The 56185-nt window shown below is 68.7% G+C and carries 53 protein-coding genes and 1 pseudogene (2 of these 54 only partly in view); 25 read left to right on the top strand and 29 right to left on the bottom strand.

Annotated elements, in window-relative coordinates; translation table 11 throughout:
* The 4 genes in view from ACFU5M_RS01580 to ACFU5M_RS01565 are tightly spaced (each overlapping or abutting the next) and all read right to left on the bottom strand, a layout consistent with a single transcriptional unit that may run on beyond the window.
* On the bottom strand, window positions 1-1157 hold the 5' portion of the coding sequence (locus ACFU5M_RS01580; RefSeq protein WP_379042045.1) for an ATP-binding cassette domain-containing protein. The gene continues 442 nt to the left of window position 1, outside the view; the window shows 1157 of its 1599 coding nt (coding positions 1-1157); its start codon is at window positions 1155-1157; the stop codon falls past the left edge of the window.
* A complete protein-coding gene (locus ACFU5M_RS01575; RefSeq protein WP_379042043.1) occupies window positions 1154-2005 on the bottom strand; it encodes an ABC transporter permease in 852 nt (283 codons plus the stop codon). The genes ACFU5M_RS01580 and ACFU5M_RS01575 overlap by 4 nt, the downstream gene beginning before the upstream one ends.
* Window positions 2002-2949 (bottom strand): ABC transporter permease, encoded by a 948-nt coding sequence (locus tag ACFU5M_RS01570; RefSeq protein ID WP_379042041.1) that lies wholly within the window; start codon window positions 2947-2949, stop codon window positions 2002-2004. Before ACFU5M_RS01570 ends, ACFU5M_RS01575 begins: the two co-directional genes overlap by 4 nt.
* Window positions 2946-3806: a sulfurtransferase gene (locus ACFU5M_RS01565; RefSeq protein WP_379042039.1), complete on the bottom strand. Its 861-nt coding sequence runs from the start codon at window positions 3804-3806 to the stop codon at window positions 2946-2948. The genes ACFU5M_RS01570 and ACFU5M_RS01565 overlap by 4 nt, the downstream gene beginning before the upstream one ends.
* Before the next feature lie 172 nt (window positions 3807-3978).
* Between ACFU5M_RS01565 and ACFU5M_RS01560 the strand changes: the two genes are divergently transcribed.
* Genes ACFU5M_RS01560 through ACFU5M_RS01550 form a run of 3 tightly spaced genes read left to right on the top strand, consistent with a single transcriptional unit; the run spans window position 3979 to window position 7146 of the window.
* Window positions 3979-4833 carry a sulfurtransferase gene (locus ACFU5M_RS01560; protein ID WP_379042037.1) on the top strand — a complete coding sequence of 285 codons (855 nt, stop codon included), beginning with the start codon at window positions 3979-3981 and terminating at the stop codon, window positions 4831-4833.
* A gap of 16 nt (window positions 4834-4849) precedes the next feature.
* The gene (locus ACFU5M_RS01555; protein WP_379042035.1) at window positions 4850-6154 is read left to right on the top strand and encodes an NtaA/DmoA family FMN-dependent monooxygenase; all 1305 of its coding nucleotides are present in this window, start codon (window positions 4850-4852) and stop codon (window positions 6152-6154) included.
* Window positions 6151-7146, top strand: coding sequence for an LLM class flavin-dependent oxidoreductase (locus ACFU5M_RS01550; RefSeq protein ID WP_379042033.1), 996 nt, complete (start codon window positions 6151-6153; stop codon window positions 7144-7146). Before ACFU5M_RS01555 ends, ACFU5M_RS01550 begins: the two co-directional genes overlap by 4 nt.
* Window positions 7147-7154: 8 nt before the next feature.
* Here the strand turns inward: ACFU5M_RS01550 and ACFU5M_RS01545 are convergent, their stop codons facing one another.
* On the bottom strand, window positions 7155-8507 hold the full coding sequence (locus ACFU5M_RS01545) for an aminotransferase class I/II-fold pyridoxal phosphate-dependent enzyme (RefSeq protein ID WP_379042031.1): 1353 nt from the start codon (window positions 8505-8507) through the stop codon (window positions 7155-7157).
* A 377-nt stretch (window positions 8508-8884) separates the two neighbouring features.
* On the opposite strand from ACFU5M_RS01545, the gene ACFU5M_RS01540 reads away from it, so the two are divergent.
* The gene (locus ACFU5M_RS01540) at window positions 8885-9469 is read left to right on the top strand and encodes a YitT family protein (RefSeq protein ID WP_379042123.1); all 585 of its coding nucleotides are present in this window, start codon (window positions 8885-8887) and stop codon (window positions 9467-9469) included.
* Window positions 9470-9860: 391 nt separating this feature from the next.
* Window positions 9861-12074, top strand: coding sequence for a molybdopterin oxidoreductase family protein (locus ACFU5M_RS01535; protein ID WP_379042029.1), 2214 nt, complete (start codon window positions 9861-9863; stop codon window positions 12072-12074).
* A 483-nt stretch (window positions 12075-12557) separates the two neighbouring features.
* Here ACFU5M_RS01535 and ACFU5M_RS01530 read toward each other — a convergent pair whose 3' ends face one another.
* Window positions 12558-13529 carry an enoyl-CoA hydratase/isomerase family protein gene (locus ACFU5M_RS01530; protein ID WP_379042027.1) on the bottom strand — a complete coding sequence of 324 codons (972 nt, stop codon included), beginning with the start codon at window positions 13527-13529 and terminating at the stop codon, window positions 12558-12560.
* A gap of 154 nt (window positions 13530-13683) precedes the next feature.
* The gene (locus tag ACFU5M_RS01525) at window positions 13684-14586 is read right to left on the bottom strand and encodes an alpha/beta fold hydrolase (RefSeq protein ID WP_379042025.1); all 903 of its coding nucleotides are present in this window, start codon (window positions 14584-14586) and stop codon (window positions 13684-13686) included.
* 127 nt (window positions 14587-14713) lie between these two features.
* On the opposite strand from ACFU5M_RS01525, the gene ACFU5M_RS01520 reads away from it, so the two are divergent.
* Complete coding sequence (locus ACFU5M_RS01520) at window positions 14714-16570, top strand: Na+/H+ antiporter (RefSeq protein WP_379042023.1); 1857 nt, start codon at window positions 14714-14716, stop codon at window positions 16568-16570.
* 10 nt (window positions 16571-16580) lie between these two features.
* On the opposite strand, the gene ACFU5M_RS01515 is transcribed toward ACFU5M_RS01520, so the two are convergent.
* Window positions 16581-17129, bottom strand: coding sequence for a TetR/AcrR family transcriptional regulator (locus ACFU5M_RS01515; RefSeq protein ID WP_379042021.1), 549 nt, complete (start codon window positions 17127-17129; stop codon window positions 16581-16583).
* A gap of 213 nt (window positions 17130-17342) precedes the next feature.
* Between ACFU5M_RS01515 and ACFU5M_RS01510 the strand changes: the two genes are divergently transcribed.
* Both ACFU5M_RS01510 and ACFU5M_RS01505 read left to right on the top strand, forming a co-directional pair.
* Window positions 17343-17945 (top strand): TetR family transcriptional regulator, encoded by a 603-nt coding sequence (locus ACFU5M_RS01510; RefSeq protein ID WP_379042019.1) that lies wholly within the window; start codon window positions 17343-17345, stop codon window positions 17943-17945.
* Window positions 17946-17983: 38 nt separating this feature from the next.
* Entirely contained in the window at window positions 17984-18634 is a 651-nt protein-coding gene (locus ACFU5M_RS01505) for an enoyl-CoA hydratase-related protein (protein ID WP_379042017.1), read from the top strand.
* A gap of 488 nt (window positions 18635-19122) precedes the next feature.
* Here ACFU5M_RS01505 and ACFU5M_RS01500 read toward each other — a convergent pair whose 3' ends face one another.
* The 7 genes from ACFU5M_RS01500 to ACFU5M_RS01470 form a co-directional block, all read right to left on the bottom strand.
* Entirely contained in the window at window positions 19123-20202 is a 1080-nt protein-coding gene (locus ACFU5M_RS01500) for an MBL fold metallo-hydrolase (protein ID WP_379042015.1), read from the bottom strand.
* A gap of 45 nt (window positions 20203-20247) precedes the next feature.
* Entirely contained in the window at window positions 20248-21486 is a 1239-nt protein-coding gene (gene mshC, locus ACFU5M_RS01495) for a cysteine--1-D-myo-inosityl 2-amino-2-deoxy-alpha-D-glucopyranoside ligase (protein WP_379042013.1), read from the bottom strand.
* Window positions 21487-21623: 137 nt separating this feature from the next.
* Complete coding sequence (locus ACFU5M_RS01490; protein ID WP_379042011.1) at window positions 21624-22046, bottom strand: hypothetical protein; 423 nt, start codon at window positions 22044-22046, stop codon at window positions 21624-21626.
* Window positions 22047-22127: 81 nt separating this feature from the next.
* The gene (locus ACFU5M_RS01485; RefSeq protein WP_379042009.1) at window positions 22128-22937 is read right to left on the bottom strand and encodes an SCO1664 family protein; all 810 of its coding nucleotides are present in this window, start codon (window positions 22935-22937) and stop codon (window positions 22128-22130) included.
* Window positions 22938-22941: 4 nt separating this feature from the next.
* Window positions 22942-23526, bottom strand: coding sequence for a DUF3090 domain-containing protein (locus ACFU5M_RS01480; RefSeq protein ID WP_039798216.1), 585 nt, complete (start codon window positions 23524-23526; stop codon window positions 22942-22944).
* Window positions 23527-23599: 73 nt separating this feature from the next.
* Window positions 23600-24358, bottom strand: a complete 759-nt coding sequence (locus ACFU5M_RS01475) for a histidine phosphatase family protein (RefSeq protein WP_379042006.1) — start codon at window positions 24356-24358, stop codon at window positions 23600-23602.
* A 16-nt stretch (window positions 24359-24374) separates the two neighbouring features.
* Entirely contained in the window at window positions 24375-25304 is a 930-nt protein-coding gene (locus tag ACFU5M_RS01470) for an undecaprenyl-diphosphate phosphatase (protein WP_379042121.1), read from the bottom strand.
* 288 nt (window positions 25305-25592) lie between these two features.
* On the opposite strand from ACFU5M_RS01470, the gene ACFU5M_RS01465 reads away from it, so the two are divergent.
* From ACFU5M_RS01465 to ACFU5M_RS01440, 6 genes are all read left to right on the top strand, one after another.
* Window positions 25593-26552, top strand: a complete 960-nt coding sequence (locus ACFU5M_RS01465) for an aldo/keto reductase (protein ID WP_379042004.1) — start codon at window positions 25593-25595, stop codon at window positions 26550-26552.
* 20 nt (window positions 26553-26572) lie between these two features.
* Window positions 26573-27631 carry a hemin ABC transporter substrate-binding protein gene (locus ACFU5M_RS01460; RefSeq protein WP_379042002.1) on the top strand — a complete coding sequence of 353 codons (1059 nt, stop codon included), beginning with the start codon at window positions 26573-26575 and terminating at the stop codon, window positions 27629-27631.
* Window positions 27628-28722, top strand: a complete 1095-nt coding sequence (locus ACFU5M_RS01455) for a FecCD family ABC transporter permease (RefSeq protein WP_379042000.1) — start codon at window positions 27628-27630, stop codon at window positions 28720-28722. Before ACFU5M_RS01460 ends, ACFU5M_RS01455 begins: the two co-directional genes overlap by 4 nt.
* Before the next feature lie 91 nt (window positions 28723-28813).
* Window positions 28814-29647, top strand: coding sequence for a heme ABC transporter ATP-binding protein (locus ACFU5M_RS01450; protein ID WP_379041998.1), 834 nt, complete (start codon window positions 28814-28816; stop codon window positions 29645-29647).
* Window positions 29648-30150: 503 nt separating this feature from the next.
* Window positions 30151-31434 (top strand): MFS transporter, encoded by a 1284-nt coding sequence (locus ACFU5M_RS01445; RefSeq protein ID WP_379041996.1) that lies wholly within the window; start codon window positions 30151-30153, stop codon window positions 31432-31434.
* 110 nt (window positions 31435-31544) lie between these two features.
* Window positions 31545-32129: an isochorismatase family protein gene (locus ACFU5M_RS01440; RefSeq protein WP_379041994.1), complete on the top strand. Its 585-nt coding sequence runs from the start codon at window positions 31545-31547 to the stop codon at window positions 32127-32129.
* Here ACFU5M_RS01440 and ACFU5M_RS01435 read toward each other — a convergent pair.
* From ACFU5M_RS01435 to ACFU5M_RS01420, 4 genes are read right to left on the bottom strand one after another with little or no spacing between them, the layout of a single operon-like run.
* On the bottom strand, window positions 32122-32253 hold the full coding sequence (locus tag ACFU5M_RS01435; protein WP_379041992.1) for a hypothetical protein: 132 nt from the start codon (window positions 32251-32253) through the stop codon (window positions 32122-32124). The genes ACFU5M_RS01440 and ACFU5M_RS01435 overlap by 8 nt on opposite strands.
* A gap of 56 nt (window positions 32254-32309) precedes the next feature.
* Complete coding sequence (locus ACFU5M_RS01430; RefSeq protein ID WP_379041990.1) at window positions 32310-34403, bottom strand: MMPL family transporter; 2094 nt, start codon at window positions 34401-34403, stop codon at window positions 32310-32312.
* Between the two features lie 16 nt (window positions 34404-34419).
* Complete coding sequence (locus ACFU5M_RS01425; RefSeq protein ID WP_379041988.1) at window positions 34420-34953, bottom strand: hypothetical protein; 534 nt, start codon at window positions 34951-34953, stop codon at window positions 34420-34422.
* A 6-nt stretch (window positions 34954-34959) separates the two neighbouring features.
* Entirely contained in the window at window positions 34960-35316 is a 357-nt protein-coding gene (locus ACFU5M_RS01420) for a hypothetical protein (RefSeq protein ID WP_379041986.1), read from the bottom strand.
* Between the two features lie 152 nt (window positions 35317-35468).
* On the opposite strand from ACFU5M_RS01420, the gene ACFU5M_RS01415 reads away from it, so the two are divergent.
* Genes ACFU5M_RS01415 through ACFU5M_RS01405 form a run of 3 tightly spaced genes read left to right on the top strand, consistent with a single transcriptional unit; the run spans window position 35469 to window position 37862 of the window.
* Window positions 35469-36482: a hypothetical protein gene (locus ACFU5M_RS01415; protein ID WP_379041984.1), complete on the top strand. Its 1014-nt coding sequence runs from the start codon at window positions 35469-35471 to the stop codon at window positions 36480-36482.
* A complete protein-coding gene (locus ACFU5M_RS01410; protein WP_379041982.1) occupies window positions 36482-36781 on the top strand; it encodes a DUF5703 family protein in 300 nt (99 codons plus the stop codon). The genes ACFU5M_RS01415 and ACFU5M_RS01410 overlap by 1 nt, the downstream gene beginning before the upstream one ends.
* A gap of 4 nt (window positions 36782-36785) precedes the next feature.
* On the top strand, window positions 36786-37862 hold the full coding sequence (locus ACFU5M_RS01405) for a quinone-dependent dihydroorotate dehydrogenase (protein WP_379041980.1): 1077 nt from the start codon (window positions 36786-36788) through the stop codon (window positions 37860-37862).
* A gap of 12 nt (window positions 37863-37874) precedes the next feature.
* Here the strand turns inward: ACFU5M_RS01405 and ACFU5M_RS01400 are convergent, their stop codons facing one another.
* Window positions 37875-38252: a hypothetical protein gene (locus ACFU5M_RS01400; protein ID WP_379041978.1), complete on the bottom strand. Its 378-nt coding sequence runs from the start codon at window positions 38250-38252 to the stop codon at window positions 37875-37877.
* Between the two features lie 702 nt (window positions 38253-38954).
* Between ACFU5M_RS01400 and ACFU5M_RS01395 the strand changes: the two genes are divergently transcribed.
* The 4 genes from ACFU5M_RS01395 (at window position 38955) to ACFU5M_RS01380 (ending at window position 44494) form a co-directional block, all read left to right on the top strand.
* The gene (locus ACFU5M_RS01395; protein ID WP_379041976.1) at window positions 38955-40484 is read left to right on the top strand and encodes a PfkB family carbohydrate kinase; all 1530 of its coding nucleotides are present in this window, start codon (window positions 38955-38957) and stop codon (window positions 40482-40484) included.
* Window positions 40481-41224, top strand: coding sequence for a GTP cyclohydrolase II (locus tag ACFU5M_RS01390; RefSeq protein ID WP_379041974.1), 744 nt, complete (start codon window positions 40481-40483; stop codon window positions 41222-41224). The genes ACFU5M_RS01395 and ACFU5M_RS01390 overlap by 4 nt, the downstream gene beginning before the upstream one ends.
* A gap of 190 nt (window positions 41225-41414) precedes the next feature.
* Window positions 41415-43247 (top strand): AMP-dependent synthetase/ligase, encoded by a 1833-nt coding sequence (locus ACFU5M_RS01385; RefSeq protein WP_379041972.1) that lies wholly within the window; start codon window positions 41415-41417, stop codon window positions 43245-43247.
* 128 nt (window positions 43248-43375) lie between these two features.
* Window positions 43376-44494: a nuclease-related domain-containing protein gene (locus ACFU5M_RS01380; RefSeq protein WP_379041970.1), complete on the top strand. Its 1119-nt coding sequence runs from the start codon at window positions 43376-43378 to the stop codon at window positions 44492-44494.
* 69 nt (window positions 44495-44563) lie between these two features.
* Here the strand turns inward: ACFU5M_RS01380 and ACFU5M_RS01375 are convergent, their stop codons facing one another.
* A complete protein-coding gene (locus ACFU5M_RS01375; RefSeq protein WP_379041968.1) occupies window positions 44564-44791 on the bottom strand; it encodes a hypothetical protein in 228 nt (75 codons plus the stop codon).
* A gap of 99 nt (window positions 44792-44890) precedes the next feature.
* A complete protein-coding gene (locus ACFU5M_RS01370) occupies window positions 44891-45265 on the bottom strand; it encodes a DNA-directed RNA polymerase subunit beta (protein ID WP_379041966.1) in 375 nt (124 codons plus the stop codon).
* 353 nt (window positions 45266-45618) lie between these two features.
* On the opposite strand from ACFU5M_RS01370, the gene ACFU5M_RS01365 reads away from it, so the two are divergent.
* On the top strand, window positions 45619-46956 hold the full coding sequence (locus ACFU5M_RS01365) for a hypothetical protein (RefSeq protein ID WP_379041964.1): 1338 nt from the start codon (window positions 45619-45621) through the stop codon (window positions 46954-46956).
* A 119-nt stretch (window positions 46957-47075) separates the two neighbouring features.
* Here the strand turns inward: ACFU5M_RS01365 and ACFU5M_RS01360 are convergent, their stop codons facing one another.
* The 3 genes from ACFU5M_RS01360 to ACFU5M_RS01350 all read right to left on the bottom strand — a co-directional run bounded on the left by ACFU5M_RS01360 (window position 47076) and on the right by ACFU5M_RS01350 (window position 48670).
* On the bottom strand, window positions 47076-47501 hold the full coding sequence (locus tag ACFU5M_RS01360) for a hypothetical protein (RefSeq protein WP_379041962.1): 426 nt from the start codon (window positions 47499-47501) through the stop codon (window positions 47076-47078).
* Window positions 47502-47770: 269 nt separating this feature from the next.
* Window positions 47771-48475: a potassium channel family protein gene (locus tag ACFU5M_RS01355; RefSeq protein WP_379041960.1), complete on the bottom strand. Its 705-nt coding sequence runs from the start codon at window positions 48473-48475 to the stop codon at window positions 47771-47773.
* Between the two features lie 3 nt (window positions 48476-48478).
* Complete coding sequence (locus ACFU5M_RS01350) at window positions 48479-48670, bottom strand: excalibur calcium-binding domain-containing protein (protein WP_379042119.1); 192 nt, start codon at window positions 48668-48670, stop codon at window positions 48479-48481.
* Window positions 48671-49179: 509 nt separating this feature from the next.
* Between ACFU5M_RS01350 and ACFU5M_RS01345 the strand changes: the two are divergent.
* Window positions 49180-49400: pseudogene (locus ACFU5M_RS01345) on the top strand (recombinase family protein); the annotation flags it as partial.
* A 356-nt stretch (window positions 49401-49756) separates the two neighbouring features.
* Here ACFU5M_RS01345 and ACFU5M_RS01340 read toward each other — a convergent pair.
* The 3 genes from ACFU5M_RS01340 to ACFU5M_RS01330 all read right to left on the bottom strand — a co-directional run bounded on the left by ACFU5M_RS01340 (window position 49757) and on the right by ACFU5M_RS01330 (window position 52307).
* A complete protein-coding gene (locus ACFU5M_RS01340; RefSeq protein ID WP_379041958.1) occupies window positions 49757-50290 on the bottom strand; it encodes a YbhB/YbcL family Raf kinase inhibitor-like protein in 534 nt (177 codons plus the stop codon).
* A 22-nt stretch (window positions 50291-50312) separates the two neighbouring features.
* Window positions 50313-51674 carry a M20/M25/M40 family metallo-hydrolase gene (locus ACFU5M_RS01335; protein WP_379041956.1) on the bottom strand — a complete coding sequence of 454 codons (1362 nt, stop codon included), beginning with the start codon at window positions 51672-51674 and terminating at the stop codon, window positions 50313-50315.
* 129 nt (window positions 51675-51803) lie between these two features.
* Window positions 51804-52307: a GtrA family protein gene (locus tag ACFU5M_RS01330; protein ID WP_379041954.1), complete on the bottom strand. Its 504-nt coding sequence runs from the start codon at window positions 52305-52307 to the stop codon at window positions 51804-51806.
* Window positions 52308-52415: 108 nt separating this feature from the next.
* Between ACFU5M_RS01330 and ACFU5M_RS01325 the strand changes: the two genes are divergently transcribed.
* The gene (locus tag ACFU5M_RS01325) at window positions 52416-54842 is read left to right on the top strand and encodes a beta-ketoacyl synthase N-terminal-like domain-containing protein (protein WP_379041952.1); all 2427 of its coding nucleotides are present in this window, start codon (window positions 52416-52418) and stop codon (window positions 54840-54842) included.
* A 20-nt stretch (window positions 54843-54862) separates the two neighbouring features.
* On the opposite strand, the gene ACFU5M_RS01320 is transcribed toward ACFU5M_RS01325, so the two are convergent.
* Window positions 54863-55492: a TetR/AcrR family transcriptional regulator gene (locus ACFU5M_RS01320; protein ID WP_379041950.1), complete on the bottom strand. Its 630-nt coding sequence runs from the start codon at window positions 55490-55492 to the stop codon at window positions 54863-54865.
* A 109-nt stretch (window positions 55493-55601) separates the two neighbouring features.
* Between ACFU5M_RS01320 and ACFU5M_RS01315 the strand changes: the two genes are divergently transcribed.
* Window positions 55602-56185, top strand: partial view of a hypothetical protein gene (locus ACFU5M_RS01315; RefSeq protein WP_379041948.1) — the 5' portion only. Its footprint extends 67 nt past the window's final position; only the first 584 of its 651 coding nucleotides appear in the window; its start codon is at window positions 55602-55604; its stop codon lies beyond the right edge, outside the window.

Raw genomic sequence — 56185 nt, 5'->3', positions numbered from 1 at the left:
CGGCCGACCCGCAGGGCGAGGCTCTCTGCGATGATCTCGCCCACTCGGTAGCGGGGGTCGAAGGATCCGGTCGAATCCTGCGCGACCAGGCCGATCCGGCCGGGACGGCGCGTGCGCGGTGTCAACGTTTCTCCGGCGAAACGCATTTCGCCGGCGTCCGGCTCGAGCAGCCCGGTGATCATCTTCGCCACTGTCGACTTGCCCGAACCGGATTCACCGACCACGCCGAGCACTTCACCGGCCCCGACTTCGAAGCCGACGCCGGCGACAGCGGGTACCGCACGGCCCCGCAGCCGGTAGGACTTGGTCAGCGATCGCGCGATGAGGATCGGTTCGCCGGAGCGCGGTGGCGGGGTGCCCGCCCGGCCGTGTGGCACCGCGGCGATCAGTTCCCTGGTGTATTCGTGCTGTGGATCGCCGATGACCTGCGCCGTGGGCCCCTGCTCGACGATGCGACCCGATTTCATCACCAGGATGCGATCGGCTACCGCGGCCACCACCGCCAGATCGTGGCTGACCAGGATCATCGACCGTCCGCCCGCGACCTGCCGGACCAGCAGCTCGAGCACCTGCGCTTGGACTGTCACATCCAGTGCGGTGGTCGGTTCGTCGGCGATGAGGATGTCGGGGTCGCCCGCGAGGGCGGCGGCGATCAGCGCGCGCTGGCGCTGACCACCCGACAGCTGGAACGGCCGTTGCCGCTTGCGCACCTCGGGATCGGCGATACCCACCGAGATCAGCAACTCGTCGATGCGGGTCGCGCGTTGTGGTCGTGGTGTCGCGTGCAATGCTTCGGCGATCTCGTCGGAGATGGTGCGCAGCGGGTCGAGCGCGACGAGCGCGTCTTGGAACACCAGACCGATGCGGCTGCCACGGATCCGGCGCCATTGGCGTTCGCTGAATTCCAGCGCGGGGGTACCGAACAGCTCGAACCGGTCGGCGCGCACCCGGGCGTCTGCGCCCGCGAGCCCGACGAGGCTGCGTGTGGTCACCGATTTGCCCGAACCCGATTCGCCGACGATGGCCAGGATCTCGCCGCGTCGCAGGTCGAAGCCGACGCCCTCGACGACGTCGTCCTCGGTGCCGGGGAACCCGACGCGCAGGTTCCGTACGCGCAGCACGGTGTCGGTGTAGGGCACGGTGGCGGTGAGCGTCATGGCTGTGCCCTTCGTTCGAAGCGGTGGCCGACGTATCGGCCGAGCACCGTGGTGGCCAGGACCACGACCGTGATGGCGGCACCGGGGAAGGCGACCGACCACCAGGCGATCCGCAGATCGCCGTGTGCCTCGGCGAGCATGGATCCCCACTCCGGGTCCGGGGGTTGGGGTCCGAAGCCGAGGAAACTCAATGCCGCGGCGCCGAGGATGCTGGTCCCGAGGCCGAGGGTCACCACCACCGGCAGCGACCGCAACGCGTTCGGCAGGATGTGGCCGAGCACGATCCGCGCTCGTGACCGGGTCAGCAGGCTCGCTTGCGCGACATAGTCGCTGCCGCGCACGGCTCGGGTTTCCGCTCGCATCACCCTGGCGAATCTGGGTGCCGCGGCGATGCCGAGGGCGAGGACGAGATTGCCGGTGCCGGTGCCGGTGAAGGTGATGAGCACCAGAGCGAGCAGCACCTCGGGGAACGCGCCGAGTAGATCGAAGGTGCGCGAGGCGATCGCGTCCAGGACACGGCCGCCGATTCCGGCCAGCAGGCCGGCACTTACGCCGAGCAGCACCGCGAGTGCTGTCGCGGACACGCCGATGAACAGCGACAACCGAGCGCCGTGCACGACGCGGGTGAATACGTCACGGCCGAGTTGATCGGTACCGAACGGATGCGACAGTGACGGCGGCCGATGCGCGGCGATCAGATCGGTCTGCAAGGGGTCACCGGAGGCCACCAGCGCGGGCGCGAGAGCGGCCAGCACCGCGAGAACCAGCACCGCGGCGGCGATCAGGACGGTGGCGGGATGTTTCGGTACTTGGAAGCTGCGTTGCCGCAGTGGGGCTGTCGTTGTCATGCGGAGGTCTCCTGCAGGCGCGGATCTATCCAGAGGTAGGCGATGTCGACGAGCACCGTGACGATCAGATAGACCGCGGCCGACAACAGCGCGACACCGAGCACCACGGGAACATCGGAGTAGCCGACGGCCTCGACGGTCGCCCGTCCCACTCCGGACCGGCCGAAGACCTCCTCGATGACGACCGTCCCGGTGAGCAACCCGCTCACGGCCCATCCGGCCAGGGTTGCCGCCGGGATCAGCGAATGCCGTAGTCCGTGCCGCAACCGCAGGCGGGTCGCGCCGATGCCGCGCGATCGGGCGGTGAGCGCGAACGGTTGCTCGAGGGCGCGCTCGATCCCGTCCCGCATGACCTGTGCCAGCACCGCGACGATCGGCAGGGCCAGGGTGAGAGCCGGAAGTATCAGGCGCTGGAACGCGTTTCCCGCGGTCACCGGCAGCACCTCGAGGGTGAACGCGAAGATCCAGATCAGTAGCAGCCCTGTCCAGAAGGGCGGCGCGGAAGCCAGCGCGATCTCGGCCGTGGTGATCGACCGGCTGAACACATCGCGCCGGCCCGCGGTGAGCACGGCCAGCAGTGGCGCGAGCACGACCGCGATGAGCAGGGCGAACCCGGCGAGCTGGGCGCTGGCGCCCAGTTGTTCGCCGAACAGGATGTCGGTCACGGGTTCGCCGCGCACATAGGAGTAGCCGAGATCGCCGTGCAGCAGTCGCCGGAGATGCTGTCCGTATTGCACGAGCAGTGGGCGGTCCAGGCCCCAGTCGTGTTCGATCCGGGCGCGCAGGCTCGGGTCGCTGGACTCTCCCATGATCGCGGTGACCGGATCGCCCGGGGCGATGTGCACGGCGAGGAATGCCAGGGTGACCGCGGCCCACATCATCGCCGCCGCGGACAGGACAAGGCCCGCGATGCTGCCGAACAGTCTGCGCCGGTGGGGGTTCATCGTGGCTCGGTCTCGATGGGCGCGCCGACCAGGCTGCCCCATTCGGTCCAGGATCCGTCGTAGACGCGGACCCGGTGATCGTCGAGCAGGTCGGCGAACACCAGCCAGCCCAGCGCGGCGCGATGCGACAGCCGGCAATAGGCGATGATGTGCTGTGCCTGGTCGATTCCGAGCGCTGCCAGTCGTTGCCGGAGTTCGGTCACCGGCCGCAGCAGCCCGTGCTCGTCGAGCAGATCCTGTACCGGCAGACTCCGCGCACCCGGGATATGGCCCGCCCGTTCGGCGCCGTGATCGAACTGCTCGGTGAGCGGTGACACTCGCTGACCCGAATATTCTTGCGGTGAGCGCAGATCCAGGATTGCGATAGGTGATCCGAGGGCAGCGCGTACGTCGTCGCGGCCGACGACGAGTTCGTCGTGGCGTGGCGAGATCAGCGGCAGCGGTGTCGCGGGCACGGGCGAATCGGGCACGGGTTCGATCGGTGCGGGTTCGGTGCCGCGCCACGCGGGTATCCCGCCGTCCAGATAGCGCAGGTCGCCACCGACGCCGACGGCCGCGGCCACCCAGATCGCGTAGGCGGCGAACTGTGTCGGCTCGCCCGCGAAAACCACTGTCGAGTCCGCACCAGCACCCAGTGCGCGCAGGCGGTCGGCCAGTTCGCGGGGCGTGGGGAATTCCCGGCGTGATCGGTGCCAGAGCAGGTCTTTCCAGTACACGGTGCGCGCACCCGCGATGGTGCTGCGATCCGAGCCCGCGGCGGGTGTGTTGGTCACTTCGATGACGACGACGCCCGGGTCCGAAAGGCGGGTCCGCAACCATTCCGCGTCGACGACGCGGCGCGTCACGACGTTTCCCATAGCAGCCCTCCCGCTGATATGTGCCGGGTCGAGCGACCGCGGCGATGAAAACATAAGAGCACTTGCGCGACACGTGGAACACAAAAAGTCACGAAGACTTCAAATATGTTTTCAGCACGGCTGCATACATATTCTCGGGACCGCGCTTCACCCGAACGTCGAGAGGATCGCGATGTCCGGCTTCCGTGCCGCCCATCTCATATCCGCAGCCGGACTGCGTGACGACCCGCCGAAGCGGCTGGTGCTGCTCGACGTCCGGGTCGGCGTGGGCGGACCCGACCCGGACGGTTTCCTGCGCGGGCACCTACCCGGGGCGCGATTCGTCGACGCCGACGCCGATCTGGCGGGCCCCGCCACGGCGCTCTCCGGCGCCCGCCCGCTCCCGCAAGCCGCACCACTCACCGCCGCGCTACGGCGATGGGGCATCCGTTCCGACAGCGCCGTGGTGGTCTACGACGACTCGCGGTCGGTACCCGCCGCCCGCGCCTGGTGGGTACTGCGCTGGGCGGGACTGACCGACGTCCGGATCCTCGACGGTGGATTGCGGGCGTGGCGCGAGGCAGGCGGCGCGGTCGTCTCCGGTACCGGCATCGTCGCGGCGGGAAACGTCTCGGCGCGGCCGGGCGGACTCCCCGTCGTCGACACCGCCGCCGTGGCGACGCTGCCCCGGCGTGGAATCCTGCTCGACGCCCGACCGCGCACCCACTATCGAGGCGCGGGCGAGTTCGCCGGTCATATCCCCGATGCCGTCAGCGCGCCGGTCTTCGACGACTTCGACGAGCACGGACTGCTCCGGGACGAGCGCACCCTGCGGGCGCGTTATCGCGATCTCGGCCTCGACCTCGCCACGCCCTCGGCCACCCACTGCGGCAGCGCGATGGCCGCGGCCCTGCAGGTATTCGTGCTCGCCACCCTCGGCATCGACATCGCGTTGTATCCCGGCTCGCTGTCGCAGTGGACCGCCGACGCGGCACGTCCCCTCGTCCGCGACGACTCCGCCGCGCCCGGCCCCGTCCCGTCACTCTGATCCTCCGGAGATCACCATGGCCGACCAGCCACGACATGTCATCCTCAACGCCAACCTCATACCCGGCGGCGCCATCGGCAGCCCGTGGCGGCGCACGGGGCAACCCGCGGCGCATTTCGTCGGAATCGAGCACTACCTCGACGTGGCACGCATCGCCGAGCGCGGTCTGCTCGACGCCGTATTCCTGGCCGACTCACCCGACATCCAGGCCAAGGATTGGAATGCGCCGAGCCGGCTGCTCGACCCGTTCGTGGCCCAGTCCGTGCTGGCCGCCCACACCAGCCACATCGGCCTGATCATCACCGCGACGACGTCCTACAACGACCCCTACAATCTGGCGCGCTCGTTCGCCGCGCTGTCGGCGGTATCCGGCGGCCGAGTGGGCTGGAACTACGTCGTCACCAGCGGCGACGCGGCGGCCCGCAACTACTCCCTCGAGCAGGCACTGCCGAAATCCGAGCGATATGCCCGCGCCGCCGAGTTCATCGACGTGGTGACCGCGCTGTGGGATTCGGTACCCGCCGGCGCGGTCATCGGCGACAAGGCCACCGGGCGTTATCTCGACCGTGCGGTCGTCCGGCCGATCGACCACGATGGCAAATTCTTCCGGGTGGCCGGGCCGTTGAAGGCCCCGCCGCTGACCCACGGCAGGCCGGTGCTGATCCAGGCGGGCGCCTCCACCCACGGCGTGGAACTGGGGGCGACAACAGCCGACGCCGTCTACTCAGCGCATGTCGATCCCGGTTCGGCGGCACAGCGCCGCACCGAACTGCGTCAGCGGGCCGGTGCCGCCGGGCGCGCCCCCGACAGTGTGAAGCTGCTGCCGGGGCTGATCGTCGTGCTCGCCGATTCCGAAGCCGCGGCCCGGCGACGCGAGCGCGAACTCATCGACCTCATTCCCGACGAGATCCAACTGGTCAACCTCGCCGACCGGCTCGGCCTCGACCCCGCCGATCTCGACCTGGACGCGCCGTTGCCCTGGGACCGGATTCCCGACGAGAACACCGACGCCGGGTCACGCGGACAACGCGCGGTCCTGCTCGAATACGTCCGATCCAGTGGCACGGACACGCGCGGCGCGGCACGACTGCTCGCCTCGGGCAGCGTGCACGCCAAGGTGGTGGGCGGCCCGGAACAGGTGGCCGGGTTCATCGCGAACTGGTTCGAGGCGGGCGTCTGCGACGGATTCAACGTGATGGTCGACGAGTTGCCCGACGGTCTGGCGGATTTCGTCGACCATGTCGTCCCGCTCCTGCGCCGGCGCGGCATCTTCCGCACCGCATACGACACCACCACCCTGAGAGGGCATTACCGGCTGTGACCACTTCTTCGTCACCGGCGGTCACCAGCGCGCCGTCGTTGTTCGTGCAGCTGCGCAGCGGCCGGCCCGCCGCCGAGATCTACCGGCACACCATCGACATCGCTGTGCGTGCCGAACAACTCGGCTTCGGCACCATCTGGTTCGCGACCCGGCATTTCGAGGCCCATCACGCCGCCTTACCCTCGGTGTTCCCCTTCGTCGCAGCAGCCGCCCAGCACACCACCACGATCCGGCTCGGTACCGGTGTGGTGGCGCTGCCGTTCGAGCATCCGGTGCGTCTGGCGGAGGACGCGGTGGTCACCGATACGCTCAGCGGCGGACGGCTCGAACTCGGTGTCGGCAAGGGCCTCGGGTTCGGACACTCCGCCTCCAGCTATGCCGCGTTCGGCGTTCCCGACACCGGCCGGGAGGTGCTGTATGCCGACCGGGTGGCCGCCTTGCAGGACATATTGGCCGATGGCCGCGTCACCGACGACATCGTCCTGTATCCGCCACCGGGCACACTGCGGTCCCGGATCTGGCAGTCCACCGGCAATGTCGACACCGCGCGGCGCGCGGGCGCGGCGGGTGACGGACTCCTGCCGCACGCCAACTCGCAGGCACGCGCCGACGGCGGTGTCACCGAACTCGTCGACGCCTACCTGTCCTGCTGCCGCGGCACACCGCGCATCGGGTCGACCGTCACGGTGCTGCCCGGCGACAGTGAACGCGATTCGCTCGCCCTGCTCGACACCGATATCCGCCTCGGCCCTGCCTTCTACCCGGATCTGCCGAGCACGTCGGACCGGCGTCGATTTCTCACCGACAACCGCATCCGGATCGGGTCCACCGAGCAGATCATCGAACGGCTGCGCGAGGACCGTGGCCACTGCGCGGCCACCGAGGTGCTGTTCCACATTCCGCTCGCGGTCGGCCACCCCCGATATGCGGACTGCCTGCACCGTGTCGGCACCGAGATGGCCCCGCGGCTGGATCCGCGGCCGGCTCGGTGACCGCCCGCTCAGTCCAGGAACTCCCGATGCGTGGCACCGGCGGCTTCGGCGAGCAGGCCGGCGAGTTCGGCGAGCGCGGCGTCCTCGTCGGGTAGCTGCGGGACCGCGACGCGCACCACACCCGGACGCGGCGGTGCCACATAGGATTTCGCACCCGATCCGACGATGATCCCGTGCCGGGCCAGCCCGAGCAGCGCTGCCTGCTCATCGGCGACCTCCACCCACACCACCAGGCTGTTGGGACCGGAACAGGCGGTGACGCCGCGCTCGCGCAGCGCCGCGAGCAGTCCCTCCCGGCGAGCGGTGTAGTGATCGCGTGCGGTATCTATCAGTGCGGCGGTCGCGGAGTCGGCGATCAAGTGCGCCAACGCGTTCTGCAGGATCCGGCTGTTGGCGGCGATACCGTGGACCCGGGCCCGGATGGCCTGGTCGACCAGTTCGGCGCTACCGCCGATCACGCAGGTCCGGATATCCATACCGTAGGCCTTGCAATAGCTGCGCACCCGCACGCTGCGCCGCGGGAACCAGCTGCCGAGCGAGGGAGCCTGGGCCCGGGCCAGCGGACCCACCGCATCGTCCTCGATGATCCACGGCACCGGATCCACCGCCGCCAGCACCGCTGCCAGCTCGGCTGCCCGCTCTGCGGACAGCGCGCCGCGCGTCGCATACCCGCCCTCCGGCTGGAGGACTACCACCAGCGGCTCCCGCCGTAGCGCTGCCGCCAGCGAATCGGGCAGGGCCCCTTGCCCGTCGGATTCGATACCGAGCACCTGGTAGCCGACCTCGGCGAGGGTGTCGAGGAAGCCCGGCATGACCGGTTCCTCCACGGCGACGAGCGAACCCGCGGGCGCGGCGGCGTCCACCGCGAGAAACAATCCCTCCGAACCACCGCCTGCCGCGGTGAAGGCCTCGGCCGCGAACGGCCAGCCGTCGACGACGGCCGTGCGCAATCGATCGGTGATGTAGTCACGTCCTGGCCGATTGAGCTGATCGGTGTGCAATCCGGCCAGCATCGCGGGTGCCAGATCCGGTTGCAGCGCGTAATCCGGGCTGCCCGTCAGCAGGTCACGGGACGTGAGCGCAGGGCCGGCCGGTATCTCCGCGAGCGCGGCCACGACCGTGCCACCGCGTCGATTGGTGGCGATCAGGCCTTCCTCGCGCAGCGCGCTCCAGGCGGCGACTACCGTGCGCGTACTCAGCCCACAGCGGCGGGCGAGCTCGCGAATGGTCGGCAAGCGCGCGCCCGCGGTGAGCGCGCCCTCCCGGATCAGCCGGGCCGTCACCGCGCGCACCGACTCGGAGGTGTGCGAAGTGTCGGCCTGCAATGCTCGCACCAGCAGCGCAGAATCCGGCTCCGTCACTGACACTCCACTCGTCGTATGTCAACCGTACGGAAAGTATATGTATCCAGCGATCCGGTTTGTTCCCGTGCGCTCGGTATGTGTATTCATCCATACCAGCGATCTCGCAGCGACGTCTCGAGGAGCAGCGGTCGCCGGGTGACTCTTTGGATTTTCCTAGACAGTGCTGCGCTGGCCTAGCGTCGGCCGCGTACAGACGCCACCGTGACGAATTGTGATCGCGGCGGCACATTCCTGTGTGCTCCGTGGCTGTGGTGGTGCGGTCCAGTGATCGGTGATTGGCTCTGGTTGCGGTGTCCAGTTGCGGGCACGCTGGGCCGGTGCTGGTTCGTCGGTTGATCGCGTTGTATGCCGGATTGTGGTTGTACGGGTTTTCGATGGCGGTGATGATCCGGGCGGAGCTCGGGCTGGATCCGTGGGATGTGTTCCATCAAGGAGTGGCCCGGCATGTGCCGATCAGCTTCGGTGCTGTCACGGCGGCTACCGGACTCGCGGTGTTGCTGGCCTGGATTCCGCTGCGGCAGATGCCCGGCCTGGGGACGGTGAGCAATGTCGTGGTGATCGCCGTGTCGGTCGATGCCGGGCTCGCGTGGTTGCCGTCGTGGGATTCGCCGGCGGTGCGGATCGGCGCGATGGGAGCCGCTGTGGTGCTCAACGCGGTGGCGAGTGTGTTGTACATCGGCGCGGGTATGGGTCCGGGTCCGCGAGATGGACTGATGACTGGACTGGTTCGGCGCACCGGCCGATCGGTGTGGGTGGTACGCACGGCGATCGAGGTGGCCGTGTTGACGACGGGGTTCGTCCTCGGTGGCAGCGTCGGCGTCGGAACACTGGTGTACGCCTTCGGGATCGGCCCGCTGATTCACCTGATGATCCCGGCGGTGAACCGCTTCCTGCCGGGCTTCGCGGTGGCGAAGCCCGCGCCTGTCGTCGGTGGGGACGCGATCGTCTCACAGGCATAGCTGGTGGCCCGCCTCCCCTATCGTTTGTGTCTATCGCTGATCGTCACAGTGACGATCAAGCTGTCGAAGGGATGTTGAGCCGACGACGCCAAGCGCCGGGCGAGTCGCCGGCGGTGATGCACTGAGCGGCGGCGCGATGCGGCTCGATGATCGCACGCGCGGATCGCTCGGTTCGAAGCCCAGCGGCCCGCTGCCCGATCGGATCTCGTTACCACGGGTCTGCACCACGTCCGAAATCGGCTGTACGGCGGTGCTGGCGGGGTTCGCGCCCGGAAGTATCGAGCCCAGCGCCCGCCACGCGCAGGTTCGGCGTGACCTTCATGTGCATGCCCGCCTCCATCTTACGTACAGCCCTGTACGGAACGTGGTGTCCACGGTTAGCCTGTGAAACATGAGTGCTACCACCATTGCCCGGCAGTGCACGTTGTGTGAGGCGCACTGCGGAATCCTCGTCACGGTCTCCGGCGACCAGGTGACGCGGATCGAGGGCAATCCGCAGGATGTGCTGTCGAAGGGGTACATCTGCCCGAAGGCGACGGCGATGGGCGGGTTGCACCATGACCCGGATCGGTTGCGCACGCCGGTGCGGCGGGTGGGTTCGTCGTTCGAGCCGATCGGCTGGGACGAGGCCTTCCGGGAAATCGGACAGCGGTTGCGGCAGGTGCGTCGTGCGTATGGGAACAGCGCGATCGGCATGTATCTCGGTAATCCGGCCGCGCACAGTTCATCGGTGCTGTACGCGGGGATGCTGCGGACGGCGCTGTTGACCCGGAACTTCTTCTCGGCGTCGTCGATCGATCAGTTCCCGCAAGAGTTCGTCGCATGGCGGATGTTCGGCTCGAATGTGCTGATGCCGGTGACCGACATCGATCGGACCGATCGTCTGGTGATCCTGGGGGCCAATCCGGCCGTGTCCAACGGGTCGGTGACCACCATGCCCAATGCGAAGCAGCGGATTCGTGACGTGCGGCGGCGTGGTGGAAAGGTCGTGGTGATCGATCCGCGGCGCACCGAGACGGCGCGGCTGGCCGATCAGCACGTCGCGGTGGCTCCGGGTGGCGACGTGTATCTGCTGCTGGCGATGTTGCATGTGCTGGTCGCCGAAGATCTGTGTGACGACAGGATGATTCACGCTTCGAGCTCGGGCTGGGAGCAGTTGCGTGCCCTGGTGGCCGAGGCGTCCCCCGAGCAGATGGCGGCGTACGCGGGGGTCGAGGCGGACACGATTCGCGGGCTCGCCCGGGAGCACGCGGCGGCGGCATCGGCGGTGCTCTACGCGCGGATCGGGGTCTGCCAGCAAGTGACCGGCACGCTGACCCATTGGTTGGTGAACACGATCAACGCGGTGACGGGCAATCTGGATCGGGCGGGCGGACAGATGTTCGCGACGCCGCCGATCGATGTGCCACGGTATGGGAAGTATCTGCCGATGGCCTACGGGGCGTGGACGGATCGCTCCGGGACCTACAAGTCGTTCCGTTCGGAACTGCCGGTGGCGGCGCTGGCGGAGGACATACTGGCCGAGGGGCCGGGCCGGATCCGCGCGATGATCACGTATGCGGGCAATCCGGTGTTGTCGACGCCGCAGCGCGGGCGACTGGGCGCGGCGCTGGATTCACTGGATTTCTATGTGGCCGTGGACATGTACGTCACGGAGACGACGCGGCACGCGGACATCATCCTGCCGCCGATCTCGCCGTTGGAGCGGGAGGACGTCAACATCCTGTTCCCGGTGTTCAGTGTGCGCAACAACTTGCGCTTCGATGCGCGCGTGTTCGAGCCGCCCTCCGACGGGTTGGAGGATTGGCAGATCATGGCGCGCCTGATCACCGAGGTGGTGCCGCTGCCCGCACGCCGGTTCACCGCACGAGTGCTGAACGGGGTGTTCGATCGGGTCAGCCCGGTGCGGATCGCTTCGCTCGGGGTGGCGGCGGGGCCGTACGGGGTGTTGCGACGAGGCCGCAAAGGCTTGACCGTCGCGAAGGCGCGTGCGGCGGCCGGGGGCATCGACTTGGGGCCGTTGCAATCGAGGCTGCGGTCGTTGCTGGGTACCAAGGATCGGAAGGTGCACCTGGCACCGGAGGATTTCGTGGCGGCGGCGCGTGCCGTGCTGGCCGACGCGCGGGAGGGTAAGGCGTTGACCACACCGGCCGACGAATATGACCTGAAGTTGATCGGTCGCCGTCACCTGCGCAGCAACAATTCGTGGTTGCACAACGTGCCCTCGATGGTGAAAGGGCGCGATCGGTGCACGGCGCTGATGCATCCCGATGATGCTGCCGCGCGGGAGTTGCGGGACGGTGAGCCGGTGACGGTGCGTTCCCGGACCGGGTCGATCGTGGTGCCGTTGGAGGTCAGTGACGATATCCGGGCCGGTACGGTGGCGATTCCGCACGGGTGGGGGCATCAGGAGCCGGGTGTCGGCTGGACGGTGGCGGCGTCGCTGCCGGGGGCGAATGTGAATCTGCTGCACGATCCGGCGTTGACGGACACGTTCTCGGGGACCTCGGCGGTGAACAACACGTGGGTGACGGTGACGCGGGCGGCGGTCGATTCCGAGGAGCGTGGCGGCGTGAGTGAGCGGGAGCCCGCACCGACCGTATGACGGTGCCGACGATGCTGTACGGCGTCGGTTCCGGTCACCGGTCGTGGTCCTGGTCGCCGGAGCGTTTTCCGCCGAGATGGGCGGGCGCGCCGAGGCGCGGGTAGCCGCGCGTTCCGGCGCGCAGGACTTGCAGTAGCGGTCGCTTCGGCGGCATGGCGGATCCGTACCCGGTTTCAGCCGGGGCTGTTCGATGTCACCGGTGGTGAGGGTGAACGCCGACGAGCTGTGGGCCGGTCTGCGTCGGGGGTGGCACGATGCGTCGGCGGCCGCGGTGCTGGGCGATGCGGCGGGCCGCCGAGGTGGTGTGCCCTGTCCCCTACCGCCTGGTATCGCTGTGTGGTGCACGACTTCGGCGCCGCGGGTGGGGAGGTTCGTGGTGTGGCGGTCAGCGGGAAACGGGTGTGTTGGTGAGCTGCTGCCGTGTGATCCGGCCGCGGCGCCTTTCGACGGTGTGGCGGACGCGGGCGAGCGTTCGTGCGGTGGTCATTTGCTCACCTGGTCGACGCGGGTGCCGTCGAGCCATGGTTGCGGGTCGGCGAGGAAGGGGGTGTCGGCGAGACGGTCGAGGTCTTCGAGGAAGGCTTTGGTGGTGCGGGCGGCCGCGGCGGTGGTGCCGACGGAGATGAATCCGGCTTGTTCGGCGTCGAGGCCGCGGGAAAGGGATTTGTCGGAGCCGAAGTAGACGGCGCGTTTGAGTTCGGCGATGGCGATCGGGTTGCGGGCGGCCAGCCGTGCCGCGGTGGCGTGGGTTTCGGTGAGCAGGTCTTCGGCGGGCAGCAGACGGTGGATCAGGCCGAGGCGCAGTGCTTCCTGAGCGGTGAAGGGTGTGCCTTCGAGGGTGACTTCGATGGCTTTGGCGGCGCCGAGCAGGCGGGTGAGGCGTTGGGTGGCGCCGCCGCCGGGGATGAGGTTGGCCAGTGTTTCGATCTGGCCGAGGCGCACGTGATCGGCATCGGCGGCGTAACGCAGGTCGCAGGCCAGCGCGATCTCGTGGCCGCCGCCGAGTGCGGGTCCGTTGATGGCGGCGAGGTAGGCGACGCGGGAGCGGTTCATCCGCAAGGTGGTGCGCTTCCAGCGGTAGCCCCAGACCAGGCCTGCGCCGAGGCCGCCGCCGTGGCGTTCGATCAGGTCGGTCGCGCCGGGAAGGCGGAGCGCGGCCGCGGCGGCGCGCAGGACCGGTGCCGCGGCGCGGGCGGGGACGAAGGGATGCGGCCGGTCGATCATGCCGCCGAGGGCGGCGGGGTCGGCGTGGGTGAGGAATCGGCCGGGTAGGCCTCCGGTGAGTACGACCGCGCCGACGCTGTCGTCGGTGTCGGCCGTGGCGGTGAGGGTGTCGAGGTCGCGGACGACGGCGGGGGTGACGAAGTTGAGCGGGGGTGCGACGACACGTGCGGTGAGCACCCGCCCGGATCGCTCGAGTTCGATGGTGTCCAGGTGGAGGTCGGCGGCGTACATCGGCGGCTCCTTCGGTGCGCGGGTGGCGGTCGGTACGCGAGAGTGTGTCCGCGCGAACGTGTTTCGGGGGTGGCGTGGCCTGTCGGGACTGTCGTCTTCACGATAGTGTCCCGGACCGGTCGACAGCCGGTCCGGGACACGTTTCGAAGGGTGGTCAGGCGGTGGGCTTGTGCACGCGGTCGGCGTGGAATTCCAGCAGCGCCGCGAGGGTCTGTTCCGGTGCTTCCAGCTGGGGGTAGTGGCCGATGCGTGGCAGCTCCACCACGTCCGGGCTGGTGATGAGTTCGCGGTAGCGCTGCGCCATGTGGCCGCCGGACACGGGGTCGGATACGCCGTCGAGGAGCCGGATCGGGATCTGGGCCTGCTGCAGTGCGCCCACCCAGCGCTGCCGCTGTTTGCGGCGTTCGGCCATGTAGCGGATGAGTTTGTGACCGTTGCGTTTTCCGTGCTTGCTGCACCACAGCAGCCAGAATTGGTGCAGTTCGACGTCGGCGGGTTTGGTGTCGGGCCCGAACACGGTGGCCAGGTTGCGGTGGAAGGTACGCTCGGTGCCCAGTATGCCGACGAGCGGGCCGAGGGGGCCGGCCAGCAGTCGCTGCACCGGACGTGCGCGGTGCGCCTCGGGGAACAGGCCGCCGTTGAGCAAGAACACCGATTCGATCACCAGTGATTCGTCGCCTGTCGCGCGGCGTTCGGCGTCGCGGGCGAGCAGTTCCTGGGCGACGGTGTCGCCGTAGTCGTGGGCGAGGATGTGGAATCGGCTGATGCCTTGTTCGCGCAGCAGGTTCTCGTGGATGTCGGCTTGGTCGGTGATGCGGTAGTCGTAGTGGCGAGGTTTGGCCGACCAGCCGAAACCGATCATGTCGGGGGCGATGACGCGAGCGAAACGCTCGCACAGACCGGGCCAGATCCGGTGCCAGTCCCAGGACGCGGTGGGAAAACCGTGAATGCATACCAGCGTCCCGTCGGCGCCTGAGCCTCCGTCGCGCCAGAAGATCTGGTGGCCGCGATGAGTGTGGCGTCGTCCGTTCGCCCGCCAGGACGCGAACTCCTCCATATCTACCTCCTTGTCGTCGACAAGCATGGCGCGTGGGTGCGCCCGGGCACAGTAGTTCGGTCGACCGCGCACATGTCATCTACCGCGCGGACGGTTTGCCGATCGTGCGCTCTGCGAGAATGCCACCGTGCATGTCGCGATCGGCTTGGTTGTTCTCGTCGCGTCGGCGGCCGCGTTGGCGGCGCTGGCGCGCCGGTTCGGGGTCTCCGAACCGTTGGTACTCACGATGGGCGGGGTGGCGGCGTCGTATCTGCCGTTCGTGCCGGAGATCCACCTCGAGCCGGAGATCATTCTGCTCGGTTTCCTGCCTCCTTTGCTGTATACCGCCGCGATCCGCACGTCGCTGGTGGATTTCCGGGCAAATGTGCGCACGATCGCGTTGTTGTCGGTGGGGTTGGTGTTGTTCACGACGTTCGTCGTGGCGGTGGTGGTGTGGTGGCTGCTGCCGGTGCCGTTCGCGGTCGCGGTCGCGTTGGGTGCGGTGGTGGCTCCGCCGGATGCGGTGGCCGCGACGGCGGTGGCGCGCCGGATCGGGATGCCGCGGCGGATCGTGACGATTCTGGAGGACGAGTCGTTGTTCAACGACGCGACCGCGCTGGTGGCGTTGCGTACCGCGCTGGCCGCGACGATGGGCGCGGTGTCGGTGTGGGAGGCCGGGGCGGACTTCTTGCTTGCCGCCGGTGGTGGCGCCGCGATCGGGATCGGCGTGGCGTACGTGCTGGCGGTGCTGCGCCGCCGCATCACCGATCCGGTCATGGACACCACGTTGTCGTTTCTCGCGCCGTTCGTGGCGTATCTGCCCGCCGAGGGCATTCACGCCTCGGGGGTGATCGCGGTGGTCACCTGCGGCATGATCCTCGGTCACAACGCGCCGGCCTGGCAGAGCGCCGCGTCCCGGATCGCCGAGCGCATCAACTGGCGCACGATCCAGTTCATTCTGGAAAGCGCGGTGTTCGTCTTGATCGGGCTGCAAGTGCGCGGGATCGTGGAGGGTGCGTGGCACAGCGAGCTCGATCACGCCACGCTGCTGCTGACGGCGCTGGCGGTGCTGGCCGCGACGATGCTGGCGCGTCCGATATGGGTTTTCGGCTCGGCCCTGTTGTCGCGCGGTCTCGGCGCCGGTGAGGCGGTGCCGGTCCGGCATCTGGTGGTGGTGTCCTGGGCGGGGATGCGGGGGGTGGTGACACTGGCGGCGGTGCTGCTGCTGCCGCAGGACACAGCGCAGTTGGCCGTGCTGAAACTCCTGGCGCTGGTGGTGGTGGGTGGAACGCTGCTGCTGCAGGGGACATCGCTGCCGTGGCTGGTGCGACGGCTTCGGTTGCGTGCGCCCAGCCGCGCGGAGGATGCGTTACAGAAGGCCAACCTGTTGCAGCAGGCCACCGCGGCCGGTCTGGCGGCACTCGAGCAGCAGATCACGCCGGATACCCCGGACGGGGTGGTGCAGACGTTGCGCGATCGCGTCCTGTGGAAGGCCAACGCTGCCTGGGAGCGGCTCGGGCGGGCGGAGTCGGAACTGGTGACACCCACCGCGGAATACCGGCGGCTGCGGTTGGCGATGTTGCGCGCCGAACGGGAAACGGTGTTGCGGGTGCGGGATTCGGGCGCCGTCGACTACGAGATCCTGCAACACGTGCTGGCGCAGTTGGATCTGGAGGAATCGATCATCGACCGCTTCGACGAGGCCGAGGAGGAGCGCGTCGAACCGATGGCCGTCGCGATGGCCGACGACGTGTGCGCGCATCTGCGGGATGCGCCGCTGGTGCGTACGCACGCCGGGCCCGACGAATGCGCCGAATGCCTCGCCGAAGGGCTGGCGTGGGTGCATCTGCGGATGTGCCTGTCGTGCGGGCACGTGGCCTGCTGCGACTCCTCGCCGGGCAATCACGCGAGCAAGCATTACGCCGGAAGCGGCCATCCGGTGATGCGCAGTGTGGAGCCGGGTGAGGTGTGGCGCTGGTGCTTCGTCGATGAACTGCTCGGGTAGCGGTGCGGAGTCAGCGCTGGGCGTGGGAGTAGATCAGGCGCGCGTATTCGGCGAGCAGTTGGTCCAGCGACAGGTTTTCGCCGCCTGCGGCGATCTGCTGGTAGCCGACGAGCATCGCCATGCCCAGTGAGGTGACCACGGCGGCGGTGTCGTCGTCGCCGACGACGCCTTTGACCGCTTTGTGCACGGTGCGCCTGCGGGATTCGTCGACGCGTTTGAGTGCGAGGTTGACCGATTCGTCGTTGGCCGCCCAGGCGCGGATGGCAGCTTCGGCGGCATGGTGCAGGCCTGCGGCGAGATCGGACATCGCGCGGATGTCGTCGTCGGGGTTGCCCCTGTTGAACGGCATGGTGCCCAGAATGCGCACTTGGCGGTTTTCCCAGTGCTCGAGCAGGGCGTCGACGAATCCCTGCCAGCTGCCGAAGTGGTGGTAGAACGACCCGCTGGTGACGCCGAGTTGCCGGCACAGCACACCGATGTTGAGACCTTTGAAGCCGAGTTCGGCGAGCACTTCCAACCCGGTGTCGAAGTACTGCTCCTTGGTGACCACTCGTGACATACGCGCGCCGTTCTCTTCGTTCGGTCAGGGGGAGGGACCGAACAGTACCGCATCGTAGCGTCGGTCGGACCGAGCCCGGGAAGTACCGATGCGTATCCCGAGAAGACTCTTCGGTACCTGTTACCTGCTGAAATACCTAGCGGCCGAACACGATGCGTCGCGGCGTGACGCGCGCGCTCGATAACAGAGCAGCCGCTCTGTTATTGTGTCGGCATGCCCCGCCCTCGGACGCACGACCCCGACACCGTGCTCGACGCCGCGGAATCACTGGCCGTTCGCTCCGGCCCCGCCGCGGTCACCACGCGCGCGGTCGCCGCCGCCACCGGCATCTCCAACGGCGCGATCTACCACACCTTCGGATCCCGCGCGGAGCTGCTCGGGCGTACCTGGTTACGTGCCGCGCGTCGCTTCCTGGACCTGCAAACCGCCTTGGTCACCGCGGCATCGGACCGGCACGACGACGTCGAAGCCGTGGTCGCGGCCGCCGAGGCGCCCGCCGTCTTCGCCGAGCGCCACCCGGACTCCTCGCGGTTGTTGCTCGCCGTGCGGCGCGAGGAACTGCTGGGCGAGGTGCCCGACAGCATCGCCGCCGATCTGGCGGCCACCGACGCGGTGCTGGTGGAGTTGCTGGTGCGGCTGTCGCGCCAGCTGTGGCAGCGCGGTGATCGCCATGCCGTGGACGTCATGACGTTGTGCCTGGTCGATCTGCCCACCGCCGTGCTGCTGCGCCGCGACCGGCTGGCCGATCCCCACGCACGGGACTACCTGCGCAGCGCCGTGCGCGCCGTGCTCGCCGTCGGCCCGCCGCCGCTTTGACCCCCCCGACACTCGACCCCGAACGGAAGGAACCCCCCATGCCCACACTCGACTACCACGACAAGATCGCCGTTCTCGATCTCGGCGGCGACGAGAACCGTTTCTCGCCGGACTTTCTCGACCAGGTCGGTGCCCACCTCGACACCGCTCTCGCCGACGGCGCCCAAGGCCTGGTCACCACCGCGGGCGGCAAGTTCTACTCCAACGGACTGGACCTGGACTGGCTCGGCGCCCACCCCGACCGTGCCGAATGGTACGTCGAGCAGGTGCAGGCGCTGCTGGCGCGCGTACTCACCCTGCCCATGCCCACCGCCGCCGCATTGCCCGGCCACGCGTTCGGCGCGGGCGCCATGCTCGCCATCGCCCACGACTACCGCCTGATGCGCGCCGACCGCGGCTACTTCTGCTTCCCTGAAGTCGACATCCACATCCGCTTCACCCCCGGCATGGCCGCCCTCATCCAGGCCAAGCTCACCCCGAAAAGCGCCGTCGCCTCGATGACCACCGGCCGCCGCTTCGGCGGCATCGATGCCGCGGCCCTCGGCATCGTCGACGCCACCGCCGCAGAAGGGGCTGTCACCGACGCCGCCGTGGCTCTGCTCGCCCCGCTGGGCGGTAAAGACCCCGGCACCCTCGGCGCGATCAAGAACACCATGTATGCCCCTGCCGTCGCGGCGTTGACTGCCTGAGCGAACACGGCCGCCGCTGCCTACTTCCATCGTGCGGGAATTGGCGGTACCGCAACGTATTCCGGATCCGATATCCCGGGATGACGCGGCCTCGGAGTGTATCGGCTCCTCTATTCATCCGCCGTTCACCCACTCGACAATTACGCCGTACAGGCTGCGAACTTCATATTTTTTCGGCCTTTAGGGAGTAACTGTGGAAATTCTCGCTGTTTTCGCCGACGTCTGGAACGCCGTCCTGCAAGCCGGGAGCGGCAGCGCGGCCTGATCCGCAACCGGCGCGGTCCGGTCCGAGTCGCCGGACTGCGTCGTGCGCTCCCGAGCACCTGCTCACCGTCGGCTGTGCCGCTGGCCCGAGTTCTCGCGCTCGGCGCATCCCGACGCTGCGATACCGACGAAAGGCCGCCGCGGCAGCCGAGTACGCGAGCAGACCGCGCTGCGCCGAGCCCGTGCACCAAACGCTGGAGCAGGCGTCTCGTGCACGGATGCGCTCACAGCGTGAACGTGAGGCGCTGCGGCCGGATGTAGTCGGCGGGATCGTGCAGTGCGCGCAGTTCCGGTCGTCGTGCCGCGGGAATCCTGTCCAGTTCCGTGCGCAGCGGCGCGTCGTAGGTCGCCGCGCTCGCGGTGAGTCCGGGCAGCCAGTTGTCGTGATGGGACGGGACGAACAGTCCCGGGGTGAGCGCCTCGATGTAGGTGCGAGGATCACGCAGGCCGTTGCTGATCTGGTTGTAGCCCTGCACGGCTCCGATCTGCACGTCGGTGGGCGGTAGCGCGGCCAGCACGTCGAACACGTGCGGCGCGCGTTCGGTGAGCGGGCCGGTGGAGTCGTGCCACACCAGGCAAAAGCCCGGCACCCGGAACTGATACAACAGCACTCCGCCCTCGGCGTCACGCAGCCGCGCCACCCCTTGCAGCAGGCCGCCGAGTGTCGGCGGGTGCGTGCGCACGACTCCCGGTTCCGGGCGGGGGAAGAACCGTGGTGAGCCGCCGACGGGATCGGGCGGGGTGCGTGCGGAGTGCAGATGCCGCACGACGGTGACCTCGACCGCGCCGACGGTGTAGTCCTCCCTGGTGCCGATCGCGGTGTCCGCGTCACCGTGCGGGGCGATGGGGAACGCCGGATCGGTGACTTGCGCGGCGATATTCGCGCAATGCTCGGCGGTGCCGTGGACGGTGGCGCCGGTGGCCTGAGCGATGCGGCCGGCGTCGCCTGCGTGGTCGAAGTGTCCGTGACCGATGAAGATCGCCGCCGGGGCGAGATCCGCCAACTGCTGCGGGGTGGTCGGGACGTATCCGGTGCTGGTCAGCCGCGGCACCCAGGCGTCGAGCAGGAACACCGAACCGCCGATGGCCAGGGCGTAGGTGGTACAGCCGGCCCACGACAGCACGACCCGGTCGGTGCGCGGCGCACCGGTTGCCGGGTCGAGGGTATCGGCGCCGAAGAACCGGGTCCGCGCCGCGACCGTGCGTGGATCGGCGGGGCCGGCCGGGTGCCGTAGCCGTCCGGCTGCCGAAGTTGTCAGTTTGCCGCCGGGACCGAACAGACCCGCGCCGGGAAGCTTGCACACGCCGCTACCCCATCACGGGCGAACGGTTGCGGGCAAGCGGATCGGTTACAGGCGGATACCGAGGAGTGCGTCGACGGCGGTGGCGAACAGGGCCGGGGCTTCGGTGTCCCGGCCCCCGTATTCGAGGGCTTGGCGGGCCCAGTTGTCGAGCGCGTCGAGTGCGTTGGGGGTGTTCAAGTCGTCGGCCAGGTGCAGGCGCACGCGGGCGACGGTGTCGGCGGCGGAGGGACCCGCCGGGTGGGCGGCGGCCTCGCGCCACAGCCCCAGCCGCCGCTGCGCCCGCTCGAGCAGGGCGTCGGTCCACATCCGGTCCTGGCGGTAGTGGCCGGCCAGCAGGCCGAGGCGGATGGCGGCCGGGTCGACGCCGTCGCGGCGCAGCGCCGAGACCAGCACGAGGTTGCCGCGGGACTTCGACATCTTCTCCCCGTCCAGCCCGATCAGGCCGGCGTGCACGTAGTGGCGGGCGAAGCGGCGCCCGGCGATGAGCGACTCGGCGTGCGCGGCGGAGTATTCGTGGTGGGGGTAGATCAGGTCGCTGCCGCCGCCCTGGATGTCGAATTCGGGGCCGATGCGGTTCAACGCGATCGCCGAACACTCGATGTGCCAGCCGGGGCGGCCAGGGCCGAACGGGGCGGGCCAGGACGGCTCACCCGGACGCGCCGCGCGCCACAACAGGGCGTCGATGGTGTCGCGTTTGCCCGGACGATCCGGGTCGCCGCCGCGTTCGGCGAACAATCGCTCCATGGTGGCGCGGTCGTAGCCGGATTCGTAGCCGAACTGCTCGGTGGCGTCGGCGCGGAAGTAGATGTCGGGGAATTCGGCGTCCTCGACGATGTAGGCCGCGCCGGAAGCCAGCAGTTTCTGCACGAACTCCACGACTTCGTCGACGGATTCGACGGCGCCGATGTAGTCGCGCGGCGGCACGATCCGCAGCGCGGCCATGTCCTCGCGGAACAGATCGGTCTCCGCGGCGCCCAGTTCGCGCCAGTCCTTGCCGTCGCGGGCGGCGCGTTCGAACAGCGGATCGTCGACGTCGGTGACGTTCTGCACATAGTGCACCTGGTGGCCCGCATCGCGCCACAGGCGGTTGACCAGATCGAAGGTCAGATAGGTCGCGGCGTGCCCGAGGTGGGTGGCGTCGTAGGGGGTGATGCCGCAGACGTACATCGTCGCGGTGGCGCCGGGGGTGACCGGGCGCACCTGACGGTCGGCGGTGTCGTACAACCGCAACGGCGGTCCTGCTCCGGGGACGGTGGGGAGGGCGGTATCGGACCAGGACTGCATGCTTACGAGGGTAGAGGTGTGGTGGAGATCATCGGTCCCCGGCCCGGTGCCCGCGACCCTCCGGCCGGTGCGTTCGCCAGCCGCGACCTGCGTCTTCCCGCAAAATGTGAGATGTCAATGATTTCGGTTTCGCTGAATCAGCCGTCGGTGCGGCGGGTGGGATCGATGATCGTGTTGGGCGTGATCGCGAACGTGCCGTCCAGCTCGGGGATGTCGGGATCGGTGTCGGCGAGGGCGAGCTGGGTGAATGTGCCGCGGGCGACGTCGAACTCGAGTTCGTGGTAAGCGACCGTATCGCCCCAGTCCGCGGAAGGCAAAGAGATGAATCGCATGGTGAATCGCCCGGAGTCCACCGAGCCCTCGGTGAGGACGTAGACGCCGAAGTGGTTCTCCCCCGCAGAGCTCAGCCAGTAGACGCCGTTGTCGTAGAGGTGCAGGTCGGTGTCGGGATACGGCTTCTTGTCGTAGAGGTGCACGTAGTGCAGCGCGATGCGGTAGGTGGGCGCGCCGATGACGATCCGCACCGCCGGTGCCGCCCGGTCCGGAGTGGAGTGGGACATCGCGTCCTCCTGGTCGTCGCGCCGAGTGTTCGAAGCTTCAACTGTGCCAGGAATCCGTTCGCCGTGGCGTCGGCCGGGCAATCAGAAGGCGGGCCACGGAATGGGGCGGGAGGTGCGCGGCACCGGCATGACCGGTTCGTCGAGCAGTTGCTGAGTGCGTTCGATCAGTGCGTCGATCTCGGCGTCGGTGATGTGCGCGCTGAGGGTGTCGGCGAACGCGCCCGGCAGCTGTTTGGCGAACGCGGTGATGTCCGCGATCAGGCCGTCGCCGAGGGGTTGACCGGCCCAGCCCCACAACACGGTGCGCAGTTTGTACTCGGCATGCAGGCAGATGCCGTGGTCGACGCCGTAGACCTGCCCGTCCAGCCCTTCCAGCGCGTGCCCGCCCTTACGGTCGGCGTTGTTGAGCAGCACGTCCAGTACCGCCATGCGCTGCAGGCGCGGATCGTCGGCGTGGATCAGCGACACCTCGTTGCCCACGTCGTCCACCGCGCGCAGCACCTCGCGGAATCCCTCGGGCACCGTGCCCGCGGGGCACAGGTCGATCAGGTCCAGGCGGTCGCCGCGGTCGGTGTGGTTGTCCACGCCGACGACCCAGCGCTGCACCATGCCGGGACCGAAAGGGCCTTCGCGCAGAATGGTTTCGGGAATCACGCCCCAGCCGATCGCCTCGGAGATCAGATACGAGGCCACTTCACGCCCGGCGAGGGTGCCGTCGGGGAAGTCCCACAGTGGTCGTTCGCCGCGGATCGGTTTGTAGACCACGCGCAGCGGTGCGCCGTCGATGGCGGTGCCGGTCACCTCGCAGACCAGGGTCACGTTGCTGGCGGTGCTCACCCGCCCGATCACCGTCAGCTCGCCGCTGTGGAATCCGTCCCCGGTCTCGGCCACCGAATCACTCCTCTAGTTCGGCCGCGCCGAAGATGTCACCGCGCTTGTAGCCGTTGGTGCGCACGCACATGTGCCCGCGCGCCGAGAGCGGTTCCCCGCACAGTGGGCAGGGCGGGCGGCCCGCGGCGATCACCCGGGTGGAGCGCAGCGCGAATTCGCGGGCTTGGATCGGGGTGAGGAACACCCGCACCGCGTCGGGGCCCTCTTCGGTGTCGTCGAGCACCACCGACTCGTCGACCTCGGTCTCGGTGATCGCCAGTAGTTCCACCACCACCGCGCCCGCGTCGGCGTCCCAGCCCAGGCCCATGGTGCCGACGCGGAATTCCGCGTCGATCGGGGTGACCAGGGGGGCGTTGTCGCTGACGTCCTCGGCTTGCGGGGGCACTTCCGCGCCGAAGCGGCGCGCGACCTCGTCCAGCAGCAGACCCATCCGGTCGGCGAGCACCTTCACCTGCTGCTTTTCCAGCAGCACGCTGACCACGCGCGGCTCCTGCACCGCCTGCAGATAGAACGCGCGATCGCCCGGCTCACCGACGGTCCCGGCGACGAAACGATCGGGGGTGCGGAATACATGGATTGCGCGTGACACATGCACCTCCTGATACGTGACCCTGATCGACTACCCGCGGTGCGGGGATTCCATACAACGACCGGTCGGTTGTTTACAAGGAATCTCGGCGCTCCGCATTCCCATTATCCGCACTGCCGGTGGGGCCGAGTTCGCCACCGGGGACCGGCCCGGAGGTCTGCGGTCCCGGTGCTCCCGAGGCCGCTGCCGGGCGTTGCGCGCCGGCGGCGGCGAGGGCGGACAGGTCGGCGCCGGTGTCGTTGAGCCGCCACACGTAGGGCGCGGTCGGGGTGTAGCGCACGACGCTGATCGAGGCGGGCTCGACCATGATGCGCTGGAAGCCGTCGAGATGGATGCCAAGCGCGTCGGCGAGGACCGACTTGATCACGTCCCCGTGCGTGCACGCGACCCACAGTGCGTCGCGGCCGTGCTGCTCGGCCAGGGCGCGGTCGTGGTCGCGGATCGCGGCCACCGCGCGCGCCTGCACCTGCGCCAGGCCCTCACCGCTGGGGAACACCGCACCGGAGGCATGCCGCTGCACGACCTTCCACAGCGGTTCCTCGAGCAGTTCGGCGATGGGGCGGCCGGTCCACTCGCCGTAGTCCACCTCGAGCAGCCGGTCGTCGAATACCGGTTCCAGTCCGAACTTTTCCGCCAGCGGTGCGACCGTGCGCTGACAGCGCAGCAGCGGGGAGTGCACGATGCGTTCGATCGGCAGCCCGGCCAGTCGTTCGGCCACGGCTCTCGCCTGCTCCTCGCCGCGCTCGGTGAGCTCGACGCCGGTGCTGCGACCGGCCAGGGTGCGGGCGGTGTTCGAAGTCGACACACCGTGCCGCAACAGGATCACCGTCATGCGGCCAGCCTAGCGATCATGTCGCCGAGACCACCCCGCCCGCCAGCAGTCCCATGATGATCGCGCCCAGCACGATGCGGTAGCCGACGAACCAGTACAGCGAATGCCGTGCCACGAAACGCAACAGCCACGCCACCGACGCGTAGCCGACCACGAATGCCAGCGCGGTGGCCACCAGTAGTTGCGGCCCGCTGGCGTTGAGTCCCTCACCAGCGGGTTCGAACGCGTCCGGCAGGCTGAACAGGCCCGATGCGGTGACGGCGGGGATGGCCAGCAGGAACGAAAACCGTACGGCCGCTTCGCGCTCCAAGCCCAGGAACAGGCCCGCGGTCGAGGTCGCTCCCGAACGGGAGACGCCGGGGATCAAGGCCAGGGATTGCGCGAAACCCATGGCCAAGCCGTCGCGGGTGGTCAATTGCTCGATGGAGCGTTCCTTGCGGCCGAAGTGCTCACCGGCGGCGATGACCAGGGCGAAGAAGATCAGCATGAACGACACCAGCCACAGATTGCGGGCGCCGGTGCGGATCTCGTCTTTGAACAGGAACCCCAGCACACCGATGGGGATGGTGGCGATGATCACATACCAGCCGATGCGATAATCGAGTTCGCGCTGGGCCTGTTCGTCGAGAACGCGCGTGTGGTCGGCGGTGATGACCGGAAGTCTCGTGGTGGGCTGATCGTGCAGCGGGAGTTCCTGGCGACCGCGTGTGCTGACCCGCTCACGCACGCCCGCGAACCAGGCCAACACGATCCGCCAGATGTCCTTGGCGAAGAACACCAGCACCGCGGCCTCGGTGCCCAGCTGGGTGACCGCGGTGAACGAGGCGCCCGCGTCGTCGCCGAAGAAGACCGACGACACGATGCGCAGATGCGCCGAGGAGGAGACCGGCAGGAACTCCGTGAGCCCCTGCACCAAGCCCAGTACCAAGGCCTGCACCCAGGTCATCGACTCGCCAACCACGAACCATCCTCCACTTCCGCCCGAAATACGGGTTCCTACCTGGGCATTGGTGCGGCGGTCGGTCGCTTCTGCACGACTGCCGCCCCAATCTCGCAGCGACAGTACAGTGTCGAGATCGCGGCGGCGTGCCCGGCTGTTGCGCTACGGCCACCGCGCGAGTTCGCGACAGTGGCGGGTTCCCGCGCACCGACGCGCGACCCACTGTGCTGGTGGGCGCCCGGTCGCGTATCCACACTCTAGGCTTGGCGCCGTGACGAATGCGCGGACACGGTGATGGAACAGCGGACGGTGGGCCGTAGCGGCCTGCGGGTGTCGCGGATGGGCCTGGCGACCCATACCTGGGGTTCGCACACCGACGCCGAAGACGCCGCGGGCCAGTTGGTGGCGTTCGTCGAGGCGGGCGGCACGCTGGTGGACACCTCCCCCGCCTATGCGGGCGGGGCCGCGCAGCGCATCCTGGCCGAGTTGCTCGGTGATCTGGTCTCGCGCGACGAGCTGGTGCTCAGCGGTTGCGCGGGCACCGCGCCGTGGGGGTTTCCCCCGGCGGGGGTGCCGGTGCCCGCGCAGGTCACGGTGGACACGTCGCGGCGGGCGCTGCTGCGGCAACTGGATCGCACGCTGCTGGAATTGGGCACCGATCACCTCGATATCTGGAACGTGGCGGTGTGGGATCCGCGCACGCCGCTGGAGGAGGTCGCCTCGACGCTGGAGCAGGCGGTGCGCTCGGGCCGGGTGCGGTATGCGGGGGTGCGCGGGTTCGGCGCCTGGCAGCTGGCCAGCCTGGCCGCGGTGGCGCCGGTGACCGCGGCGCAGACCCCTTATTCGCTGCTGGCGCGCAGTGCCGAAGCCGACGTCGTGCCGGCGGCGCGGTTTCACGGGGTCGGGGTGATCGCCTCGGCGCCGTTGGCGGGCGGCATCTTGACCGGCAAGTACCGCGACGGGGTTCCCGCCGACTCCCGGGGCGCCGACGAGGCGACCGCGGCGGAGATCCGCAGTGGTCTCGACGAGCGCGCGACCCGGGTGGTGGACGCGCTGGTGACCGCCGCGGACGGGCTGGGCACCTCGCCGCTGGCGGTGGCGTTGGCCTGGATCCGGGACCGGCCCGGCATCGCCAGCATGATCGTCGGCGCCCGCGACATCGGGCAGCTCACCGGCGTGCTGGCCGCCGAGACCTTGGAACTGCCGCGGGCGATCGCCGCGGCCCTCGACGACGTCAGTGCACGCGCCGAGTGACACAGATTAGCCTTGCCTGCATGAGCACTGCAGTGACCGGGGGTGGGCGGGGGAACCGAGTCCGAGCGGGGTGGTTGCGTACGGTCGCGGCCCTGTTCGTGGCGAGCCTGCTGGCCGGGTCGGTCGCGTGTGCCACCGACGCCGGTTCCTCGCACGGCGGGCACGGGCCGACGACGGCGACGCTGACCGATCTGGATCCGGTGCCGATCGGGCCGGAGCCCACGCCCGCGTTGCCGGTGACGGTGCGGTCGTTCGACGGTGCCGAGGTGACCGTCACCGATGCCTCCCGCGTCATCGCCGTGGACCGCTACGGCACCCTCGCCCAGATCGTGTACGCGCTGGGATTGGGGCCCAGGCTGGTCGGGCGCAGCACGTCGGCGGCGTTTCCCGCGGTGCGGGAGGTGCCGAACGTGGCGGGGGGAAACGGGTCGCTGAATGTGGAGTCGGTGCTGGCGATGCGGCCGTCGGTGTTCTTGACCGATACCACCAGCGCCGCGCCCGCGGTGCGTGAGCAGTTGCGCGCGGCCGGTGTCACGGTGGTCTATTTCGATCCCGAGCGCACGATGGCCGGGGTGGGACCGCAGATCGAGGCGGTCGCGGGCGCGTTGGGGGTGCCGGAGCGGGGGCAGGCGCTGGCGCAGCGCACCCGCGACGAGATCGCCGCGGCGAGTGCCGCGGTGCCCGCTCGGGATCCGCGGTTGACCATCGCGTTCCTGTATCTGCGGTCCACTGCGATCACGATGCTCGCCGGGCCCGGGTCGGGGGCGGATGCGTTGATCGCGGCGCTGGGCGCGCGCGACGCCGGTGCGGTCGCGGGGTTGAGGGAGCCGTTCACCGCGATCACCAGTGAGGCGATGATCGGTGCGGCGCCGGATGTGCTGCTGGTGATGTCGGACGGGTTGAAGTCCGTCGGTGGTGTGGAGGGGTTGCAGAAGGTGCCCGGTATCGCGCAGACCCCGGCCGGGCGCGACCGGCGGGTGGTGGACATGTCCGATGCGGTGCTGCTGAGTTTCGGCCCCAACACCGGCCGGGTGATCGCGGCGCTGAGTGCGGCGGTGTACGGCACCGGGCACGCATGAGCGTTTCGCGGACCGAAGCGGCGCGGCCGCCGGTGACGCCCTTGCCGAAGTCGCGCAGTCGCTCGCGGGTGCTGCTGGTGTTCGCGGTCGCGGTGGCCGGGCTGGTGGCGCTGGCATTGGCGTCGGCGGCGATCGGGCAGGTGCCGACGACGCCGGCGGAGGTGGCGGGCAGCGTGCTGCACCGGATCGGGCTGGACCTCGGGCCGATGCCCGCGCATCCCTCGGGTGAGGTGACGCTGTGGGAGGTGCGGTTTCCTCGGGTGGTGCTGGCGATGCTGGTGGGTGCGGCGCTGGCGACAGCGGGTGCGTTGTTGCAGGGTGTGTTCGCCAACCCGCTGGCCGAGCCGGGGGTGATCGGGGTGTCGGCGGGTGCGGCGGTCGGCGCGGGCACGGTCATCGTGGTGGGCGGGGCGTTCGTGGCGGCCTGGTCGGTGGCCGCGGCGGCGTTCGTCGCGGGGCTGGCGACGACGTCGCTGGTGTATCTGCTGGCGCGCTCTGGCGGCCGCACCGAGGTGGTCACGTTGGTGCTCACCGGTGTCGCGATCAACGCGTTCGCGGGTGGGTTGATCGCGCTGCTGCTGTTCGTGGCCTCCCCCGCCGCACGCGATCAGATCGTGTTCTGGCAGTTGGGTTCGCTCAACGGGGCGACCTGGGAGTCGGTGGGTGTGGTGGCGCCGCTGACCGCGGTCGGTGTCGCCGCGGCGGTGGTGCTGGCGCCGCGGCTGGATCTGCTGGCGCTCGGGGAGTCGGCGGCCCGTCATCTGGGTGTCGACGTGGAGCGTTTGCGGCGCGATGTGATCGTGGTGGTGGCGGTGCTGGCCGCCGCCGGTGTCGCGTTCACCGGCATCATCCTGTTCGTCGGGCTGATCGTCCCGCACCTGGTGCGGATGCTGGTCGGTCCCGCCCACCGGGTGCTGATTCCGCTGAGCGCCATCGTCGGCGCGGTGGTCCTGTTGGCCGCCGACGTCACCGCCCGTTCCCTGGTCGACAACGCCGACCTCCCGTTGGGCATGCTCACCTCCCTGATCGGCGGCCCCGTCTTCTTCTGGCTGCTGCGCCGCACCCGAGCCCGTTCGGGAGGCTGGGCATGAGCCTGCGTTTCGTTCGTCGAGTGGCACATGGCTGCGGGAGACGCCGAGAAGCCTGCTCGATGGTGTGCCACTCGTGGCCGGGAGGTGTGGGGTGAGGTTGTTGCGGACGGTGCATGAGTTGCCGGGGTGGCCGCAGCGGGGGGATGTGACGGTGCGGGCGGCGGGGGTGAGTGTGCAGCGGCGTAGTGGGGGGCAGGCGCGGCGGGTGCTCGAGGGTATCGACTTCGAAGCGGTCGCGGGGCAGGTCGTGGCTTTGGTGGGGCCCAATGGGGCGGGTAAGTCGACGTTGCTGGCGGCGCTGGCGGGAGAATTGGCGCCAGGTGCGGGAGCGGTGGAACTCGACGGGCGGCCGTTGGCGCACTGGACGACGTTGGACATGGCCCGGCGGCGGGCGGTGTTGCCGCAGACCCACACCCTCGGGTTCCCTTTCACCGCGCGTGAAGTGGTGGCGATGGGCCGCGCGCCCTGGGTGCGCACCGAGCGCCGCGAACTCGACGAGCAACAGATCGCCGCCGCGATGGCCGCCACCGACGTCGAACACCTCGCCACCCGCTCTTTTCCGACCCTGTCCGGCGGTGAACGCGCCCGGGTCGCGTTGGCCCGCGTGCTGGCGCAGGACACCGCCACCCTGCTGTTGGACGAGCCGACCGCCGCCTTGGACCTCGGCCATCAGGAAGCCGTGTTGCGTTTGGCCGCCGCTCGTGCGGCCGACGGCGCGGCGGTGGTCGTCGTCCTGCACGACCTGGGTATCGCGGCCGCCTACGCCGATCGGGTCGCTGTGCTGGACGCCGGTCGCATCGCCGCGGATGGGCCGCCTCGGGCGGTGCTGACCACCGACCTGCTCACGCGTGTCTACCAGCATCCGGTGGAAGTTCTCGACCACCCGGTGACCGGGGCGCAACTGGTGCTTCCCGTCCGCCGCTGACCCGCGCAGGTCGGCTACCGGCCGCGCGGAGTGTGGTCGTCGCTGTGCACGCCGCGGCGCGGTGTGCGCCGGTGGCCGGTGTTCGGATCGAGTCGCAGAGCGGTGACCACGTCTGCCCGCCGATCAGCGCCCGGTGCAGCAAGGCCCTGGTGCGCCGGACCCGGCGATCGGCGCTGTCGGCGATGTCCTGCTCCTCCGGCTACTCGTTCGGGGCCCGGGCTGTGTGCGCCGAATAGAACGGATACGGCGCTTTTCGCTGGTGAGAGTGCCGATGTCGCGGGTTGGCTTATCGCAGTGATCGCCAGCGCCCCGGCAGCTTCCTGAAACCGGCCGGCGACCGCAGCGGCGATGGTGTGCGCACGGCGTTGAGATTGCAAGCAGCAGAGCCTTTCCGCACAACTTACGGTTGTGGCTTGCCGCCGGCCGGTTGTTTGATTCCGGCTTCTCGGCCTTGCTTTGATCACTGCCGTCGACAGCGAGGTTTGGAGCGGGAGGTACGCAGCGTGGTGGCCGGACGATCGCTGGGTAGGCAGTTCGGATGGTTGTGGGCGTCCTACGCAGTCAGCGCCTATGGCTCCGGGCTGGGGTTCGGTGCGTTACCGCTGATCGCCGTGCTGGTGTTGCACGCGAGCCCCGTTCAGGTGTCCGTGCTGTCAGCGGTGGGGCCGGCAGTGGGCGCGCTGATCGCGTTGCCACTCGGGCCGTGGGTGGAGTTTCGCCGCAAGCGGCCGGTGATGATCACGATGGACCTGGTCCGGTTCGCGGTCATGCTGTCGATCCCGGTCGCCTACGCTTTCGGCCGGCTCGGGTTCGCCCAGTTGATGGTCGTCTCGGCCGTGGTCGCCGCGGCCAAGATCGCCTTCAATGCGGCCGGCGGCGCCTACCTCAAGGCCGTCGTCCGGCCGGAGGATCTGCTCGTGGCCAACGCGCGGTTCGAGTCGACGACGTGGAGCTCCATCGCCATCGGGCCACCACTGGGCGGGGCGGTGGTCGGCCTGTTCGGACCGGTCACCACGGTGGTGGTGGACGCGCTGAGCTACCTGTTGTCGGCCCTGGGGGTCACAGCGATTCGCGACCGAGAACAACACCCGCAGCGAACCGGCAAGCGTCAGCTCCGGGCCGGTGAGTTGCTCGACGGCTGGCGGCACCTGCTGGCTCATCCCGGCCTACGGGCGCTCTACCTCAACCAGTTGCTCGTCAGCGGACTGATCATGGCCACCGAGCCGCTGTTGGCGGTGCTTCTGCTCGGTCAGCTCGGATTCCCGCCCTGGCAGTACGGCCTCGCCTTCGCCGTCCCTTGCGTCGGCGGGCTCATCGGCTCACACCTTGCCGGCCGTGTCGTGGCCCGGTACGGCCGACACCGGATCCTCCGCACAGTGGGCACGCTGCGCGCGGTCTGGCTGATCGGCCTGGCCTTCGTCCAGCCCGGTGTCGCCGGCCTCGCGACAGTGATCGCTGTCGAGCTAGCGATCATCCTCAGCATGAGCCTGTACAACCCGGTACTGGCCACCTATCGACTCGAGCACACACCCGAAGACCGTATCGCCCGCACCCTGACGGCTTGGTCGATCAGCAGCAGCGCCGCCATCGCCATTCTCAGCGCGTTGGGCGGACTGCTCGCCGACGCCACCAGCCCACGCACGGCTATCACGATCGCAGGACTGCTGATCCTGGCCAGCCCGCTGCTGCTACCGCGCCGCCAGGATTCCCCACTCACATCCGAGCTTGCGGTCGCTACAGCTCCGGCCCGACCACAGGCGGCGGGCGGCTCGCGCCAAGCCGAATAGCGCAGCAGTCAACCCCTTTCACATACAAGCCACGCGACCACAACCAGAACTGGCCCCGAGTCACACATCGGACATCGCGGCCGAGCCGCCGATGCAGAAAGGCACCATTCATGACTGTCACCGCACTCGACTCCTCCAGCGCGCTGGTCCTCATCGACTTGCAGAACGCCATCATCAACGCTCCCACGGTTCCCTATACCGGCTCCGAGGTGGTGGCCAGGGCGGTGGAATTGGCCCGCGCCTTCCACGAACACCGCGCCCCGGTCGTCCTGGTGCGGGTCACGGCCCGCGCGGACGGATCGGATGCCGCTCCAGGACGCAGCGAGATCCCGAGCCGGCCCGGTGGCTTGCCCGAAGGCTGGGATGTCATCGTCGATGACCTCGCCGGCCACCCTGACGACATCACAGTCACCAAGCGCACCTGGGGTGCTTTCCACGGCACCGACCTCGACCTGCAACTACGCCGCCGTGGTGTCACACAGATCGTGCTGGCCGGGCTCACCACCAGCATCGGCGTGGAGTCGACCGCCCGTGCCGCCCACGAACACGGCTACCACGTCACACTCGCGACGGACGCCATGGCGGACCTGGATGTGCGCGCGCACCGCAACAGCATCGAACGGATCTTCCCACTCCTCGGCCAGACCGGTCACACCACCGAGATCATCGAAATGCTTGCCCGGACCCTCAACTGACACCCGGACCGCCGGGATCAGCCGTCCTCGTCGGGGTCGAGGTGGCCTCGTCGGGGTCGAGTGCCCGGAAGAGCACAGAGACGACGATGAAGGCGATGATCACACCGACACCCAACACTCGCATGGCCGCGATCATCAACGGGATATCGGTGGGCGGCAGAAAGGTCAGTCGGACGGGCGTTATCGCCAGATGAGTTTGAGCACCGCGGGTGTCAGCAGCATGCGGATGACGGTGGCGTCCAGGATCAGGGCTGCGATCATGCCGTAGGCGATGTATTTCATCAGCACCAGATCCGAGAACCCGAAAGCGCCGGTGACGACGATGAGGATCGCGGCGGCGGAGGTGATGACGCCGCCGGTGTGGGCGATGCCGTAGCGGATGGCCTCGGGTGCGTCCGCGCCGGCGGTGCGTGCTTCCGACACCCGCGACAGCAGGAACACCTCGTAGTCGGTGGACAGCCCGAACACCACCGTCACGATGAGCGCCAGTACCGCGAACATCAACGGTCCGGGCGTGAAATGGAAAATCCCCGCGCCGTGCCCCTCGACGAACACCCAGGTCAGCACGCCGAGGGTGGATACGAGGCTGAGGGCGCTCATCGCGACGGCCTTCAGCGCGAGCACCAGGGAGCGGAACGCCGCGTACATCAGCGCCAGCGCCGCGGCGACCAGAAGGGCCAGCAGCAGGGGCAGGCCGTCGAGCAGTCCGTTGATGCTGTCGCGTTCCAGGGCGGGCACACCGGCGACCATCACCTGCACTCCCGGTGGATCGGGGATGGCGCGCAGCGCGGCGATCACACGGTCGGCGTCGCGTTTGTCGGTTAGTCCGGCGGCGAGCACATTGATGCCGTCGGTGGTGGGCGCGGCGGGCTCGAAGCGCCCGGTCAGGCCGGGGATCTGGTTGGCGGTGTAGCGGATGTCGCTCAGTTGCCGTGCGTCGGCGCCGACCACCACCAGTTTCAGCGGTTCGGTGCGGAAGCTGGGAAACAGGGCGTCGAAACGTTCCTGCGCGACTCGCGCCGGGTTGTCGTCGGCCAGATACCGTTCGCTGAGTCCGCCGAATTCGATGTGGCGCATCGGGATGCTCAGTGCCAGCAGGGCGAGCACGATCGGCACGGCCACCGCCCAGGGGCGGCGCATCGCCCCCAGTGCCAGGCGGGAGAAGAATCCGGCGTCGATCTGCGCTTCGGTCTTGCTGCGGGAGAATCGTTGCCAGCCCAGGAAGTCGATGCGGTGTCCGGCGATGCTCAACGCGGCGGGCAACGCGGTCACCGACAGCAGTGCCGCGAGCATGACCGAGCTGATGCCGCCCAGCGGCACCGAGCGCAGTACCCCGTTGGGGAAGATGAACAGGGCGCCGAGGCTGAGGGCGATGATGGCCGCCGAGAACAGCACGGTGCGTCCTGCGGTGGCGACGGTGCGGGCGGTGGCCTCTTCGACGGTGTGGCCCGCGGCGAGTTCTTCGCGGAAGCGGGTGACGGTGAACAGGCCGTAGTCGATCGCCAGGCCCAGACTGACGAGGGTCATCACGGCGCTGGCGAAGACGTTGACCTCGATGTGATCGGTCAGTGCCCGCAGCCCGCCCTGGGTGCCCAGGATCGTCATGCCGCCGATGAGTACCGGTAGCAGTGCCCCGATCACGCCGCCGAACACGAAATACAGCAGGATCGCCACCAGCGGCAGGGCGATCATCTCCGCGCGCCGGATATCGCGCTGCATTCCGGTGTTGATGCCTTCGACGATCGGTTGCAACCCGGCCAGTTGCACGGTCGTGCCGCCGGGGCCGCCGCCGGCGCGTCCGGCGCCGAGATGGTCCTTGATCGCCGAGTAGTTCTCGACCGTCGCGGTGCCCGAGCCGCGCAATCCGACGCTGGCGAAGGCGTGGGTGTGGGTGGTGTCGGTGGCTTGGGCGGAGAAGGGGCTGTCCCAGTAGCTGTCGATCTTCTGGATGCGATCGGGATAGGCCGCCAGCAGTCCGGCCAGCTGCGCGGTGACCGGGCCGCGCACGGCCGGGTCGTCGACGGTGGCGCCGTCGGGGGCGGTGTAGAGCAGGATCAGGTCGCTGTCGGTGTCGCGGCCGAAGGTGCGGTCGGCCAGTTCGGCGGCGGCCACCGATTCGCTGCTCTCGTCGAACCACCCCTCCTGGGTCAGCCGCCCGGCGAGATCACGGCCGTACCAGCCGGAGACCAGGACGAACAGCACGAAGAAGGCCAGGACGAGGAAGCGGTTGCGGTGGACGAACCGCCCCCACCGCAGTGATCCGGAACGGCGCATCGCGTGGCGAGCCCGGTCAGCCGCAAGCCGGGGTGCGGTAGTCGGCCGAGCGCAGGATGCCGCACAGGTCGGTGCGCGAGATCTTCCACTTGCCGTCGACGAGCACGAAGTGCACGACGGTGGTGCGGACCGCGGTGCCGGTGCCGTCCTTGTCCAGGCGCATGGTGGCCGTCAGCGTGCCGTCGTGGTTGTCGAATACCGGGTCGGTCACGCCGTAGACGGCGCGCGGGTTGTCCTGCAGCGCCTTGTACATGTCGGGGATGGCTTGGCGGAAGGATTCCCCGTCCTCGATGAGGGCGGTGCGTTCACTGTCGGGCAGCCCCGGGTCCAGCGCCCGCTTGATCTGGGCGTCCAGGTCGGCGGCCGTCGGCAGCGGCGGATGGGCGGCGCTGGAGGAGGCGGCGATCGAGGACGACAGCGAGGCGTTGGCCGAGGAGCGGGCGGCCTCGACCGCGGCCTCGTCGGTTCCGCTGTCGCATGCGGCGGCGGCTACCGCCAGCAGCAGGCCCGCCGCGGCGAACGCGGAGCGGGCGAGTCGTGTGTGGGTCATCACTTCCTACATACCTTCGATGACGGAGCTGAGCCGGCCCAGCAGGGCACGCACGGTCGTGACGTCCCGTTCCGCGGCGGCGTCGATCGTCGCGGCGTCGGGGATCATATCCCGCACCAGCGCGACGACACTGCGTTCGTCGTCGAGGTCGATGTCGGTGACCGTGGCTTCGGCGACCGCGAGCACGTCCTCCGGGCCGGGCACGGCGTTGTCGAGATCGCGGCGGTAGATCTCCAGTGTCAGGGTGGCGCGGATGGTGCGGAACGCGAAGGGGTGGCCGTCGGCGGTGGTGCCGAAGCCGTGCGCGTAGGCGCCGACGGTGATGTCGTCGATGGCAAATCCCGACGAATGGTCGGCTTTCAACCCGGTTCTCCCTATATCGGACGGTGGGGTCTCCACCGTAACCCCGGTCACCGACATTGTGCTCGAGGCCAACCCCGGTCGGTCGGCCGGTTGCGTCATCATGGTCAGATGGTGAGGTTGCGGAAGATTCGTCGGTAGAAGGAGTTCGGTGGATGCGCCCTCACCCCTGGCTCGTCTCGGCATTCGCGGGTGTGGCGGTGCTGGTGCTGACGGCCGGATGCTCCTCCGGCACCGGCGGACCCGACCTGCCGACCAGAGAGCCGGCCACGGCGGCCTCCGCGCCCCCGGTGACGACACCTCCGGCCGGGCAGGTGCTGCCCGCCGGGCCGCTCGCCGAGCTGGCAGCCGATTCTGCGGGCGGGTTACTGGCCGGCCTGGACGGCAACGTCGTGACCGTTTTCGACCCGGCCGCCGCCCAGCCGGTGGCGCGTACGGTGACATTGCCCGAGCGCGCGAGCGGTCTGACTCCGGGCAGGCCGGGTGAGATGCTGGTGGCCGCGCCGGGCCGGGTGCTGCGGGTGGACCTCGCTACCGGCGCGATCGCCGCGGTGACCGTCGAGGGCGACGTCCGGTCGGTGCGCGCACGCCGAGATGGCGGGTTGCTGGTCGGCACCGCCGACGGCCGGGTGCAGGAGTTGACGCCCGAGGGGAAGGTGACCAGCACCGTGTCCGGGCTCGTCTCCGCCGACGAACTCGCCGAAGCCGATGGCAAGCTCACGGTGCTCGACCGGCATCAGAGCGCGATCTTCCAGGTCGACCTGAGCGAACAGCGGCCCGGGCTGGCGCTGCGAGCCGGTGACGGGGCCACGCGGCTGATCGGCGACACGCGCGGGCGGTTCGTGGTCACCGACACCGCGGACGGCGAACTGCTGGTCTACACCGCCGGACCACTCGTGTTGCGGCAGCGTTTCCCGGTAGGATCTTCGCCTTACGCACTTGCCTACGATCAACGGTCCGACACCGTGTGGGTGACGTGCACGCAGCGCAACGAGGTCGTCGGATTCGACCTCTCGACTGGTATACCGAAGGAAGTGGGCCGTTACGCCACCGTCCGGCAGCCGAACGCGGTGGCCGTCGAGCAACGCACCGGAGATCTGTTCGTAGGGTCCGCGACCGGCGACGGTCTGCAACGGATCGGTGCGGCCGATCGGAAGAGAGGGCAGTGATGGCTCGGACACCACGCGCGGGCGATGATTCCGCGGCACCTGCTGATCCGGCAGCGCATCGGGGGCGCGGGCGCGCGCTGCCCGCGGGCTGGGAAACCACCAGCGACGACTACGAGTACGTGCCGTTGCGGCTGCCGCCGGATGTCAACCGGGTGACCGCGTCCATGCGGCTGGCGATCCAGGCCGAGTTCGGTGGCTGGGAACTCTCGCGGGTGCGCGCCTACACCGACGGCAGCAGGCGGGTGCTGCTGCGGCGGCGAAAATCCGCCCTACTACCCCAGCCCGAACCCGGAATGTGAGCCGATGTACGCCCTGCTACTCCGAGTGATGTTCCTGGTCGCGCCGGAACGCATCCATCATCTCGCCTTCGCGGTCATGCGGTCGGCCGCCTCGCTCGCGCCGCTGCGCTGGGCGATGAGCAAGATCTTCGTCACCCGTGATCCGATCCTGAGCGCCGAGGCGTTCGGGGTCGAGTTCCCCGCGCCGCTGGGCTTGGCCGCCGGTTTCGACAAGAACGCCGACGGCGTCGACGCCTGGGCGCCGCTGGGGTTCGGTTTCGCCGAGATCGGGACCGTGACCGCGCAGGCGCAGCCGGGCAATCCCGCGCCGCGGCTGTTCCGGCTGCCGGCCGACCGCGCCCTGATCAACCGGATGGGATTCAACAACCACGGCGCGGCCGTGGCCGCCGAGCGCCTTCGCGCACGCCGCGGCGGGGTGCCGATCGGCGCGAACATCGGCAAGACGAAGGTGGTCGAGCCGCAGGCCGCGGCCGAGGACTACGCCCTCAGCGCCGCGCTGCTGGGGCCGCTGGCCGATTTCGTCGTGGTCAACGTCAGCTCTCCCAACACGCCGGGCCTGCGTGATCTGCAGGCGGTCGAATCGCTGCGCCCGCTGCTGCGGGCGGTGCTGGACAGTGTGCGGGTGCCGGTGCTGGTGAAGATCGCGCCGGATCTGTCCGACGAGGACATCGACGCGGTTGCCGACCTGGCCGTCGAACTCGGGTTGGCGGGCATCGTGGCCACCAACACCACCATCCGCCGCGACGGTCTGCGCACCGATGCCGCCGAGGTGGCCGCCATGGGTGCGGGTGGTCTGTCCGGCCCGCCGGTCGCCGACCGTTCGCTGCAGGTGCTGCGGCGGCTGTACCGGCGGGTCGGTGATCGTCTGGTGCTGATCTCGGTCGGTGGCATCGAAACCGTCGACCAGGCGTGGGAGCGCATTCTCGCCGGGGCGACGCTGTTGCAGGGCTACACCGGGTTCATCTACGGCGGCCCGTTCTGGATGCGCAGGATCCATCGTGGCCTGGCGCAGCGGTTGCGCGCCGGAGGGTACGGCAGCATCGGTGAGGCCGTCGGCGCGGAGCACGAAGCGCACGCCTGACATCAGCGCGGCTCAGCCGTGCACGAACGGTGGTTCGGGAGTGCGGGCGCGCCGGGTGCCGCGCCCCGGCGGTGCCGGATCTCCCTTCGCTCCCAGTTCTCGGCCCAGACGCGCCGCCATGGCCTTGGCCAGCAGGATCACCGCGTGATCGCGCAAGATGCCGAGCTGGTCGGCGTAGACCTCGACGCGAGCCTGGGTCATGCGGTCGTGTACGACGTGCGGGTCGCTGAGCAGTTCGTCCAGCGACATCCCGGCCAGTGCCTGACTGCGGGTCAGCCGCCGGTCCGGTAGCCAGCTCAGCCGCCAGCTGTCGGTTGCGTCGGTGTCGCGGTAGGCCGATTCCGGGGTTATGTCGCTGGTCATCGTCCATTCGGTGGTGTGGATGGTCATCGCGGTCTCCGGTGCGACAGGTGGAGTGAGGCCGGCTCCAGGGTGCTGAGTTCGATGAACACGAATGCCTCTCGTCGTGCCTCCGCTGGTGTGGCGCGGTGGATGCGCCGCACCGTGCATTGCGCCGGCCCGCGGGCGTGGTGTGCGCCCGGGCCGAGGACCTCTGGCCGCCGGGCCGGGTGGTCCGGGGGGTTGTCCGGCCGAGTGCGGCGGCCGGGGGAACCGCAGCCGCGGGCGAGCCGGTGGCCGAAGGCTCGGCTGCGCGTCGATGCGGGTATGTGCGGTCTTGTCGCGGTGGGGCGCGCCGCGCCTACGGTCCGGTCCGGGATACAAGCCGCGTAGGTGCGCCGAGTGGCCGGGCCCGCTGAGGCGCGTGATTCGCATACCGGCGTGCCGGGGCGATGACGGGTGCGTTCTCGCGTGGGGTCTGCGGCGGCTCGTTCAGTCCCTCACCGGCTTCGGCACCGACTCGGTACCGGATCCGGCGGGACGGTGTCGCCGTCGCCGTCGCGGCTGCCGTATCTGAAGAATCATTCTCATCACCAGCCCTCCCGATTGCCTGGTGGTGCGATGGGGATCGCCACTTCCAGTGTGGCATTTGCCGTTCCCCGAGCGCAATTGCCGATGTAATTTGGTAATTGACAATTTGCCCGCTGGCTAAACCCGATTTGCGTGGCCAACATGCGCGCGACGCCCCGCGTTGTGCCGATTGAGGAGGGTGGCATCGCCATGGTCGCGCAGGACTCGGGGATGGTTGCCGTTCGCAATATCCTCACCCGGTTGTGCAAACGCTCGGGCTTGAGTTCGGATCGGTTGCGCAGCACCGAAATCGACGTCGCGCCCCTGCTGGATCTGCTGGCCGTGCGGCAGTACGCGCGGCGCGCGGGCATCGACCGGGAAGAGGCGGTGCTGCCGCTGGTGCGCGATCTGGCTGCACGGTTGGATCCCACCGACCGGCTCGTCGTCGATGTGGAACTGTCGCTGGGTCTGCTGCGCGAAAACCCGCCGGCCGGTGTCGATCCCGGCCGGCTCTACGCCCCGGATCTGGGTGAGCGGCGGGAGTATCTCGCCGAGCAGTGGGGGGTGTTGCACGAAGCCCTTGCGGCGCAGCCGATTCCGGATACGTTGACGGTGCGTTCGCTGCGCGGGTCTCCCGAGCGCCGCGCGTTCACCGAGCTGGCCGCGCGGCTGGCCACCGCCTCGGTGTTCGACGGCGCGCACGTCGTCGACTTCGGCGCTTCTTCGGAAACCACTGTCGCCGAGCGCGATTCGGTAGACGACCGCGGTGTGGTCACCGTGATCGGCGACGCGGTCATCGACCACATGTATGTGGTCGATCGGATACCGGGCCCGGGCGGCACCGCGCGCGGCAGCTATCGGCAACATCCCGGTGGCAAGGGACTCACCCGCGCTGTCGCCGCGGCCCGGCTGGGGTTGCGGGTGCGGTTGATCTCGGCGGTCGGCGACGACGAGGCCGGGGGCCGCATCCTGGAATATCTGCGCAGCGAACGCGTCGAGACCGAACTGGTCAAAGTGGTGCCCTACGCCCCGACGCCGGTGACCGCGGTGATCGTGGCGGGCACCGGCGCGGCGAGCACGATCGGCTGCAAGGACGAGCGAATCCGGTTGAGCGCGCAGGATCTGCGCAGCGACGCGATCCGCTCGGCGCTCGCCGCCTCGGATGCGGTGCTGCTGACCTTCGAACAACCCACCGGCGTCATCGAGCAGGTCATGGGGCAGTTGCGTGGACTGCCCGACCGGCCGCTGGTGGTCGTGCACCCCGCGCCGCGGCTGGATCGGCCGCAATATCTGTTCCGGCATCTGGGTGTGGTGGATTACCTCGTCGGCGGTGACAAGGACCTGCGGGCGCTGGCTATGGCCTCCGACGGCGCGACGCCGGACGGGGAACAGACCGCCACCCGGCTGCGCGCGCTCGGGGTCGGCGCGGTCTGTGCGATCCAGGATTTCCGGTGTGCGGTGTGGTCGGACCAGGTCAGCGACAGTTTCCGGCCGTTTCCCACGGCACTGCAGGACTCGGTCGGCGCTCACGCTGCCTTCTCCGCCGCCCTGGTATATCGTCTCGTTTCGACGCGCCGCCCCGCCGCACGCAACGACTACGTCTGGGCGACCGCCGCAATGGTGGCGACGCAATCGATCGGGGACGTCCCCGGGGCAATGCCACTGGTGAGTGAGGTCGAGCGAATTTTCAAACTCGCTACGGAGGAGCATTGACCAACGTTGTGGATCCTGCTGACACCGAGCATCGGTTTCGTCGCAACGGGCAAGATCTGCGCATTCGGGTGGTGGAGTTGAACGGGGACGGTGAGCGGGGGCACCTGCTGCTGTTCGGCGCGGTCGCCGACGGCTGCCTGGTGCGGGTGCACTCACGCTGCCTGTATGGGGAGGCGCTGCGTTCGCAGGATTGCGACTGCGGGCCGGAGCTGGACAAGGCGCTCGATCTCATCCAGGCCGCGGGCGCCGGGGTGCTGGTCTACCTGGAGCAGGAGGGACGCGGGGCGGGGCTGATCGCCAAGGCGCTGGGTTATCGGGAAAGCGAGCGTTCCGGCGCGGACACCTTCACCAGTTACGAGGCCCTCGGCTACCCCGCCGATGCCCGCACCTACGTCACCACCGCTCGAGCGCTGGCAGATCTCGGATTGCGTTCGGTGCAGTTGTTGACCAACAATCCCGCCAAGGTGGAGGCTCTGCGGCAGGAGGGGTTGCAGGTCACCCCGGTGCCGTTGCGAACGCGGGCGCTCAGCGAGCGGGCCCGTGAGTATCTGGAGGCCAAGCGCACCAGGCGCAAGCACTGGATCCCGACCGATGCCGCACCGTGGGCACTCGACGAGCCCGACGGCGCGTCGCGGGGGGACGACGAGGCGTCGGCGATCGACCCGGTGGTGATCACACCCGGGGAAAACCTCCGCCCGCGTCCAGGGCCCGGCTCCGCGCCGGATCTGATCGGTGCCTGAAGGATTGTTGAAGTTTGCCCCACCTCGCTTCCCTCCTGTGGCTACCATGAGTGAGCCGCGCCACATGTGGCGCGCCGACTCGTGAGGGACTGACAGTGCATTCGCCGCACCGTGTCGGGATTCGAGTCTCGGATCGTGCGCCGGCGGATACCGGCGCCCGGTTCACACCAGCGCTATCGGGAACAGGGATATGACGACAACAGAAATCGGATACGCGCACCAGTCGGGCAAGACGGTGTACACCGTCCCCGCCGCATTCCAGGAGACCGCACGGCTGCGTCCCGACCAGATCGCCTTGCGCAAGGTGGGCGGCACGCAGGAGTACACCTGGCGCGAGTACGCCGAACGGGTGCGCTCGATCGCCGCGGGCCTGGCCGGACTCGGCGTCGGCCATGGTGACACCGTCGGCATCATGCTCACCAACCGCCCCGAGTTCAATCTGATCGACACCGCCGCGTTGCACGTGGGCGCCACCCCCTTCTCCATCTACAACACCAGCTCCCCCGAGCAGATCACCCACCTGTTCACCAACGCGGGCAACAAAGTCGTCGTGACCGAGCAAGTCTTCCTCGACCGGATCACCGCGGCCGGGGTGCCGGTCGAGCACATCATCATGGTCGACAGCCCCGCCGAGGGCGCCGTCACCCTCGAACAGGTCGAGGCCGCGCCCGCCGCCGACTTCGATTTCGACGCCGCCTGGCAGGCTGTCGGCGCCGACGACCTGGCCACCCTGATCTACACCTCCGGCACCACCGGCCCGTCCAAGGGCGTGGAGATCACCCACCGCAACGTGCTCGCCCAGATCATCGCCCTGGTCAACGGCCCGCTGCAGGTCGGTCTGGACGACCGCGCGGTGTCCTACCTGCCCGCCGCGCACGTCGCCGACCGGATCTCCGGCCACGCGATCAACCTGCTCACCGGCATCCAGATCACCACCGTGCCCGACCCGCGCGAGGTCGCCGCAGCCCTGCCCGACGCGCGCCCGACCATCTTCTTCGGCGTCCCGCGGGTCTGGCAGAAGATCAAGGCCGGGGTGGAGGGCAAACTCGCCGAAGAACCGAGCCCGGTGAAGAAGGCGCTGGCCAATTGGGCGATCGGCACCGGAATCGCCGCAGCTCGCGCCGATCTGGCAGGCAAAGGCCGTGGTCCCCTGCTCGGTGCGCAGCACAAGATCGCCGAGACGCTGGTGCTGTCCAAGCTGCGCCACGCCCTCGGGCTGGATCAGCTGCGCGTCGCCTCCTCCGGCGCCGCCCCCATCCCGCCGGAGACCCTGGAATACTTCCTCGGCCTCGGCTTCACCGTCAGCGAGGTGTGGGGCATGTCGGAGACCACCGGCGTGGGCACCTACACCGAGCTGGACAAGCCCCGCCCCGGCTCGGTCGGACGCGCGGTCGACGGCATGGAACTGCGACTGGACGCCGACGGCGAGGTGCTGGTGCGCGGCCCGATCGTCACCCGCGGCTACCGCAACATGCCCGACAAGACCGCCGACGCCATCGATTCCGACGGCTGGCTGCACACCGGTGATATCGGCACCCTCGACGCCGACGGTTACCTGCGGATCGTGGACCGCAAGAAGGAACTGATCATCAACGAGGCGGGCAAGAACATCGCCCCCACCAACATCGAGAACTCGGTCAAGGCAGCCTCCTCGCTGATCGGCCAAGTCGTCGCCATCGGTGACGCCAAGCCCTACATCGCCGCCCTGATCGTGCTCGACCCCGATGTCGCCGCCATCCGCGCCAAGGAACTCGACGCCACCGGCGAGGACATCCCCACCCTGGCCACCCGCCAACAGATCATCGACGAGGTACTCGCGGCGGTCCAGGCCGGCAACGCCAAACTCTCCCGCGTCGAGCAGATCAAACGCTTCACCATCCTCGGCGCCGTCTGGGAGCCCGGCGGCGACGAGCTGACCCCGAAGATGTCGCTCAAGCGCGCCCCCATCTCGGCCAAGTACCAGTCCGAGATCGAGGCGCTCTACGCCAAGGAGCCCTCCACCGGCGTGATCAGCGTCAAGTAGACCAGCCGAAAGCGCTGTGGCCCTGGGCATCACGCCCGGGGCCACAGTCTTGTGTGTCGGCACCCGAGGATACCGTTGAGGGAGTGCCGTTTCGCCTACGGCGCCGACGCGCGAGGAGGGGTGAGGCGATGCTCGTATCGAACGCCGGCCGGACCGGGATCCCGCCCACCGAACGGATGGTGGTCGAGTGGATGCAAAGCTGGAACGACGGATACAAGATCACCGGCATCGCCATCTCGGGCTGCTACGTCCCCGACCGCAGCAACTCCGGTGACGGCCAAGAGGCCGACCTGGTGGTGATCACCCCACAGACCTGCCTGGTTATCGAGGTCAAGGGCATGCTTCCCCGCGTCAGCGGCGTACTGTCCTGCTCCACCAACAGCCGCTGGCGCCTGTCGGGCACCGACGAAGAACCCGTACATGTGCGCAAGGGCGACAAGAATCCGATCGGCCAAGTGAGCGACGGCTTCTACAATCTGAAGGCCTGCGCGGAAAAGGCCGGAATCGATGAGTTCATCGCCGGGCTGGTGCTGGTGGTGCCGTACGACCGATACCCGGTCACCCTCGAATGGGGCGGCCCGAAACCGAAAGGCTGCGAGGTCCGCCTCGCCGATCTCAGCAGTCTGCGCGCCTACTTCCACCGCGCCGGCCGCCGCGAAACGTCATGGACCGCCGAACGAGTCCACACGCTGCTCACCGCACTCGGCTACGGCGAGGAGGTCACCCTCGCGCAGCTCGTCGCCGAAGGTTTCACCCCTGAGCGCTCGCAGCCGAAGAGCGTCGCCTCTGAACCGTCTTCACGGCAGGACGCGCCCGTGACCCGCACCCGGCGCCCAGTGGCGGCTGACCCGTCTCCCGTCACGCCACTGCCGCCTGCGCGCCCTTCCGCTCCTCCGGCATCACCGGCCGTGGACCGGCCGGTCGATACCGGTCGCTTCGCCACCGACGCCGTGGACCACCCGGATGAGCCCATCACTACGGTGCGCACCGCCGCGGCGTCGAGTCGCCGCAGCCACGGCATTCGAGCACTCGCGGCCGCCGCGGTGGTCGCGGTGATCGTCGGCGGAGTGTGGGTACTCGCACAGACCCGCACCGACACCGCCGAACCCCAGCAGACCGGCAACGAAGTCACCCAGTCGGTCATCGAGGAACCGCCGGTGACGCCACCGCCTCCACCGCCCGCCGAAGCGCCCCTGCCCGCGCCTGCCGCGCCGCGGGGTTGCTACCCCTTCCAGCCCAACTGCTGACCCGAGTTCGGCGAGCCGGTCCGATGGTCGTCGAACAGCAATGATGTCAGCGTCTCCCATCCGTAATTCTCACGGCTCCAAATACAGTCGCTCGCAGGGCAATCGCGGATATCCGTCGGTGTCGTCCATCGACACTTCGACCGCGTCGTGCCAATGCCGGGCACGCCACTCCTGGACGAACAGGCACGCTGCGGTGACGCACGCGACGAAATCCATCCGGGCGCCGTGCCAGAACACCGACAAGCGGACATCCGGCTCGGACGGGAGCGGAGACCCACGGCGCTCAGCGCCGTTCACCGCCGCCGCTCCTTCGCCGCGTCGCGCGTATCGGCCTCCCGGAGTCCGCGGGCGGCGATCCCGTAGTGCGCCGAAACCTTCCGTGCCCTGCGACACCTTTCAGGCATGCGTGAAGCCTCGCTTCCGTCGTGCAACTCGCTCCGCTACGCATCCACGGATAGCTGCCACCACGACGCTTCCCGAGGGACGAAAAGCGCTGTCGGGGCGAACGACCCATGCACGGAAGGTAGTCCCCCGATCGGCCGGACTCGGCAGCGCCACGGTTCCGCCGGCGCGCACCAACGAGACGTCGAGCCTGAACATCTCCGCGAACAGCATGATGTCATCCGGCAGGTCGGGCTGCGTCAAATACGTCCACCGTTTCGACCGGGGATGCGACATGATCGGCCCGACCCCGCAATGGTGCCGCTGCATCCAAAGCTTCACATCCTGGCCCAGCGTGGCGGGCATGATCACCGCCCACGCCACTCCCATACGTAGCACGATGCGGCCCACCTGAGGTGGATCTACCTCCGCGGGCAGGTCGCACACTTGCCGGTAGTAGGCGCACCGGGACAGTGGTGTGTCCCCGAATGATATCCGGCCCATCAACGAACCCCCTGCTCAGATGAATCGACGGTGGAGCTGCGCCCGGTCCGCGGACTGCGGAAATCGCTCCGGCAACGAGAGTTGAGCCTGCGGCGAGATGCGCGCTGGGCTCCCCGTGATCGGGCGCGTATTCAGCACACACCTTCGAGTGGTGGCGAGTAAGGTCGCGGCGGGTGTTGAAAGGTGGTGGATCGACCTCTCCGAGTGACGAAATGGCAGGCGTGATGGACAGTGCGAACATGCATCTCTCCGAGTGGCTGGCCCGTTCAGGCTGGAGTCGCAGTGAATTGGCCCGCCGGGTGCGCACACTGGCGCTCGAATGGGGCGAGCCTCAGATCAGGCCGGACGCATCCAGCGTGCGTCGCTGGGTGGATGAGGGAGAACGCCCACGGCCGCCGGTTCCGGCGATCCTCGCCGACCTGTTCTCGGCACGATTCGGCTATCGCGTGACGACCTACGACCTCGGTCTGGGCGAGATGCCGACCGTTGACCGCGCCCTCGTCTACAGCCCATCGTGGACACAGACACTCGACGCAGTCGCAGACCTCGGGAGGGCCGACGTGGATCGCAGGAAATTTCTGTCCACAGCTCCGTTCGCAGCGGTCGCGGCAATCGGGCCTTCCCGCGACTGGTTGCTGAACACTCTCGACCAGCTGCCGGATCAGCGGCAGCGGGTGCGGCTCGAGGACGTCGCCGCCGTGCAAAACATGTTCAGCACATTCCAGGAGATGGATATCTTCCAGGGCGGTGGCTCAGGGCGGCTGGTGTTGGCGGCCTACATGAACGAGCACGTGTACCCGCTGCTGCGACGGACGCACACCGAGGAAGTCCGCCTGGCAATGTGCGGCGCGGCTGCCGAACAGACCTACCTGCTCGGCTGGATGGCGTTCGACAACGGTGAGCACGGAACGGCGCAACGGTATCTGATCCAGGCGCTTCGCTTGGCCGAGGAGTCGCGTGATCCCGCCCTCGGCGCGCACGTCCTCGCCGGGCTGGCCGACCAGGCAACCTTGCTCGGGCATCCGCACGAAGGCCGACGACTCGCCCAAGCCGGCCGCCAAGGTTTGTCGAAGGTGGATTCGCCCGCCTGCCTGGCGGACCTGTGGACCTTGGAAGCTCGCTCTCTGGCTGTCATCGGCGACAAGGCCGGTACCGCGCACGCGATCAACGCCGCGGAGAACGCGTTCGCCCGTGTCGAGCCCGACCGGGAGCCCGAGTGGGCGCGATTCATCGATCAGGCATACATCTTCGGCGAGTGGGCGAACGCATTCCGTGACCTCGAGCAACCGGAGCCAGCCGCCTCGCACGCTCGCCGTTCGATCGCTTGTGCCCGCACGCAGAATCGCGCGCGTCGCGGTGCGCTCTCTCACGCCGCGCTGGCGGTGGCCCACATGCAGAAGCGCGACCTCGAAGCCGCGCATGCCGCGGGTGTGCGGACACTCGACCTCACGCGCAAAGTCAAGTCATCGCGGTCCGTCGAGGCGGTGCGCGACATACAGCAGCGGATGGTGGCGTTCGGTCCGCACCCCTTGGTCGCGGACTTCAATGAACGAACTCGCACGTTGCTCGTGGCATGATCGCCTCTCGGTGCTCGACGCCCATTCGTTCGCGAACGGCCCGGTGCCCGCGACGGTGGAGGCCGGTTGGTGCCGATGCAGGATCGCGTTTCACCACCGCGACGCATAGTGAGCCGGGACTACGCCAACTGCTCTATGGCGAAGCCGACCAGGAGCACGCCGAATCCGCCGATCTCACCGAGGATCAGAGCGGCGAGCACGAATCGCATCGACGGCGGAGGGTTGCGCATCTGGTTGTCGGTTTCGCGCTGCAATCCCAGGCGGATGTAGTTCGCGATCGTCACCACGAACAGTGCGATGATCGCCCCGGCCGCGGTGGCGTTCACCGCCGTCGGCCAGCCGGACAATTCCACGAACCAGGCGATCAACCCGGTCGCGAACGAGTACAGCAGTGCGGCGCGGTGGGCGATGTCGACGTAGGGGTGTGCCAGACCGTCCGGCGAGGTGGTCATCGCCTGCCATTTCCACACGCCGAGAATCAGCGCCCACAGGAAGATGAGCCCGGCGAAGAAGAGTACCCAGGCCGTTTCCGTGCGAATGATCAAGTCCGTACCCTCATCAGTCCTTCGCGCGCCCACTTGGGCGGCTGTCCAGCGGCAGCGTAGCGCTTGCGGACAGTCGCGACGCGACGACAACGAACCCACTCCTGGGAATACCGACTGGTCGGGTTGGGGCGATATTTGCCGCTGTCCGCTTCTCGCCTGCCGTTCGTGAGCGATCTCGCCTGTGAGAAGTGACGTCACCGGCTGTCTTTCTTGAGGACCAGCGCACGCCTCGGGTTGTATCGAGGTTGAGTTCCTCGCGTGTTCGTTTCTTATCTCGCAGAAAGTTCGGTGCGCATCGCGGCGATTTGCGCGGTGAGCTCCGCTACCTGAGCCCGGGTGGCTGATTGACTCGCTTCGTCTTCCTCTGCGACACGCTGGATAATCCACGACGCCAGGGTTGCGGTCACCACGCCGAGTAGTGCGATGCCGCCGACCATCAATCCCACCGCGACCAATCGGCCGGTGCTGGTTACCGGCGCGTAGTCCCCGTACCCAACCGTTGTGACCGTGGTTGCCGACCACCACAGAGCATCAGAGAAAGTCGTGATTGTTGCTCCGGCTGCATTGCGCTCGGTTTCGAGCATGGCTAACGATGCGACGAAGAGCAGGAGCAGAGTCGAGCCTGCTGTGTAGGCAATGACCCGACCACGGAGCGCACCACCGACTGATCGCTGTAGGACGCTGACCATGGTCAGAAGCCGGAGCAGGCGCAACGGTCGCAGCATAGGGAGTGCAACGATCGCGAATTCATGAAGATGTCTGAAGAACCACCGCCCGCGCGGCTTCGCCCGGTACCACCGAACCGCGTAATCGGCACCGAAGACCAGCCATGTGCCCCACAGCACTGTCTCGCCGATTCGTGCCGCCGTGCCGTCGGGCTGGGCAAGAACTGTCCAGGCGTAGACACCCAGAAAGATGACAGCCGCCGCAGTGAGCGGCCATTCGGTTAGCTGCTTCCAGCGATCTTCGCTCACGCACTACTCCTCGCAGGCGACGCCGTCTTTGTCGCGGTCGAGTCCCGGTCTGTAGCCAGCTTCGCCCAGCAGGATGGGTGCGACCCCCGCAGCGCGAGCCGCAGCGCAGTTCGGGTAATAGACGCTGGGAGCCGCGGAGGGCGCGGCGGCCGGCGGCTCAGGTGCCGGTGCTGGTGGCGGGGCCGGTCTGGGCATGGGTTCGGCGGGAGGCTGGATCGGCTCCGAGGGCGAGAGCGACGGGGATTCGGCGGCCGATCGTGACGGAAGCTGTTGAGGTACGAGGGCAATGGAGGTCGTTTCTGTTGTAGCCGGCGGCGGGGCTTTGGTTTCCGAGGCTGATATCGGTGCGCTCGGTGCTGTTGGCGCGGCGGGCTCGTCGTCCGGCTGTTGTTCGGGTGCGAGGAGGGCAGCCAGGGTCATAACCAGAAACGACGCGGCGAGCAGCAAGCCGGCATGTCTGCGGTTGCCGACGCGCGCCCAGCCGAGGTGCCCGCGCATCAGGGCCACGAAGGCGATAACGGCCATCGCCAACCCGGCGAAGACCAATAGGGTCACTACCACCTGCATAGCGCGGTCTCCCGTGTCCGGCTCTCAGTAGAGCTGTCTGCGGCCCACAGTTCTGGGACACCCTGTACATCGAGACCGAAACCACAGATGTTTCCTGGAAGCGGTACATGCTCCTACCTTTAGACGTCTGTCTAGGGCCCGCACTGGAGAACATGCTCGGCCTCGTCCCCGGAGGCGACACCGTGATCGTGCACTCCATGGGACCGCCCCGCCCGTAACCTCGACGACCTCCGCCGCCTCGTCCGCGTCCTGGTAGACAAGGGCGTGCGGGTCGAATCTGTGAAAGAGAACCTAACCTCCACCGGCGAGGACACTCCCCATGGCCAACCTGCTGTTGTCGGTGATGAGAGCCTTCGCCGGCGCGCACACGGTCTGCGAATACGACAACCTCACGGCGTCGTTCACCTCGGTAGCCGTGAGCATCGATGACGAGATATCGACCGCGATCCGGCGCGGGGGTGGCCGATGACCACCGCTCTCACCGCAGCTGTACGGGCCGAGCCAGACCTACAAACACGCACCTGCTGAAAACCCCGCTGTAGTCGATCGTCTAGGGCTCGACGGGGGCCTCGGCCTGCGCGGGAGCGACGGACATCAGTACCGCACCGGCCAGCAGGGCGCCCGCGACGACGTGACGATGGATAGGACGAGGTGCATTGGAAAACGTTGTGGCCCCGAGCATTTCGCTCAGGGCCACAATCCCGCGACGGGGCTCTACTTCTGCTCGTAGGTGGCGATCAGGGTCGCGCGGGCCAGGGTGTGGGAGAACAAGTTGAAGCCGAGGTAGGCGGGGGTGGCGTTCTCGTCGATGCCGAGGCTTTCGACGTCGACGGCGTGCACGACGATGAAGTACCGGTGCGGGCCGTGACCGGGCGGCGGGGCGGCGCCGACGAAGCCGTGGAAGCCGCCGTCGTTGCGCAGGGTGATCGCGCCGGTCGGCACGGCCCCGCCTTCCTCACCGCTGCCCGCGCCCGCGGGCAGCGAGGTCGCGCTCACCGGGATGTCGGCGACGGCCCAGTGCCAGAAGCCGGAGGCGGTGGGGGCATCGGGGTCGTACACCGTGACCGCGAAGCTCTTGGTCTCCGCCGGGAAATCCGACCAGGACAACTGCGGGGAGATGTCCTTGCCTCCCGCGCCGAAGATGCCGCTGACCTGGTCGTTGCCGAAGGGCTGGCCGTCGGTGACATCGGTGGAGGTGAGGGTGAACGACGGCACCTGCGCAAGCGCGTCGTAGGGATTGTAGGTCATGGAACCTCTCTTCCGGATCGGATCAGCTGTGCAGTAGGAAGTGTTCGAGCACGCGGGTGCCGAATTCGAGGGCATCCACCGGCACCCGCTCGTCGACGCCGTGGAACAGTGCGGTGAAGTCCAGCTCTGGCGGCAACTGCAGCGGTGCGAAGCCGAAGCAGCGAATACCCAAGCGGGCGAACGCTTTCGCATCCGTGCCGCCGGAGAGCATGTAGGGGACGGTACGGCCGTGCGGATCATGGGCCAGCACGGCGTTGTTCATGGCGTCGACCAGATCGCCGTCGAAGGTCGTCTCGTAGGAGTCGAGCTTGGTGATCCACTCGCGTTCGACGTCGGGGCCGATCAGCTCGTCAACCTCACGCTCGAACGCGGCCTGCCGCCCGGGAACCACGCGGCAGTCCACCACCGCCTCGGCGGTCTGCGGGATCACGTTGGCCTTGTAACCGGCTTGCAGCATGGTGGGATTGGCCGTGTCGCGCAGCGTGGCGCCGATGATGCGGGAAATGGTGCCCAGCTTCGCCAGCTGGCCCTCGATGTCGGGGCTGGACGGATCGAACTTCAGGCCGGTCTCCTCGGCGACGGCGGCGAGGAAGGCGGCCACCGAATCCGAGAGCACCAACGGGAAGGTGTGTTTACCCAGCCGGGCCACCGCGTCGGCGAGAATGGTGACCGCGTTGTCCTCGTGCAGAAACGAACCGTGGCCCGCGCGGGCCTTGGCGCGCAACCGCATCCAGCCCAGACCCTTCTCGGCCGTCTCCACCAGATACAGCCTGCGTTCGGTGCCGTCGGGGCGCGGCACGGTCAGCGAGAATCCGCCGACCTCCCCCACCGCCTCGGTGACGCCGTCGAACAAGTCGGGGCGGTTGTCCACCAGCCACTGCGAGCCCCACTTGCCGCCGTTCTCCTCGTCGGCGAGGAAAGCGAAGACGATGTCGCGCGGCGGCACCGTCCCCTCGAGCTTGAATTGGCGGGCCACCGCCAGCGACATCCCGACCATGTCCTTCATGTCGATCGCGCCGCGACCCCACACATAGCCGTCGCGCACCGCGCCGGAGAACGGATGCACACTCCAGTCCGCGGCCTCGGCGGGCACCACATCCAGATGCCCGTGGATCATCAGCGCGCCACGACTCGAGTCCGCGCCTTCCAGCCGTGCGAAGACGTTGCCGCGACCCTCCGCTCCGGACTCGACGTATTCGGTGACGTAACCCGCCTGGTGCAGCTGGTCGGCCACCCACTGCGCACATTCGCGTTCACCCTTGGTGGTGGCCAGATCGCCGGTATTGGAGGTGTCGAAGCGGATCAGCGTACTGACCAGCTCCACCACTTCCGACACCGCGCGCGAGCTTCTGTTCGGGTCGATTCCTTCGCCAGTTGCGGACACGCTCCCTTTCCTACCACCCGCGCGGCGGTGCGAACGCACGGCCGTGGTGTCGCGGCGGGGCGCTGCGGCCAGCACGGTGGGCGATCGCGCGCGACAGGGTTGTCATCAGGATGAGCGCAACTGGTCGGCTCAGGCCGAGCCGGGGCGCTCGACCTGGTCCGGGAACACCACCCGCACGAATGCCCAGAACCGGAACACCATGCCCAGCGCGGTGCCGACCAGTTGCGCGGCCACGAAGTCGGCCACGTTCTGGCTGAAGCGGGAAACCTCGGGCACCTCGAGATGCAGCACATACCGCGACACCCACAGCGGTGCGGTGTTGATCGCGACGGCCAGGAAACTGACCAGGTAGAACAGCGCGGCCTCGTGATGCCCGCGCCGCCCACCGCGCCCGTCGAAGGACCACTGCTTGTTGAGCACATACGACAGCGTGATCGCCGCCAGCACCGCGACCACTTTCGCCGTGACCGGATACGCCTCGAGCACAGTGCTCTTCAAGGTCAGGAACACCGCGGTGTCCAGCGTGAACGCGGCGGCACCGACGGAGGCGAAACGGAGGAGTTCTCGACGCCGTGCCTCGCCCCCCAGCGCGGACGTCACCCGAGCGAAAACCGGGCGTTCGGAAAACAGCACAGGTAAAGTCTCCGGCACATGTCCCGACCCCACAACAAGATCGGCAGATTCACCGCACCGCTTGTTTCCACGGGTGCACGGTCGGTGGAATGCGGGCAGGTGAGAAGCGTGAAGAAAGCCAAGCGGCGCACCCGGCCTCAGCAGACGGCATTCGACGGTGCGGCGCATGCCGCGGAGCCGATCGCCGTGATCGGCATGAGCTGTCGCTTCGCCGGGGGCGCCGATTCTCCGGAAGCGTTGTGGCGGTTGCTGATCGATGAGACCGATGCGATCGCCGACGAACCGCCGCCCGGTCGCTGGTCGGGCGACTACCGAGGCTCCGACCGCGCCGCCGCGGGCAAGACCGTGTCGGTCGCCGGTGGGTATCTGGCGGATGTGGCCGGATTCGACGCCGAATTCTTCGCGATCACCCCGCGCGAAGCGGCCGATATGGATCCGCAGCAACGCTTGGCGCTGGAATTGGCGTGGGAGGCGTTCGAGGACGCGGGTATCCGGCCCGATCGGGTGCCACAGACCGGCGTGTATTTCGCCAATAAGTTCAACGACTATCGCGCCGTCAAACTTTCCCGTGGCGCCACCGCCATCACCCCGTTCACCAGTACCGGCGATGTCGAAGGCGTGATCGCCAACCGGGTGTCGTACTTCCTCGGTTTCGACGGCCCCAGCATGACCGTGAACGCCTCCTGCGCGGGATCGCTGGTCGCGGTGCATCTGGCCTGCCAGGCGCTGCGGGCGGGTGAGAGCGCGCTGGCGGTCGCGGGCGGGGTGCAGCTGAATCTGATTCCGGAGACCGCGATCGGGCTGTCCGCGCTGGGCGTGCTGTCCGCGCAGGGCCGATCCCGCACCTTCGACGCCTCCGCCGACGGGTACGCCCGCGGCGAAGGCGGCGCGGTGGTGATCCTCAAGCCACTGCGGCAGGCGCTGCGCGACGGCGACCGCGTGTACTGCACCCTGCTGGGCAGCGCCACCAACAACAACGGCAAACACCGCTCCATGCCCGCAAGCAGCGCGGACGGGCAGCGGCAACTGATCCGTCGCGCTTGCGCGCAGGCCGGGGTGGACCCGCTGACGATCGACTACGTGGAGGCGCACGGCACCGGCACCGCGGTCGGTGATCGCGCCGAGCTGTCCGCCCTGGCCGAGGTCTACGGCAGCAACCGTGCCCCGGACTTGCCGCTGAGGGTCGGGTCGATCAAAACCAATATCGGGCACACCGAGGCGGCCGCGGGTCTGGCGGGACTGGTGAAGGTCGCACTCGCTCTGTCGCATCGCCGCATTCCGCGCAGTCTCCATTTCGACCGTGCGCCGGAGTATTTCGACCCGGCGAGCGCTGGAGTGCGTGTCGCCGATACCGCAATGCCGTGGCCGCAGCACGATGGTCCGGCGCGCGCCGCGGTGAGCGCGTTCGGTTTCGGCGGCTCCAATGCTCACGTCATCGCCGAAGCGGCCCCTCCGCCCGACCCATTGACCGCCCCCGACCCCTCCGAGCGCCTGGTGGTGCTGTCGGCGCGCACCGAGACCGCGCTTCGGGCGCACGCTTTCCGGCTGCGCGAGCATCTGGTGCACAACCCCGGCGTGCTCCTCGGTGACCTCGCGCACACCCTGGCGACGAGAAGGCCTTTCCAGCACCGTCTTTCGGTGGTAGCCGACGACGTGGGCCAGGTTGTCGAGTTCCTCGACGGGACCGTATCCGGCGACGCCGACGGCACGGAGAACGAAGCGCTGAGTCTCGTGCTCTCGGCGGCCTTGCGGCCCGGCACCGTCGCCCGTCGCGACTTGCTCACCGCGGCGGGGGTGCTGTTCCAGCGTGGCATCGAGCCGGACTGGTCGGCCGTGAACCCGCCCGGGCGGCCGATCACGCTACCCACCTATCCGTTCCAGCGGGAACGGCACTGGGCGGTTGCGGAGACGCACGCCGAAGCACACGGCGTCGCCGCGCCCGATTCGGCAGCCGATCTCCTTTCGTCCGAATCCGTTGATCATCCGGTTCGTGATCGCGCGCCCATCGCACAGACGACCGGTGCCGCGCCGGTCGTGTCGTCAGCGCAGAATTCCGCACCGGTCGAAGCCGGCGTCAAGGATTCGGGAACGCGGCCGGCGACGATCGAGCCGCCTGCCGCGCTCAGCGCGCCGGAAGACACCGCCGAGCCCGATACCGCGTCGCTCGCCGCGCTGGTCACCAGGGAACTGGCCGAAGTCGTCGGCATCGCCCCCGACCGCGTCGCCGTCCGCCAGAACTTCGACCAGCTCGGCATCGGCTCGGTGCACGCCGTGGAACTGGCCGCCCGCCTCACTGCCCGCCTGGGCATCGACGTACCCGCCGCCATCATCTGGGGCTGCCCCACGGTCGAGCTGCTGGCCGCCGAACTGAGCACTCGGCTCACAGCGCCGTACCCGGCAGCCGAGCATCCCCCCACTACCCCTGCGGCCGATCCGAACCCGGCTCCGGGTGAGGAAGCTCTCACGATCAGCGAATTGGTGGCATTGAGCCGAGAGTTACTGGGCAGCACCGGAACCCGCGAACGATCGCGCTGATCCAGCCGACCCGGGTCCGCTCACCGAGCCAGCAGTTCGCGGGCCAGCGCTTCGCTCCACCAGCGTTCGACTGCCTCGGGTGACCAGGTGCGTTCGGTGATGAACGTGGCGTAGACGTCGATGTTGCACAGCGCGGCGTAGATGTCGGTGGCGGTGGATACGTCCAGGCCGGGCCGCAGTGTGCCGTTCGGCCACGACGAGAACACTTCGACGCGCGTTCGGTCGGCGACCGCACGCGCCTGCGCGTAGAGGGTGGCCAGTTCGGGTTCGGTGCGCCCGGAATCACGGACCAAGACGATGAGGTCCCCGGCTCGTTCGAACAGGCGCCGGTCGTAACCTGCCATCGCGGCCAGCTGCTGTGCGGGGGTGGGGCGGCTTTCCAATTCGGCGAGCATCCGCGGCATGTCCCCGGACACGTCGGCCGCATCCACCAGGGCCCAGACCAGTCCCTTCTTGCTTCCGTACGCCGCGTACACCGTCGGGACGGACACCCCCGCCTCGCGGGCGACGTCGGCGATGGTGGTCCCGGCCCATCCTCGGGTGACGAACAGTCGCCCGGCGGCCTCCGCGATGTCGGCGCGGGTGCGCTTGGCCTGCGCCTGCCTGCGCAGCGAGTCGTAGCGTCGTCGCTCCGGCTGTGCGTCCACCATTGCCCTCCATTCCTCCTGCTCCTATATTCAATATAGGTTATCTAAAACCAATTGGCTGCCGCACGGGATCTTCCCAGCGAGCAACCCTGATGCGGGAGAGGGCATTTCGATGGAATTCACCACTGTGGCGGGCTTGGGTGGCATCGGGTTCGTGGTGGCGGCGTTGGCGGTCAACCTCCTCTATGTGCGTGCACGGCTTCCGTTCCCGGTGTCGGCGGAGAAGATCGAGGCGGTCGAGGAAGCCTTCGCCGCCGCCGGTGCGGCGGTGAAGCGACCTTCGACGCTCGCTCCGGCAATGTGGCTGTGTACCACCGTTTTCGCCGCGGGACTGCTGTCGGTGACGTGGCGCGGCGGCGAAGGGCCTGCGGCGTGGGCGCTGGTGGGATTCGGCGGAATACTCATGCAGAACGCCACGTTCACCGTGGTCGAGGCACTGCGGTTCGGGATGGCCGCGGCCGCCACACACAGCCGTGGCACGACTGCGGGCCTGTGGGGAACGAGCAACGTCCTGTTCGGGTTCAACCAGATCTTCCTCGCGACCGCACTGCTGGGTTTCAGCATCGCCGGAGCCGACGCCGGACTGATCTCCGTCTGGCATGCCTGGCTCGGGTACGCCAGTGCCGCATTGCTGTTCGTCTCGTCCTCAGCCGGCCCCTACAACGTCGACGGCACCAACCGCATCGCGGTCGTCGG

The sequence above is a fragment of the Nocardia sp. NPDC057455 genome, from assembly GCF_042802775.1.
GTDB lineage: Bacteria > Actinomycetota > Actinomycetes > Mycobacteriales > Mycobacteriaceae > Nocardia.
The sequence above is the reverse complement of the archived record's forward strand: the minus strand, read 5'-3'. Positions and strand labels throughout refer to the sequence as shown.

Coding starts and splice junctions, on each gene's coding strand:
- ACFU5M_RS01525 (WP_379042025.1), bottom strand. CDS start 14,586: ATGGAGGAGTTCGCGTCCTGGCGGGCGAACGGACGACGCCACACTCAT.
- ACFU5M_RS01380 (WP_379041970.1), top strand. CDS start 43,376: ATGCTCGTATCGAACGCCGGCCGGACCGGGATCCCGCCCACCGAACGG.
- ACFU5M_RS01320 (WP_379041950.1), bottom strand. CDS start 55,492: ATGGTGGACGCACAGCCGGAGCGACGACGCTACGACTCGCTGCGCAGG.
- ACFU5M_RS01475 (WP_379042006.1), bottom strand. CDS start 24,358: ATGACGGTGATCCTGTTGCGGCACGGTGTGTCGACTTCGAACACCGCC.
- ACFU5M_RS01555 (WP_379042035.1), top strand. CDS start 4,850: ATGGCCGACCAGCCACGACATGTCATCCTCAACGCCAACCTCATACCC.
- ACFU5M_RS01455 (WP_379042000.1), top strand. CDS start 27,628: ATGAGCGTTTCGCGGACCGAAGCGGCGCGGCCGCCGGTGACGCCCTTG.
- ACFU5M_RS01565 (WP_379042039.1), bottom strand. CDS start 3,806: ATGGGAAACGTCGTGACGCGCCGCGTCGTCGACGCGGAATGGTTGCGG.
- ACFU5M_RS01535 (WP_379042029.1), top strand. CDS start 9,861: ATGAGTGCTACCACCATTGCCCGGCAGTGCACGTTGTGTGAGGCGCAC.
- ACFU5M_RS01465 (WP_379042004.1), top strand. CDS start 25,593: ATGGAACAGCGGACGGTGGGCCGTAGCGGCCTGCGGGTGTCGCGGATG.
- ACFU5M_RS01370 (WP_379041966.1), bottom strand. CDS start 45,265: ATGGGAGTGGCGTGGGCGGTGATCATGCCCGCCACGCTGGGCCAGGAT.
- ACFU5M_RS01440 (WP_379041994.1), top strand. CDS start 31,545: ATGACTGTCACCGCACTCGACTCCTCCAGCGCGCTGGTCCTCATCGAC.
- ACFU5M_RS01570 (WP_379042041.1), bottom strand. CDS start 2,949: ATGAACCCCCACCGGCGCAGACTGTTCGGCAGCATCGCGGGCCTTGTC.
- ACFU5M_RS01470 (WP_379042121.1), bottom strand. CDS start 25,304: ATGACCTGGGTGCAGGCCTTGGTACTGGGCTTGGTGCAGGGGCTCACG.
- ACFU5M_RS01350 (WP_379042119.1), bottom strand. CDS start 48,670: ATGCCCAGACCGGCCCCGCCACCAGCACCGGCACCTGAGCCGCCGGCC.
- ACFU5M_RS01365 (WP_379041964.1), top strand. CDS start 45,619: ATGCATCTCTCCGAGTGGCTGGCCCGTTCAGGCTGGAGTCGCAGTGAA.
- ACFU5M_RS01540 (WP_379042123.1), top strand. CDS start 8,885: ATGGCGGTGATGATCCGGGCGGAGCTCGGGCTGGATCCGTGGGATGTG.
- ACFU5M_RS01385 (WP_379041972.1), top strand. CDS start 41,415: ATGACGACAACAGAAATCGGATACGCGCACCAGTCGGGCAAGACGGTG.
- ACFU5M_RS01560 (WP_379042037.1), top strand. CDS start 3,979: ATGTCCGGCTTCCGTGCCGCCCATCTCATATCCGCAGCCGGACTGCGT.
- ACFU5M_RS01410 (WP_379041982.1), top strand. CDS start 36,482: ATGGCTCGGACACCACGCGCGGGCGATGATTCCGCGGCACCTGCTGAT.
- ACFU5M_RS01530 (WP_379042027.1), bottom strand. CDS start 13,529: ATGTACGCCGCCGACCTCCACCTGGACACCATCGAACTCGAGCGATCC.
- ACFU5M_RS01425 (WP_379041988.1), bottom strand. CDS start 34,953: ATGACCCACACACGACTCGCCCGCTCCGCGTTCGCCGCGGCGGGCCTG.
- ACFU5M_RS01435 (WP_379041992.1), bottom strand. CDS start 32,253: ATGCGAGTGTTGGGTGTCGGTGTGATCATCGCCTTCATCGTCGTCTCT.
- ACFU5M_RS01340 (WP_379041958.1), bottom strand. CDS start 50,290: ATGACCTACAATCCCTACGACGCGCTTGCGCAGGTGCCGTCGTTCACC.
- mshC (WP_379042013.1), bottom strand. CDS start 21,486: ATGCAGTCCTGGTCCGATACCGCCCTCCCCACCGTCCCCGGAGCAGGA.
- ACFU5M_RS01430 (WP_379041990.1), bottom strand. CDS start 34,403: ATGCGCCGTTCCGGATCACTGCGGTGGGGGCGGTTCGTCCACCGCAAC.
- ACFU5M_RS01460 (WP_379042002.1), top strand. CDS start 26,573: ATGAGCACTGCAGTGACCGGGGGTGGGCGGGGGAACCGAGTCCGAGCG.
- ACFU5M_RS01415 (WP_379041984.1), top strand. CDS start 35,469: ATGCGCCCTCACCCCTGGCTCGTCTCGGCATTCGCGGGTGTGGCGGTG.
- ACFU5M_RS01405 (WP_379041980.1), top strand. CDS start 36,786: ATGTACGCCCTGCTACTCCGAGTGATGTTCCTGGTCGCGCCGGAACGC.
- ACFU5M_RS01510 (WP_379042019.1), top strand. CDS start 17,343: ATGCCCCGCCCTCGGACGCACGACCCCGACACCGTGCTCGACGCCGCG.
- ACFU5M_RS01505 (WP_379042017.1), top strand. CDS start 17,984: ATGCCCACACTCGACTACCACGACAAGATCGCCGTTCTCGATCTCGGC.
- ACFU5M_RS01575 (WP_379042043.1), bottom strand. CDS start 2,005: ATGACAACGACAGCCCCACTGCGGCAACGCAGCTTCCAAGTACCGAAA.
- ACFU5M_RS01490 (WP_379042011.1), bottom strand. CDS start 22,046: ATGTCCCACTCCACTCCGGACCGGGCGGCACCGGCGGTGCGGATCGTC.
- ACFU5M_RS01515 (WP_379042021.1), bottom strand. CDS start 17,129: ATGTCACGAGTGGTCACCAAGGAGCAGTACTTCGACACCGGGTTGGAA.
- ACFU5M_RS01400 (WP_379041978.1), bottom strand. CDS start 38,252: ATGACCATCCACACCACCGAATGGACGATGACCAGCGACATAACCCCG.